Raw genomic sequence first — 51,246 nt, forward strand, 5'->3', positions numbered from 1 at the left:
GGTTAGGATATTTCTCCTTAACCTGACGAATGAACTCTTGAATTTCCAAACCATCGTAGCGTTCACGCTTGGTACAATCCAGAGCAATCACCTCGATGTCCAGTTCTGACAATTCATCAACTTCTTTCATAGTAGCCGTGATGAAGGGTTCCTGAGGTGGATAATCACGTTTGATAATCCCAATGATTGGAAGTTTAGTGACTTCCTTAATTTCCTTGATATCGCGAACACTGTTTGCTCGGATACCGACTGCTCCACCTTGCTCAGCCGCTTTGACCAGCAAGGGAATCACCCCTCCCGCTTCTGTATAAAGCGGTTCATGAGGAAGAGCCTGACAAGAAACGATGATTCCATCTTTGATTTGCTCAATCAAGGCTTCTTTGCTAATCTGTGGCATCCTCTTTCCTCCTTTTCTTTATTTCTATGAGATTATTATACCTTAAAATTAAAACGCTTTCAATAGTTTGTAGTATAATAGATTTCAGTTTCAAAAACTAGCCAAATCAAACAGCTCCTCTAAAAGTACTTTCAGAGGAGCAAGTTGACCTAAAAATCATACCTAAGTTAATGATAAAAAATAAGAGTCCAAGCAATTTATACGATGTGAACAATAAAACAAGTAAACCTGTAAGTGATAAAATCGAATTTGAAGCAATTCCTGCTAACATAATTTTCAAAAATTGTTTTTTATTCTTTAAGAATTGCACCCCACTTAAATCTACAAAAAAAGCCAAATTAAACAAAAGTAGCATTATTCCACAATTTGGGATCTCAATTTGATAATTATTAGCAATTATTGCATGACTAAATTCATGTATCGTTGCAGATATAATAACAACAAGCAACCAAAATAAAAGAATGTTTAGCGTTATTGGAAAGTTTTGGAAATTAGTCAAAATATCCGCCCTATAAATATACATAATAAAACATTGCAAAATAAGAGCCAATGGGAAAATACCAAATAGGATTTTTTCAAAATTCTTATTAAATCTTTTATAGTTTAATTTTTCAGATAATGTTATATTAAAGTCCAATGTTATATTAAAGTCCCAAGATATTTTAAAAATATTTATCTTTTTTCGTGATTTCATAGAATCTATAAGTCCCATTTTACTAAGAACAATATAAAATCTTAAATAATATTTCTTCCCTACTAACACTAATAAGTCCGATATGGTAAATTCTTGACCTATTAGTTGCTCTAACCATTTTTTTCCTGTTTCCCAACTAATACATGTTTCTTACTGGATGGTATATATAGATGATACTGTCCCTCAGTCCACAATCAATAAAATAATAACTAATTCTATTAATCTCTTGCTGCAAGACTAATACGGAAAATTCAAATGACTGTCTAAAATGAAATTGAAAAAGCTTAATGTTAGTAAATGAACAAACTTCAACAACCAGTAAGAGCAAGGATTGCTAAACCAAATCCGATACCTATTGCAAGTCCAGCTGAAAAATCACTAACTGGTACTGAAATTTTTTCAATTCCCTCAAATAAAAAGTTATCTTGCATGATTATCACTCCCTATCTTTTTAACAATAGGCTACTCCAATTAAGAGAACTACCCCAGTTCCAAGTAAAACTCCCCCAAAATTCACCATCTGTAGAGGCTACGATTTCTTCAATTTCTTCAAATAAGAATACTTCATCTGACATATGTGTTACCTTCTTCATAAAAAATTATTTTGCAATCGATTACACTGCATAATGTAACATAAAGAAAAACAGATGTCAAATATTAAACGTAAAAACTAGTCACTAAAGTACTATGAGAAAAAAGTAAAACCTAGCGACGCGATGAGCGCTGGGTCGTTTGGTTTCGATTGCTCTCTTCCTCTTGTTTTTTCTGTTCTTCTTCTAAACGTTTACGTTCTTCTTCCTGCCTTTTCTCAGCTTCTTCGGCCTCTTTTTTGGCTTTTTCTTCTGCTTCCATAATCAATTTATCCGCTACAGTGTAGCTGTAGATTCCAGCTTCCATATCGACCACACTTGGTTCTGACAATTGAGGCTTAATCTTACTGTAATAAGGCAGTTTCTTACTCATTTCAGATAGAGGAACCAAGACTTCGTCCGAATCATTCATGGTCAATCGAATTAAATCGGAAGTGACCTTGCTGGGAGCTAGTTCCACCTTTTGGATAGCCGCCTTGAGTTCTGGGCTAATTTGAGAAAGTTCTGAGACAAAAGCCTTGATTTTTTCACTATCATTAAAGAGAACTGATATATAAGTTTCTGGTAGACTGACCAAACTCACAGCACTGGTCTCAAGCTGACCACTGGAAAGAATAGGATAATGGTTTTCACCAGAAATATAGTAGGCCACAATATCATATTCCTTGACCTTGATAGTGAACTTGGTTGGAAATTGATAAACAAGTTGAGCTGATTCAACCCAATAGTTAGACTTAATCTGCTTTTCATATTTTTCCTTGTCTAGCAGAAGGTTAATCGTATAATCCGAATCCTGAATACCTGAAGCCTGTCGAATATCATCAGACGTAGTGTGCACCGTTCCCTCGACACGAATATCCTTCATGGTCGCATAAGGACTGAGTAAGTAGGCGGAGACAATCAATAAAAGCAGACATGGAAATAAAATCGTTAAGGCTCGTAAGATATGGATTCCTGGAATTTTCGGTTTGATCGGTTTTTCCTTTACAGGCTTTTTATCTGCCTTTTTATCCTCTTTCTTTGGCTCTTTGGACTTTGATTCTTCTTTGGATACTTCTTTTTTGACGTATTCTGACTCTTCTACTTTTTCTTCGGTATCATCCTTAGCTGATTTTGGGTCTTTTGAATCAGATTCACTCTCTTGGTCCTCGGTTGCATCTGAATCTTCAGATTTTGAAGCCATTCGAGCTTGTCTTTCCTTTTCCTTCTCCTCAGCTATGGCCGCCTCTTCCTCAGCCTTCTTTTTTAGATATTCTTGGTTTCGTTTCTGCCATTCTGATAACTCTTTCAATTCTTCGAGGATTTCTTTGCCCTCATTTTTCTTATCTTTTGACATTTACTTTCCTTATGATAAATCTTTTTTCAACAATTGATAAAAATCTGCTAGAGATTTCAATTCCTTAGAAGCTTTCATCTTAGCTTGGTAATCTTCCTTGTGGCTTAGTAAGTGAGAAAGCTTCTCTTCCAAACTATCCAAGGTCAAATCGCTTTCTTGAAGCTCTTCTGCATAGCCTTTTTTTACAAAGTAAGCTGCATTTTCAATCTGGTCACCACGACTAGCTTCACGACCAAGTGGCACAATGACATGTAATTTTGCCATGGCCAAGAGCTCAAAAATCGTATTGGCTCCACCTCGTGTCACAACAATATCAGCCAATTCCATCAAGGGTTGATAGAGATTGGTCACGTAGTCGACACGAAAAAGATTTTGGTTCAACTCGTTCAGGCTAGAGTCTCCAGTTAGATTGATAATATTGTAGCGCTCTGTCAGTTCTTTCTTATGGTCTGTCACCAATTGGTTAAAGACACGAGCTCCTGCTGAACCGCCGACAAACAATATCGTTGGCAATTTTGTATTAAAGTGGGTTTGGATATCCACCAATTCATCCGGTTCTGGATTTTTTTGGTCTGAAACCTTGGTCACTGCTCCCACATGCTCGACCTTAGACAAACTCGAAGCTTGTTCAAATGTTGAATACATCTTCGTCGCAAATTTATAGGCGATTTTATTGGCCAAACCCATAGACAGGTCAGATTCGTGAATAAAGACAGGCACTCCTGACACACGCGCAGCGATAACGGGCGGTACAGAGACAAAGCCTCCCTTTGAAAAAAGGGCCTGTGGACGAACTCGTAACATGATAAAGAGCGATTGGACAATTCCCCAACCAACTTTGAAGACGTCCAGCATATTTTGCCAAGAGAAATAGCGACGCAATTTCCCAGTTGCAATGGAATGGAAGGTGACGTCAAAACCTGACTTGAGGATTTCTTGGTGTTCAATACCACTCTTGTCCCCGATATAGTGGACTTCCCAGCCATCTTCGATGAACTTGGGCATTAACAAAAGATTGAGGGTAACGTGTCCAACCGTCCCCCCACCTGTAAAGACAATTTTTTTCATATTATTCCTTTAACTCCGCTACTGTGTCGATAAAGAGGTCGCCACGTACTTCAAAGTTAGCATACATATCCCAGCTGGCATTGGCTGGACTGAGAAGGACTACATCTCCTTGAGTCGCAAGTTCATAGGCCTTGCGGGTCGCATCTGCAATATCAGTCGCATCCACATAAGCCACACCAGCCTTGTCTGCTGCCCGTTTGACACGTTCGGCAGACTGACCAAGAATGACCATCTTCTTGAGTCCAGTAATATCTGGAACCAAATCGTCAAACTCATTGCCACGGTCCAAACCACCTGCAATCAAGACTACCTTGCTGTTGTCAAATCCTGACAAGGCTTTTTGAGTTGCCAAGATATTGGTTGACTTACTGTCGTTATAAAATTTAACACCCTGAATTTCATCCACAAACTGGAGACGGTGTTTGACACCACCAAAGGCTGAAAGAGTTTCTTTAATGGTTTGGTTGTCTACACCACGAAGCTTGGCTACAGCAATCGTCGCAAGGGCATTTTCCACATTGTGGCTACCTGGAACTCCGATTTCACTCGCTGCCATGACCACTTCTCCACGGAAGTAGAGCTGACCATCTTCCAGATAAGCTCCATCAACCTTTTCCAGTGTTGAAAATGGAACAACAGTAGCTTGTGTTTTGCTAGCCAATTCTTTTGCCAAGTCTTGGTTAAAGTTCAAGACAAGGAAATCATCTGCTGTCATCTTGTTCTGGATATTCCACTTGGCTGCTACATACTCTTCAAAAGAACCATGATAATCGATATGGGTTGGCATGAGGTTAGTAATAACCGCAATCTCAGGATGGAATTCTTGAACACCCATGAGTTGGAAAGAAGAAAGTTCCATAACAAGCGTGTCCTTATCTGACGCAGTTTGGGCCACTTGACTAGCTGGATAGCCGATATTTCCTGATAAAAGACCATGTTGGCCAGCAGCAGTCAAAACTTCCCCAATCATAGTCGTTGTCGTTGTTTTTCCATTTGAACCAGTAATACCAACAATCGGTGCTTCAGAAATCAAATAAGCCAATTCCACCTCAGTCAAGACTGGAATTCCCTTGGCCAAAGCCTTTTCAATCATGGGATTGCTGTATGGGATACCTGGATTTTTTACCATGAGGGCGAACTCTTCATCCAAGAGTTCCAAAGGATGGCCACCTGTAATGACCTTGATCCCTTCTTCCAGCAAACTTTGGGCAGCAGGATTATCCTCAAAAGGTTTTCCATCATTTACTGTCACAATGGCACCTAGCTTGTCCAACAAACGAGCTGCAGATTCACCAGACTTGGCCAAACCTAAAACAAGAACCTTCTTATTTTTAAATTGATCTATTACTTTCATGTCTCAAACTCCATTTCTACTCCTACTATTTTACCATTTTTATGGAAATAAAAAAGCCACAAAGTGTGTTTGTGACTCTTTCTTCTAACTGAATCTTGCCATATCATCTATGTGATAAATTGGTAACTCGAATAACTTGGTCCACTTGTTCCCAAATAAGAGGATTGTGGGTCGCAATAATAATAGTTCGATTCGGATTTTTTAAAGATTCTAGGATAGAAAGTAATTCCTCAGAGTTTTTGGGGTCTAGCGAAGCGGTTGGTTCATCTGCGAGGATCAAAGGTGGATCCTTTAAAATTATCTTCGCTAGTGCAACACGTTGTGCTTCTCCTCCTGATAATTCAAAGATAGGTTGCTTTAAATCTAAATAAGAGAGGTTAACACGGTTTAGAGCTTGTTTCATCAAAGAGATTTTCTCTTTTTCCTTCAACTTTTTACCAACTAAACCCAGATTGAGATTCTCTTTGACGGTTTGACTTTCAATTAATCCAAAATCTTGAAATAGGTATCCTAAGTAATCTCTAAAGAAAACAGAAGGCTTGATGTCCTTAAAAGAAGTACCATCATAGATGATTTGTCCTTTGTCATATGGCTCTAATCGTCCAATCATATTCAAGAGTGTTGTCTTACCACAGCCACTTGTACCGATTAAGGCATAAATTTTCCCACCTTCAAAATGAAGATTGGTATCTGAAAATAGCTGACAGCTTCCAAACTCTTTAGATATATTCTTTAGTTCAATCATCCTATTTTCCTTTCATAATTGTCATAGAAACACGAGATTCTTTCTGCGCTTGACGGTAAAGCGTCAAAACTGCACTAGCTAGAAAGACTAATAAAGTGAGCAAGCCAATTACCAAGTCTCTACTACGTAAAATAAAGAGACTAGCACCAAATACAAAACTGGCAAATTGACTAACCATATACTGAGCATGTGTTTCAAAAAATCGTAAACCTGAAATTCGTTTAATCAGAATATCTCGGCGGAATTGCTCGAAATATAGAAGATTGACAGAATAAAAGAGTAACAAGGAACTAGCTATCCCCACAATAGCTCCTAGGATTAAAGTTGCTGTTTCAGTTTGAACTTCATTATAACGAGTTAGATAAACACTTCTTCCTTCTTTAAGATAGGATACTTGCTCATAAATTCCAGCTTTCTTCAAGAGTTCTAGCCCACTCTCATATCCTTTGATAAAAAGTTGTTTTCCAGCATTGATAGACCAAACATATTTTGAAATGAAACTATCACCTGTAGATGTTGGAGTAAATACAACTAAAATCGGATCGGTTAAGTACTGAATGGATACTGGGCTTTCACCGTTATTATAAATAAATCGCTTTTCTCCAGTTGGAAGATAGCTAACAATCGCTCTCATTTCATACTCTAAAGGAGCACTTGCCTCCTCACTTGATTGCCCGTAATAGTTCAAACGTTCTTCAAAAACTTTCTTAAGTTCTGCTTCCTGTGAACGAAGAGATTCTGGTAATAAGAGTCCAAATTCCCCTTTTTGAAGATGAGCTAGTTTCTGTCTAGTCTCATCATTTACAGCCACATTTTCCTTGTCTAAATAACTTGGACTGACATAGAGAACATTAGCATCTGGACTATAGGTATCCAGTGTCTCTCCCTGTTCATTTTTTCCTTGAGGATTTGCAAAATGAATGAGATTATCTTTTACAAATAGAGCCTGTTCTTCTTCGATTGCTTCCTTGGCAAAGGCATACCACTTATTCTGATTTTCTGTATCATTTACTCTGTCACCTAAGCCAAAAGAAATTTGATAATAGTCTACTCTGTCCTGCCACGCTTGTTTTGAAATTTCAAGTTCTTTCAATCGTTGGTAAGACGTCAAACCTGTCTTAACAGCGTATCCCACTGTAAAGACAGCAACCAACTGACACAATAGGGTTAAAGCCATCAAGCGTTTGAGGGGTAATCTTCCCTTAATAACGGGAACTAATGCTTTGTAACTCAAACTCATTAGATAAAGGAGCATTAGTAAAATTGAAATACCCAATAAAAACAACAGATAGAAACTAATCCCAAAACCATAGGTGGCTAACAAGATAGGATAAAACAAACCTTGACTAAAAAGAACGACTCCCCCACCTAGGAAGGAAAGGAGGGCTGATAGAAGGAGCCACTTAATATCAGTAGATAAAGAATGCCCCATAATGGATAAGAGAGTCTGACCAGAAAAGAGTTTTATACCTGCTGCTCTCATTTCCTTAATCCGAGTGATAATCACTAAAGCAAAGAAAGATAAGCCAAATATTGCTAAACTAATTAAAATAAGGGGATTTAGTAACATTCGAAAAGCAAGAGAATAGGGAGGTGTCTTTCGGTCAGCAATTGCTTTATAACCCAAATCTCCTAATTTATCGGCAAGCTTTTCTTTCGTCAAGGAGCCTGACAAAAGGAGATAACTATTTAGCGGATCACTACGTTCACGACTTTCTTGACTAGCTTCTTGGAATTCTTTTGGTAAAGTTCCCTGACCATAAGTTGCATAAGTAAAGTGAGTCGTCCCATCCTTACTCGGCTCTACAATTCTTCTAGCTATTAAACTCTGTTCTGAGTTTGCAAAATTCTCCAATTCCTGTTCAAATACCTCACGCGTCGGTTCCTGAGCCTCTTTTTTGACACGAAGTAAAGTAACGGAATCATAGCTTGCATATAAATATTGTGGCGCACGTAAGACAATAATCCAAGCAAGGAAGAAGCTGAGAAAAAAAGTTGATAGTAATATGAATAGTTTCTTCATAGTAGACTCCTTGTAAACAAAATTCCCCTTGTAATTTCTTACAAGGGGAATTATCTAAGAAAACTAAATATTAGTCATAGTCATAGTAAAATGCTACTTGTTCCCCAAATTTAGTCCAAATCCAAGCCTCTGAAGTTTTCCCTGCAGGTGCTGATCCTTTATCTGAATGACTATCCCATTTACTTACAAGAGAAGAATAATGATATTTTTTACCATGATAGTAATTTGAAAAAGCCCAACCACCTCCTGAACCTTCTCCATACGTCCATACTCCTCCATCTGGATATTGTACAGCAGCTGATGCAGCTTCCAATAATGTAAAACTTGAAATAAGAGCTAGAGCAAGTAATCTATGTTTTTTCGTTTTCATTTTATTTTTCCTTTCAAAAAAGCACACCCTGAGCAACAATGCAACAAAATAAATCCTATTCTCTCTTTTTTGAAACCGATTTCTTATATAATAAGAATAGCATTTTTATTATTTGTTGTCAAGGAAAAAATCGAATTTTTTAGATATTTTACTATATCACCTATATGAATAATGTTTTTATGTTACCTATATGAATAATATTATATAGTAGTTTTATTTCAAAATAATATGCAACCAGTACTAACCAAATATAAAATAGATGTCATTAACAAATTTTATTCAAGTTTTTCCCATTCATATTATCCAAGCAAAAGAGATGATGTTATAGTAAAAAACAATTCAAACTATTGTAAAATTCCTACCAAAAAAAGAGAGCCGAAACTCTCTTTTTTATCTTCTTTTACCTTTTTTGACTGGCATGAGTGTGATGTCTCTCACACTAAAGTAAGCTAGGATTAACATGGCTATTGCTAGGAACATTTCTGTTGGTAATTGAAAAATTTTCAGAAAAGATAGAGCCAACAAAATCAAGAGTGCCACTAAAATACATACCATAGCGACGATATTGACTGTCCCTTTAATGCTTTCTGGTGTCGCAAATACATAGAGTAGGAGCAGTAAAATCCCTAGGACTAAATAGACCATCTTTCTCTCTTTCTAGCTCTTATTCAGCTGATTTTTTCTTCTTGTTAGCTTTCTCACGCTCTGCTTTGTTAAGGATTTGTTTACGCAAACGGATAGACTCAGGCGTTACTTCCATGTACTCATCGTCGTTCAAGAACTCAAGAGACTCTTCAAGTGTCAAGATACGAGGTGTCTTGATAACAGCTGTTTGGTCCTTAGTAGCTGAACGAACGTTAGTCATTTGTTTGGCCTTAGTGATGTTAACTGTCAAGTCATTTTCACGAGAGTTTTCACCGATAATCATTCCTTCGTAAACCTCAGTACCTGGGTTGACAAAGATCGTACCGCGTTCTTCGATAGACATGATTGAGTAAGTTGTAGCCTTACCAGCATCGATAGAAACAAGGGCACCACGGTGACGACCACCAATTTCACCTGGAATCAATGGCAAGTATTGGTCGAAGGTATGGTTCATGATACCGTAACCACGAGTCATTGACAAGAACTCAGTTGAGTATCCAATCAAACCACGCGCAGGAACAAGGAAGACCAAACGAGTTTGACCATTACCAGTTGAAATCATATCCAACATTTCACCCTTACGTTCAGAAAGGCTTTGGATAACAGACCCTTGGTATTCTTCTGGAGTGTCGATTTGAACACGTTCGAATGGTTCGCATTTAACACCGTCGATTTCTTTTACGATAACTTCTGGACGAGATACTTGAAGTTCATATCCCTCACGACGCATTGTTTCGATAAGGATTGACAAGTGCAATTCTCCACGACCTGAAACTGTCCATTTATCTGGTGAATCAGTTGGGTCAACACGAAGGGAAACGTCTGTTTGCAATTCAGCCTGCAAACGTTCTTCCACCTTACGAGAAGTCACCCATTTACCTTCTTTACCAGCAAATGGTGAGTTGTTGACCAAGAAAGTCATTTGAAGAGTTGGCTCATCGATGTGTAGGATTGGAAGAGCTTCAACTGCGTCTGTCGGTGTAATGGTTTCACCAACAAAGATGTCTTCCATACCTGAAACGGCAATCAAGTCACCCGCTTTTGCTTCTTGGATTTCACGACGTTCCAAACGAAAGAAACCAAAGAGTTTGGTAACACGGAAGTTCTTAGTTGTACCATCTAGTTTAGAAAGGGTAACTTGGTCCCCAACCTTAACAGTACCACGGAAGACACGACCGATACCGATACGTCCAACGAAATCGTTGTAGTCCAAAAGTGATACTTGGAACTGTAAAGGCTCATCTGAGTTATCTACTGGAGCTGGGATGTGGTCAATAATCGTGTCAAAGATTGGTGCCATAGTCGCTTCTTGGTCAGCTGGGTCATCTGACAATGAAGAAGTTCCGTTGATCGCTGAAGCATACACCACTGGGAAGTCAAGCTGGTCGTCATCTGCACCAAGCTCGATGAAAAGTTCCAAGACTTCGTCCACTACTTCTGCTGGACGAGCTGATGGTTTATCGATTTTGTTAACAACAACGATTGGCACAAGGTCTTGTTCCAAAGCTTTTTTCAATACGAAACGAGTTTGTGGCATGGTTCCTTCGTAGGCATCTACGACCAAGACAACACCGTCAACCATTTTCATGATACGCTCAACTTCTCCACCGAAGTCCGCGTGTCCTGGTGTGTCCATGATGTTGATACGAGTTCCGTTGTAAGCAACAGCCGTATTTTTAGCAAGGATGGTAATTCCACGCTCTTTTTCGATATCGTTTGAGTCCATAGCACGCTCAGCCAATTCAGTACGTGCATCAAGCGTTTCTGATTGTTTCAATAATTCGTCAACCAGGGTTGTTTTACCGTGGTCAACGTGGGCGATAATCGCAATGTTACGGATATCTTCTCTTAATTTTGTCATGATTTCCTCTATAATATTCAAAATTTATTTTCTAACTGAACGATTATACCATAATTTCAGGTAAATAACATAACTCAAGCAAGTGTAAATGTTTTCACTCTGCTTTTCTTTTCACGTCAAGCCTTTTCAAAGCAAGCGACTTATGATAAGATAGGCACAGTATGCGTTTAGATAATTTATTAGCCCAAGAAAAAGTTAGCCGAAAGGCCATGAAGCAAGCCTTACTCAAAGGGGATATTCTCGTCGATGGTTGCCCAGCCCGCTCCCTAGCCCAAAATATCGATACAGGACTACAGGAACTCCTTTTTCAGGACCGAATCATTCAAGGCTATGAGCACACCTATCTGATGCTTCATAAGCCTGTTGGTGTCGTGACAGCCAATAAAGACAGGGAACTTCCAACCGTCATGGACCTCCTTCCGCCTGACATCCAGTCTGATAAGCTCTATGCCGTCGGCCGACTGGACCGAGATACAACGGGACTCCTCCTCTTGACCGATAACGGTCCCTTAGGCTTTCAGCTCCTCCATCCCCAATATCATGTCGATAAAACTTATCAAGTTGAAGTCAATGGACTTCTAACACCTGACCATATCCAAGTCTTTCAAAAGGGAATTGTCTTTTTAGATGGTACTGTCTGTAAACCTGCAAGACTAGAAATTCTATCTGCAAGTCCTTCCCTCAGTCGAGCCTCCATCACCATTTCAGAAGGAAAATTTCATCAAATCAAGAAAATGTTTCTCTCGGTTGGTGTTAAGGTGACTAGCCTCAAGAGAATCCAATTTGGGGACTTTACATTGAACCCAGATTTAGCAGAAGGTAACTACCTCCCTTTGAACCAAAAAGAGTTACAAATCATTAAAAACTATTTAGAGATGAGTCGATAAAATAAAAAAAGCTTTAAATTTAAAGCTTTTTTGTTTTTTGCTTATCTAAAAACTACTGCGATTGTTAGAATCCAGTTAAGAACAGAAACTACAAGTCCTACGATGTTGAGAATTTTTTCTGTTTTATAGTCCAGTCCAGATTCTTTTTGGTATGAAAAAGCCAAAACCAATCCTATGATCCCCAAAATCAGACTCACTATTGGAGAAAGCAAACCAAGGACGATAGATAAGATACCTAAAATAAGTGAAGGTTTTTTCTTTTCTTGTGAATTCATATTATAAAATCTCCTTAAAATTAATATAAATGATGATACCATAAAATGCTAGCTTTATCTATCATTCGACAGATTTTTACAGAATGTTAGCTAGTCTTCACTTTCCCTTTCCAAGAATCCAAGCCATAAGAAAGGATATAAATCTCAGAAAAACCTTGTTTTTTCAAGTAAAGAGCTGCATTTGTAACTCGTTGCGCACGTTGGTTTTCGTAGAGAAGGACAGGTTTATCCTTACGAAGAGCTGCAAGACTAGTCTTCAACTGACTTGAAGGAATATTGCGGGCACCAAGGATATGTTTTCTGTGGAATTCTGCTGGGTCGCGCAAATCAATCAATTGACCCGTACGAATCAAGGATTCAAACTCCTCATTGTCTACGATTTTAGCCGCACGGCGAATACGAAGATAGTTAAAGCCCATCCATGCCAACATTGCTAGTATAAGTGCCCACAAAATCCAAGTAATCATTAGTTTATTTCTCCATTTTTCTCAATATAATCCAATTCTATCTTGTGCTCTCTGCGAAGAACCGCTTCTGCTTCTAGATAGTCTAATTTGTCCATCAACCCTGCATCATAAATCCGAGAGAGTTCCAGCTTCATCAGTTCAATATCATATAAGCGTTTTCCCATGTAAACAATAATACCAAATCGTTTGAGGAATTGCTGCACATCATAGAATGTTTTCATAAGACTCATTCTAGCAAAATTTTGTGTTTTTTTCAAGAAGAGACTTACACAATACTCCTGATTTTCCTATCTTCTTTGGCGATTCTGTTGCAAGTATGGTACAATAAAAACATGAGAATTCAACAATTACATTATATTATCAAAATCGTCGAAACTGGCTCCATGAATGAGGCAGCCAAGCAACTCTTTATCACTCAGCCCAGTCTTTCCAATGCGGTGCGAGATTTGGAAAATGAAATGGGGATTGAGATCTTTATCCGCAATCCCAAGGGAATCACCTTGACCCGTGATGGGATGGAGTTCCTCTCTTATGCCCGTCAGGTTGTCGAGCAAACTCAGCTTCTGGAGGAACGCTATAAAAATCCTGTCGCCCACCGCGAACTCTTTAGCGTTTCGTCTCAACACTATGCCTTTGTGGTCAACGCCTTTGTCTCTTTGCTCAAGAAAAGCGATATGGAGAAATACGAGCTCTTCCTTCGTGAAACTCGTACTTGGGAAATTATCGACGACGTCAAGAACTTCCGTAGTGAGGTCGGTGTCCTCTTCTTAAACAGCTACAACCGTGATGTTTTAACCAAAATGCTGGATGACAACCACCTGCTGGCTCACCATCTCTTCACAGCCCAGCCCCATATCTTTGTCAGCAAGACCAATCCTCTGGCAAAGAAAGACAAGGTCAAACTGTCTGATTTGGAGAATTTCCCTTACCTCAGCTATGACCAAGGAACTCACAACTCTTTCTACTTCTCAGAGGAAATCCTTTCCCAAGAGCACCACAAGAAATCCATTGTGGTTAGTGACCGTGCCACCCTCTTTAATCTCTTGATTGGTCTGGATGGATATACCATTGCAACAGGGATTTTGAACAGCAACCTCAACGGAGACAATATCGTTTCTATCCCACTGGATATTGATGACCCAATTGAACTGGTCTATATCCAGCATGAGAAAACCAGCCTATCTAAGATGGGCGAACGCTTTATCGACTATCTACTAGAAGAAGTCCAGTTTGATAGTTGATAAATGATAAGAACCAATATGTAGGCTAGCAACAACCTGCATATTGGTTCTTTTTACTTATAATTAAAAGTCTCCCCTGCCAACTTATCAGCTAGCTTGGGAAAGAGAGTATACAACTTATGGGCTAGGTTCAACAACATCGGTAGATTGAGTTCTCGTTTGTTTTTTCCTATAATCTTGACAATCTTTTTAGCCACTGCATCTGGTTCTAGCAGGAAACGGTCAACCGACTTGAGATAGGTTCCATCTGGGTCGGCTTGGTAGAAAAATCCTGTACGGATTGGTCCTGGATTAACCGTCGTTACATAAACACCGTAGGACATGAGTTCGAGGCGCAGAGCATTTGAAAAACCAATGGCCGCAAACTTGGTAGCTGAGTAGAGACTGGACTTGCCAGTAGCGATTAAACCTGCCATGCTGATAATATTGATGATATGACCTTTTCGACTGTCTTTCATACGAGCCGCAAGGTGTCGAGACAGGTTCATCAGGGCAAAAGTATTGACCTCAAACATCTGGTGAATATCTTGGTCAGAAATCTGGTCAAATTCCTCAAAAATCCCGTAACCAGCGTTGTTTATCAAAACATCAATCTCGCCATAGCGGAGATAGAGGTCAGTTACCAGAGTTTCTAAGGCTGAATCATCGGTAATATCGATTTCAATCAATTCTGCATGGGGATGGTTTCCGTAGAGTTGGGCTAATTTTTCCTTATTTCTACCAAGCAAGATGAGCTGGTCTTCTGGTAAAAGTTTGACCATTTCTTGAGCTAGACCACCACTAGCGCCAGTAATGAGAATAGTAGGCATACTTATCCTTTCTCAATCTTTTAGATTTCCACTTCTTCCAAGTCTTTGACCACATGGACATTTTCAAAAATGCTAGCAGCATCTTTCTTGAGCTTGCTGATATCTTTTGAGAGGAAACGGGCACTGATATGGTTGAGCAAGAGGCGTTTGGCACCTGCTTCTACTGCTACTTGTGCAGCTTGCATGTTAGTAGAGTGGCCATGGTTACGAGCAATTTTTTCATCACCCTTTCCATAAGTCGATTCATGGACTAGGACATCGGCATTGACAGCCAGACGCACACTGGCATCCGTTTTTCGAGTGTCTCCTAAAATAGTGATAATTTTACCTGGACGTGGCGCTGAGATATAGTCTGCTGCCTTGATTTCAGTACCGTCTTCAAGAACTACGTCTTGACCGTTTTTGATTTTACCAAAAAGTGGGCCAAATGGGACACCAGCTGCCTTGAGTTTTTCAGCATCCAGCGTTCCTTCCAAGTCCTTTTGAATGACACGATAGCCAACACAGAAAATAGTATGATCCAGCTCCTCTGCATACACCGTGAATTTATCGGTCTCAAGGATTTTCCCTATAGAATCTTGGTCAAACTCATGAAAATGAATACGGTAAGGCAGACGCGAACCTGACACACGAAGACTGGTTAAGACAAATGACTTGATACCCTGCGGGCCATAGATTTCCAAATCTGTCTGCTCTTCATTGGCTTGAAAGGCACGGCTAGAAAGGAAACCTGGCAGGCCAAAAATGTGGTCTCCATGCAGGTGGGTGATAAAGATTTTGCTGACCTTACGTGGTCGAATTGTGGTTTCCAGAATGCGATTTTGCGTACCTTCTCCACAGTCAAAGAGCCAGACTTCGTTAATCTCGTCCAAGAGTTTCAGGGCGAGACTTGAAACGTTGCGGGCTTTAGAGGGCTGACCTGCCCCCGTTCCTAAAAATTGAATATCCATTCGATACTTTCTAATTAATCAATATATAACATGGCTGTGCGATTTTCCGATCGGAAATAGCGCTTGCCAGAAAAAGCAACAGCTTCTTGCAGTAAATCCTCTTGGCTGTAGCCTTTGAGACGCTTACGACCGTCAACCAAGCTTTCCAAATCAGTCAAAGCTGTGAGACTCTCCATGCTAACAACTTCCTCGTCTCCGACAGCCTTCATGTAAATCTTGCCAGACTTTTCAAAGACTAGTTGATGGGGGAAAATTTGTGCAATCTCAAAGAGCAAGTCATCCGAAATTTTCTCCTCATTTTCAGAGAAAATCCGACCAAGACCATCACTCTCATAGCAAAAACCAAAGGATTTACCAGACAAATTAAGCCGAATAAAAGGCTTGTTTTCGAGAGTGAAACTTGGCTCAACATTGTAGAGATTCAGTTCCTGATTGAGTTCCGCAAAATAATCGGTTGCAGCTTCAGGACTCTTTTTTTGGTAAAGTTCTGCAAAGTAGGCATTGACCACACTTGGCGGAGGAGTGATAAGCACCAACTGTTCTTGATCTGTTTTACCATCTAGAAGTTGATCTAAGTAAACCTTATCTAGGCTTGTATAACCTCCATACTTTAGAGCCAAATTTTTGATATTAGTCATAAAATTCCTCTAACCTCCATTTGTTTTTCTCAGAAATGTAGCCTGTAATGACTTCCCCGTCATCCTGATAATCGCGATTTTCAAGAATAGCTACACTTTCCAAATCATGAATCTTGTAGGACTTTGAAAAAGGCACGCGCAGGGTGAAAGATTCAAAAATATCCTTGATTTTCTCTAGCAGTAAAGCCTGCAAATTCTCACGACTATCCTCCGACTTGGCAGAAATGAGGGCATAAGGCGTTTGGGTAGGCGTGAAATCCTCCACCAAATCCGCTTTATTATAAAGCGTCAAGTGAGGAATATCTTCCATGTCCAGGTCTTTCATGATGGAGAGAACCGTTTTTTCATGCTCCTCGTGGTAAGGATTGCTGGCATCGATAACATGAACCAGAAGGTCCACATGCTTGCTTTCTTCCAAGGTTGACTTGAAACTGGACACCAACTCTGTCGGCAAATCTTGGATAAAGCCAACGGTATCTGTCAAAGTTACTTGGAGATTGCCTCCCAGATGAATACTCTTGGTTGTCGCATCCAGAGTCGCAAAGAGCTCATCTGCTTCATACTGGGTCTTACTGGTCAAGATGTTCATGATAGTTGATTTCCCAGCATTGGTATAACCAATCAAACCAATCTTAAAGGTGCTAGACTCCAGACGTTTTTCTCTGACAGTCGCCCGATTCTTCTCAACCACCTTGAGCTGACGCTCTATATCTGTGATTTGATTGCGAACACTACGACGATTCAGCTCCAGCTGGCTTTCACCAGGTCCACGGGAACCAATTCCCCCTGCCTGACGACTGAGCATAATTCCCTGACCAACCAAGCGAGACAGGAGATATTTGAGCTGGGCTAGGTGAACTTGGAGCCTGCCTTCGTGGCTTCGAGCCCGCATGGCAAAGATATCCAAAATCAACTGCATACGGTCAATGACCTTAACACCCAGAACTTCCTCTAGATTGACATTTTGCCTTGGTGTCAAACGGTTGTTGACAATGACAGTGGTAATTTCTTCGGCATCCACCATGAGGGCAATCTCTTCTAACTTACCAGAGCCAACGAAAGTCTTGGAGTCATACTTTTCACGTTTTTGCCTGTAACTATCGACTACGACAGCACCAGCTGTCTTGGCTAGACTGGCCAATTCTTCCATGGAGAGGTCAAAATTATCCATACCCTGCAATTCCACACCAATGAGCAGGACTCGCTCCTCTTTTTTCTCCGTATCAATCATCTAAAAACTCCTCTATCTGGCTTAAAATGCGGTCTTGCACACCAGCTTCTCCAATCTGATAAAAGGTGACCTGCATGCGATTACGGAACCAGGTCAACTGACGCTTGGCAAAACGACGAGTAGCCTGTTTGAGACTCTCACTAGCTTCCTCCAAGGTCTGCTCTCCACGGAAGTAAGGAAAAAGTTCCTTGTAGCCAATTCCTTTAGCAGCCTGCACATCAGGGTAATGGTCAAAGAGCCACTTAGCCTCATCCAAAAGCCCAGCCTCAAACATCAAATCCACGCGGCGATTGATACGTTCATATAATTGACTGCGCTCATCATCCAAGCAGATAATCAATGGTTCATACAAGGTCTCTTGATTTTCCAATTCCTGACCAAAATGGGCAATTTCCAAGGCACGCATCGCACGACGACGATTAAACTGAGGAATTTTAAGGTCTGCTTGCTCCACCAGATGAGCTAATTCCTCATCTGTATAAGGCTCCAAGCTAGCCCGATAGGCCAAAATCTCCTCATGGGGAGTCTCCCCACCTAGGTGGTAACCTTCTAGCAAGCTCTGGATATAAAGTCCAGTCCCACCAGCGATAATGGCCAGCTTGCTACGGCTGTGAATATCCTCAATAGCCATCTTAGCTTCTGAAACAAAATCAAAAGCCGAGTAAGACTCGGTTACCTCTCTAACATCGATTAAATGATGAGGAACAGTTTCCTGCTCTTCTGGACTAGCCTTAGCCGTCCCAATATCAAGTCCTCGATAGACTTGCTGACTATCACCGCTAACCACTTCGCCATTAAAACGCTTGGCCACTTCAATGGCAAGGGCTGTTTTTCCAACAGCAGTCGGTCCAACAATCACAATTATTTTTGTTTTCATCTTTTTTCCTTGAAAAATTCCCATTTTTTCGTTACTATTATTATAACACAAAAAGGTCAGTCAGAAAAATGTGACCTCTTGAGGGGGCTGGCTGATTAAGAAGATAAAGGAGGAAGACTCATGGCTAAAGGATTCGCTAAAGGTCTTGTAACAGGTGTCGCAGGAACTGTTGCTGCCGTTGCAGGTGCAGTATACGCATTTAAAAAGAAAGTAATCGAACCAGAAGAGCAAAAAGCAGCTTTCATCGAAGAAAACCGTAAAAAAGCAGCTCGCCGTCGCGTGTCACGTTAAGAAACAAAAGAAGTTGGGATTCATTGTCTCAACTTCTTTTTCTATTCTTTTATACTCAATGAAAATCAAAGAGCAAACTAGGAAGCTAGCCGCAGATTGCTCAAAACATGGTTTTGAGGTTGTTGATGAAGCGACGCTGACGTAGTTTGAAGAGATTTTCGAAGAGTATTAAATGGCTAGGTCAAACTTCAACTGCGGCTTAACAGGGTCATAATCCACCAACTCAAAATCTTCTGCTTTGATATCAAAGAAATTAGTCCCATCAGGAACATTTAAAACCAAGCGAGGTTGGCAGTCAGACGGCTCACGACGAAGCAATTCCTGAGCTTGTTCAAATTGATTGTCATAGATATGAAGGTTGTTGATAAAGTAGAAGAACTTCCCAACCTTCCAGCCAAAATGCTTGGCAATCATCATCTGCAAAGCCACATACTGCATAGCATTGATGTGGTGGGCCACCAGCATATCATTGGAGCGTTGCGTCAAGGTCGCATCCAGATAGATTTCCCCATCTACACGGCGGACATCAAACATGGTCTGAAAGGCGCACGGAAGAAGGCCGTCTGTTTCCTCAAAAGCTTGGTAATCCCAAAGGGAGATGATGTTTCGGCGGTTCCAAGGGTTGGCTTCCAACTGCTTGAGAAGCTTATTGATGATGTCGTGTTTCTTAACAACAGCACCATAGCGCTCACCAATGGTTCCTGTATTCCCCACTTCCCAGTCATTCCAGTAGTGAACATTGTACTTATCATTTAGTACCTCTAAGCTATTAGATTGGTCTTGGTAAATCCAGAGCACTTCCTTGATGGCGGATTTGATGGCGATAGGGCGTAAAGTTATAATGGGGAATTCCCCCTTGGCCAAGTCATACTCTGCAAAGGCACCCGTTACATACTTGGAGTTGGCAACTGTCCCATCCTTGTACTTGGGACGAGCCTGCTCAGAAAAGACACCGTCTTTGAGGATTCGTTCAATATTCTCTTTAAAAATCGTATCTGCTTTTGTCATTTACTCTCACCTCATTTATTGTCCTAACTAGTATAGCATAAAAAAAGAAAGGAGGAAAATCACTCGCTTCTAGAAAGCTATTTTCTCCTTTTTTATCTTATTGTAAAACAAGTGATGCTGCTCCAATAACTCCAGCGTCATTTCCTAGAGTTGCAAGAGCTAATTTAGTGGATGTGCGTACTTGTGGGAAACTATTTTCATCGTAAACTTTTTGAACACCTTGTAGAAGGAATTCTCCTGCAGCTGATACACCACCACCAATGACGATTGTTGATGGGTTCAAAATTGAACCGATGTTAGCACAAGCGATTCCCAAGTAACGTGAGAAGTTACGGTAAACAGTCAAAGCAAGGTCGTCTCCTTCTTTTGCAAGGTCAAAGACTGTCTTAGCAGTTACTTCTTCTCCGTTATCAATCAATCGTTTCAAGGCTGCATCGCCTTCATATTCATCTGCATAACGACGAGTCAAGTTGACAATCCCTGTTGCTGAAGCAACTGTCTCAAGACAGCCTTTCTTACCGCAAGTACATGCGATTGGTTGGTCAAAGTCAACAGTAATGTGGCCCAGCTCACCTGCTGCACCAGCAACACCGTGAAGCAATTTGCCTTCAGCGACGATACCGCCACCAACACCAGTACCAAGTGTCATAAAGACAACATCTGGTTGGTTATCACCAGCACCCATCCAGCGCTCACCAAGAGCTGCCACGTTGGCATCATTATCGATGAAGAATGGAATACCCAAGGCTTTTTCAATTTTCTCTTTAATTGGTTGAAGGGTTTTCCAGTTCAAGTTGTAGGCACCGATAACAGTCCCTTTTTCACGGTCAACCACACCTGGTGACCCCATTCCAATGCCTTGGAAGTCCGCTGCTGCCAATCCAAGCAAGTCCAAACGGTGTTGAATAGACTCAATCATATCATCAACGATATGACTTCCCTCATCCAAAATGTTGGTCTTGATTGACCATTTTCCTTGGATTTCTCCTGCTGTTGTTAAGATTGCAAATTTGATAGAAGTTCCACCAAGGTCAATCCCAATAATCTTTTGACTCATCATACTCTCCTTTTTCATTGTCTAGTAATTGAAAATGCTTACAGTACTAGTATAACAAATTTCAGTCATTTATGCAAAGGTTTGCATTTAGCTAATATAGATTTTTAATCCAGATAATCTCCACCATCAAATCCATAATATTCCTCCAGTGTCAAACCACTTGCAGCAATCTCTTTTGCTTCTTTTCCAATGTAACGTAAATGCCATTCCTCATGCATATAGCCTGTGACACTCTCTTTTCCACGGGGATAGCGAACAACAAAACCATAGTCTGGTGCATAATCCAATAACCATTGAGCCGCACCAGCATCTTCAACTAATTGACCATCTGTGCCAATCACATCAAAAGCAAGTCCTGTCTGATGTTCGCTATATCCAGGACGGGCGGAATAACGATCCGCAGCAGCCTGGCCCTCTTGGTTCACATAACTTTGATATAATTGTGCTTGAGTTGCATAACTTCTAAAGCCACTATAATTATCGCTAATAGCGTATCCTTCCTTCTGCATCTGTGCAATCAGTTTTAAAAAGGCTGCTTTTGCAGTAGCATTTTCACCTGGATAGTAATCTTTAGACATAGGATAATGTTTATTGGCAACTATGATTTCATCATACTTTCCTTGAAGGCTATAATAGAACCCTTTATTGCTTACTTTTGAATTAGCTTTCCACAAACCAGTCGCACCAACATAATAACGTCCACCATCAACCCATTCATTGACAGCCATTTTACCATCTGATTTTAGATAATAATTCCCTTGCCATGTATTATAAGCATAAGATCCATCTGATGTCAAATAATACCAAATTTGGTAAGAAGAGTCATAAACCCATTCACCTTTAGCCATTTTACCATCTGATTTCAAATAGTAATTTCCTTGCCATGTACTATAAGCATACGAACCATCTGATTTCAAGTAATACCAAGCCTGATAAGAATCATCATAAATCCATTCGCTCTGGGCCATTTTCCCGTCTGATTTCAGGTAATAGCTTCCCTGCCATGCATTTTTCACTAGATTTCCATTTCCATCAAAATAGTACCAAGAACCGTCCTGCTTAACCCAACCACTTGCTGTGGATGAAGTTGTATCAGTTTGAGTTGTAGTCTCTTGTTTTGCTTTAAAAGCACCCTTAGGAGCATTTTTCAATTCGCAAGCCACACCGTCATGATCACGGTATAACTTGGCAGAATAACCGGGGTCTCCCTCATGAATATCCGCGTATCCATTCGCCCAAGCTTCCTTACAACTCGAAAAATGAATGTTTTCCTCTGCTAACACAGGTTGTGAAAACAAGGCTAAAATTGACAACGTCACCAGACTCATTTTTAAAAATAGACGTTTGTTCATTACTTTCTCCTCTAACGATGTTATCGATTTCAATATTATTTTATCAAACTTATTTCAGCAATTCAAGGAAACTTCTGGTCTTTTCTACAAACTCCTTTGGTTTTTCCTTATTCAAGACATGAGGGCCATCTGGGATAATCTTGGGATTCTGATATTAGTTTATGAAGACTTCTCATAGAACTAAGATTCGGTTTATCTTTGCTGCCACAAATTAGTAAGGTTGGATAGGGGCAATTCCCTGCTATATCCGTTAAGTCAAGTGTCTTCAATTCTTTGGAAATACCTATTATAAAAGTCTTGTCTGCTCCCTGTTTTTCAAATACTCTTTTGGGAAGTAGTTTAAAAATCAGCAACTGAAGATAAAATAGGATATTACCGGACAATTTAAGCGGGCATCCTGACAGAATCAAAGCTCGAAGATTTGGTAAATCGTAACAAGATAGTTCTAATGCCAGGGCAGCACCTAAGGACAATCCAATCCAATCAAAACAAAAGGTTCTGTCTCTTGAGCTAGTTGCTGATAAACTCGCTCCTTGGCTTTTTGATAGTTGCTAACTCCAGAAGGAAATAACTCGATAGCCTCAGAAGGATAATCTGTCAGTAGATTCCGAACTTCTTTCCAACTCTCTGCTGACTGCCCTAACCCGTGTAAAAATACCAGTTTCATCTAGTTATCCTCTAGGCTTAATTCATACAAGCCTCTCACTGCATTACAGCCGTAAATAGCTTCTGCTTGGGCTAAATCTGCCAAGGTCAAGACTTTCTCTTCTAGCTGTCCTGTTTCTAGCAAATGCTGACGGTAAATTCCTGGCAAGATTCCAAGTTCGATAGGCGGTGTGTAGAGTCTCCCAGAAATTTTCAGAACCAAATTTCCGATTGAGGTTTCCAATAGCTCTCCAGCTGCATTATGGTAAATAATTTCCTGCTTCCTTAGGCCCAAGTGAGGTCGGTGGCTTGTTTTGAAGTAGGTAAATGCTTGTTGCAAATTGGCTTCCTGAAGACAGAGTTGGGCATAGCAGAAGGTTCGACTGAGAGGTGTTAATACTTGACGATTGACTTCTATCTCTCCAGACTTGCTAAGGCTAATTCGCAAGCGGTAATCTTGATTAACATCACAATCCTGACACTCTTCCTTTATCTTTTGTTTCAAGTCTTCTGCATCAAAAGGAGAAGCAAAATAGCGACTAGCTTTTCTCAGCCTTTCCAGATGTTGTGCTTCAAACAGCAGGTTCTTCTGGCTGATTTTCCCAGTCGTAATCAGCTGAAAACGAGCTTGTTTACGATAGAGAACAGCCGCCTTTTGATGAACCTCGCGGTATTCAGATTCCCAAGTGCTATCCCATGTAATGCCTCCGCCAACTCCATAGATGGCTTGACCTTTGTGAAGTTGAATGGTACGAATGGCCACATTAAAAATCCGTCGTCCATTTGGAAGCAAGAGACCAATCGTTCCACAGTAGACTCCACGCGGTTGTGGCTCCAAGTCCTTGATAATCTCCATAGTCGCAATTTTCGGAGCTCCCGTTATGGAACCACAAGGAAAAAGAGAACGGAAAATTTCAACAAGGTTCACATCCTCTCGCAACTGACTCTTGATGGTCGAAGTCATCTGCCAAACCGTTGAATACTGCTCTACCTGACACAGACGCTCCACGTGCTCGCTCCCCACTTCAGAAATACGGTTCATATCATTGCGCAAGAGGTCCACAATCATCATATTTTCAGAGCGATTTTTAGGATCCTGTTCCAACCAACTGGCCTGCTCCAAGTCTTCTTTGTCAGTCATGCCACGCTGAGTCGTCCCCTTCATTGGTCGTGTTGTCAATTCGCGGTCATTTTGCTCAAAAAAGAGCTCTGGGCTCATGGAAATTACTGCCATATCGTCATGTTCCACATAGGCATTGTAGCCCGCCTCCTGCTCTACCACCATACGATTGTAGATGGCAAAAGGATTGGCACTTAACTTTTGCTTGAGTTGGACGGTGTAGTTGACCTGATAGGTGTCTCCCTGACGCAAATGATGGTGAATTTGGGCAATTGCCTTTTCATAGTCTGCTGCAGACGTCACTTCCTGCCAATTTGAGGGCAAATCAATATCCTCATAAGTCAGAGGAATAGGGGAAGTTTCTACGCTATCATGAACAGTAAAGTAAAGCAGGTACTCTCCCAGTAGGGGATCCTTGTGAACTGCTAATTTTTCCTCAAAAGCAGGTGCAGCCTCGTAGCTGACATACCCCACCACATAATAACCTTGCTCTTGGTAGCTTTCCACTTGTGCCAGCAAATCTGCCACTTCTTCTACATTTCTCGTTTTCAACTCTCTAATAGGCTTGGTAAAGGTATATCTCTCTCCTAAAGTCCTAAAATCAATCACTGTTTTTCTATGCATACCTTAAGTATAGCATAAAATAAGAAAACCCTCATCCGCAAAGCAGATGAGAGATTTCGATTATTTAAAGATTGAAGTTTTAAAGCTATTTGTTTGTTGAAGAAGCTTCTTGAAGAGTTTTTCTTTAAGTGTCACTGTATTAGACATAGAAACAGATTTATTTCCATCTTTATCTGTCTTCAATGTCGCCTTATCTTTATCAACTGCTTCAGCAAATGCACGTTTCAAGTCTTCATAACTATTGTATATTGTACTATCAATTTCAATAGATTGAATTCCTTTTTTAGCTTTATCCACAACTTCTTCGAAGTAAGCTTTCTTCCAATCTTCTAGGTTGCTAAATTTACCATCAGAAACTTTCTTGATAATAAAATCATCACCTAGAGTAGCATGACCAGCTTTTTTAGACTCATTTTTCAGCATGTTAGAAGCATAATTTAGGAAGCCTTTTTCATATCCAAAGTAACCCCACATACGGAAGGTGTTATGCTTGAATGACATTGCTCCTGGAGCTCCTTCACTTGTGTTAGCACCATAGATACCAGCGGTAATTGGTACAGTTACATAGGCAGAGCCAAATCCAGTTGGGTCATAAGTACCATTACCAGGACCGTGTTTAGTCATGAAGTTCTTGTCTACTAGATCGTTAACAGAAGTCAAGTTATATTCTTTTTCTTCTGCATTCAGATCACGAACCTCGTCATACTGGTTCTTCGTATTAGCGTTACGTAGTTTTTTAGCAACTTTCTTAAACCAAGCATTGTTTAAGTCTTTATTGTGTTTATCAAGAACTGCTTCACCTTCAAGGTAGTCAAGAAGCATTAGAGTATCGTTGAAACCTTTCATGTAATGATCGATTTCAGCGCGAGAAGTGAGGTCATTTGGATTTGTGTTGTACCATTGGTTTCCATCGTTTGGACGTTCGTAGGCCATGTTTAGACCTAATGCGCCATATTCTCCGTTTGGATTTGATACCGATGGCGTTTGTAACATCCCCTGAGCAAATGCTTCAAGATCTGTACCTTCACGGTGTCTTGAACCACCTAAGTAAACCATACGGTCATTTACGTGAGTTGTTTCATGAGTGAAGGCTGAGATACCGAAATCACTAATCATATCAGTAACCATGAAGAAGACTGAATCATCTTTATAAGGGTTACCGTAAATACGAGCTACAGCCCCCATACGCCAATCAGTGGCGTGGTAACGACCTGTTGGTCCGTATAATTCACGGATAGGTGCTACGTCTTTACCACTATTCGTATGTCCGTATTTATCTGTGCTGATTCCTTTATAGTTTTGGTTATCTAACACAGGAGTTGGAACCATGTTGTTGCTCTTAAGCAGTTGATTACGAACTTTATCTAATGATAAGCGAGACCAGAAGTCTAGGTAATTTTGTTGACCTTTAGCGACTTTATTGATTTCAGCTTTGAATGCTTCGCGTTCTTCTGCAGTATTCTTACCGTATTTTTCAAATGAACTGTAAGCCATAGTGTTATATGTTGAGATTAAGAACATATGTGCATCTTTCAGGTTAAGAAGTGGTAAAATCATCTTACCATGCATGTCATTGTTTAATCCCTCGTAGGCTCTGTGTTTCTTATCAGCAAATTCAGGTGTTGTAGTTTTAGGTTCAACAATATATACATTATCTTTAGTAGCTTTTATGAACCAATCGTTTAGGTTCGTATCTTCTGTGAATAGACGCATATTATAGTCTAAGAAACTGTTTAACTCGCCTATGCCGATAACTCCACCGATAGTTTCGCGATAAGCTTCTAAAGTTCTATCCCCTTTAACATTTCTTTCTTTAGAACCAATCTTAATCAAGAAGTCTAAAACATTAACATTTTTACCATAAAAGTCAGGTTTGAATAGCATTAATTCTTTAATATTAAAGTCATCGAATTTAACACCGTAGTAACGATTTAGGTAAGCTAATCCAAGAAGAACAGCAGCCTTATTGTCATCAATCTTCTTGATCAAAGCGCGTTTAGCAGATTCATCTGTGTTTAATTGATGATCTTCATTTTCAAGCAACTGTTTCACAAATTTCGCCAGATTATCCTTGACTTCTTTGAAGGTTTCTTCGAGGTAAAGGTTCTTAATCGCATTTACTTTGTTAGGACCGGTTCTATTTAGGTGTGTGTAGATAGGATCTGATTGTAGCTCAACTGGGCTTAATTTTTCAACGATAGCATTGATAAGATCACTACGGTCTTTGTCAACGATATTAGGCGTATAGACAACTTCTCCGAGTTCAGCAATGCTGTACTCTTTCACTTGTTTGACATTAGATTCTTTCAGCGAAACAGTAAAGATGTCTTTGGTCTTATCAGCATAGTGCACCAAAATGTGGTCAGCATCAGCCAATTCTGTTACAAAGGCATTGCCCTTCATAGCAGTAACTGATAGGACTTCCTTGGTCATAAGATGACTATCAGCAGCTAATTTATTTCCTTGGTTTACAATCCATTCTTTATTGTAGAACGGTTGAAGTTTTTCGATATTACGGTAGGCAAGTTCACGAGATGCATCATAATCTTGAGTATCTTTATAAGTATCAGCTTTTTGCCTGATGTTGTTAAGTGAATCTTCAACAAGAGGGGCAATTTCGAATTTATCAGCAGTGATTCCCATTGCTTCAATCTTCTTGTCAGCTTCTTCTTGTGAGATGCTAGGAATCTTACGAGAATTGTTGTATGATTTATTACCCTCACTTACACCCTCAACACTGAAGTTACGTTTTGTTCTTGAATAGGTGAAGTAATCATCAGCATCAATATCCGAGTGACCGAACACCATTTCCCCAGTTTTGACTTTCATCATGGTGATGTTGTCTTCAATAGCACCCAAGGCCCAGTTAGTACCAAGCAAGCCACCTGATTGAACGGCTTCTTTCAGCTCGATAGAACCTTTAGCAACTGAATTTCTGAGAACACCTTCTCTACCTAGTGTATGGTTATTTCCACCATTTTGAGAAGAATAAACCAATCCTGCAGCTTTTGCTTTATTACCAGTAATTTCAGCATCAACGTAAGCTTTTTCTACGATACCTTTCCAGTTTTCACCTAGAACACCTGCTAAGTACCAACCTTTGTTTCCAGCAGCGTGAATTTTACCGATAAAGGCAACATTACTTACCTTACCACTACCATCAATTTTATTGATAATACCAGCTACATCGTTGCCCCCGACAACATTACCTGTTACTTTAACATTTTCAACAGTTGAATTATTTTTGATAACACCTGCGATTGGTGCTACTCGATTAAATCCAGGCATGTCAATGTTGACATCTTCAAGTAAGAGATTCTTAACAGTACCACCTTCAATGTTACCAAACAATGGTCTCGTAATGTTATGGATGGCAAATTTATTACCTTCTGTACTTTCCAATGTTCCCTTGAAGGCATTGGTTACATAAGATTTGCCAGCTGGTTGAACGTTACTTGCATTCATACTACTACCGAGCTTAAAGGTCCCAGTAGGATTGTCCTGCATATCTTTTACAAGCTCATTGAAGTTGTAGTAAACATTACCTTCTTTTGCTTTTTGTTTTTCAAAGTAATGAACATACTCTTCGCTAAGTGTGTTATCAGCATTACGTTGAACTAAGTCTGGTGCTTTGGCAGTAACTTTATATAAAGTTTTTCCGTCTTTTTCTACTTCTTCAATCTTGTCAACAGCAAGTCTTGTAACTTTGTTGTCATGAGTTGTAACTCGTAGGTAAAGTGAAGCAACATTCGTTGGTTTTTCTGAAAGTAAACTTGAGTCAGTTTCAACACCTTCATCGTCAACACTTATTAGACTTGTTTCTTTAATATTTTTAATTTCAACTTTTTTAAGATCTAATTGAATTGGTTGATCTTCTAATGTTTCAGTTTCTTCTTGACCATTACCTCTATCATAAACCATAGTAGTAGATAGAGTATACTCTTTGAAGTATTCTACATTGTCTAATAACGCATTTAGATTATTTTCTGTTAGATTCACAGTCTTAACAACTTGTCCATCTTTTTTCAGGGTAGCTGTGATTGATTTGATTTTAGCTTTAGTAGGATTTTCTAGAGAATACTTAGCAACTACTTCTTTATCTAATACTTTCTTATCAGTATTTACAAATGTTAATACTGGTTTTGCAGATAATGGAACTAAGTTTTTGATAGCTTCTTCTAATCTTCTAGTAGCTTCATCTACTTTACTTTGAGTAGCAGTTTTATCTGTATTTACAGATTTTGCTGCTGTAAGAGTGTCTTCTAAAGATTTCCATGTTTGAGTAGTGTATTCTTCTTTACGTTTGCTGTTAGCTGTGTTAATAGCCGTTTGTAATGCAGTTTTATCTACAGCAAGAGCTTTAATAGCGTCTTGAAGAGCTTGAGTAGTCGCATCTATTTTACTTTGTTTAGGAAGTGGAGTAGTTTGGTTGTTGATTTCTTTAGCTTTTATTTCAGCTTTTTTAAATTCATTCCAAGTATTAGGGCTATAGTCAGCTTCTCGTTTAATTTCTGCATCTTTTATTTGTTCTTGTAATTTTGTTTTATCAACAGTAAGAGCATCGATAGCAGATTTCAGTTTTTTAGCAGCATCATCGATTTGAGCCTGAGTAGCAGTAGCGTTATCTTCTACAGCTTGAGCGGCATTTTTTGCCTCTTCTAGAGCGCTCCAAGATACAGTACTGTAGTCAGTAGCAGTCTTAGACTGAGCATCAGCAAGTTGTTTTTCAAGTTCAGTCTTATCTGTAGTTAAATCAGTGATAGCCGCTTTCAGTTTTTTAGCAGCTTCGTCGATTTGAGCTTGAGTAGCCTTATTGTTGTCTTTTACAGTTTGAGCGACATTTTTCGATTCTTCTAGAGCATTCCAAGATGTAGTGCTGTAGTCCGCTGCAGTTTTAGACTTAACATCAGCAAGTTGTTTTTCAAGTTCAGTCTTATCTGTATTTAAACCAGCGATAGCAGATTTCAGTTTTTCGTCAATGTGATTTACTTCGCTTTGTTTTGTTGCTGGGTTGCTTGTAACTTTTTCAGCTTCAGCTAGTACAGTTTGAAGATTTGCCCAAGTTGCATCGCTGTAGTGTTCTTTAGTTTTTGATTTCGCATCAGAGATAGTTTTGTTTAAGTCTGTTTTATCAACGCTTAGAGCGTCAATAGCAGCTTTAAGTTTTTTAGTAGCTTCGTCGATTTGAGCTTGAGTAGAGGTAGCCTTATCTTTTACAGTTTGAGCGGCATTTTTCGATTCTTCTAGAGTGTTCCAAGATGTAGTACTGTGGTCAGCTTGAGTTTTTTCGTTTACAAGATTCAGTTGTTTTTCAAGTTCAGTCTTATCTGTATTTAATCCAGCAATAGCGGATTTAAGTTTTTCGTCAATGTGATTAACTTCGCTTTGTTTTGCTTCTGGTTTGCTTGTAACTTTTTTCGCTTCGGCTAATACATTTTGAAGGTTTGTCCAAGATGCATCACTGTAGTGCTCTTTAGTTTTTGATTTCGCATCTTCGATAGTTTTGTTTAAGTCTGTTTTATCAACAGTAAGAGCGTCGATAGCAGCTTTAAGTTTAGCTGTCTCGCTATCTACTTCAGGTTGTTTTACAGAGTCAGAAGCATATACACCTTTTGCAGCTTCTAAAACAAATCCAAGAGCATTGTAACTTGCTGTAGAATAATCAGTAGGAGAAACTGAACTAGCTTTATCAATTTGATTCTTTAACTCACTTTTATCAACTGGTTCTTTAGTACCAACACCCTTTATTTCATCTACTGGATTGGTTGTTATTGTATCCTCTAGTACTTTACTGGACTGTCTACCATCAGTAGTAGTGACTTCAGTTAAAATAGTGCGTTCGCCAGCAACACCTTCTCGAATAACCCTTGTTTTTCCCTTAGCGAGGTTCTCATCATCTTGCTCAACTGTCTTAAAAGGCACAGGCTCTTTAGTTACTATAACTTCAGACTTAACTTCTATTACATTTAACACACCTTCTTCAGGAGTTGTTTTATGTTCTACTGCTGGCTGTTCTACTTTTGTTTCTTCGTCCTGATGTTCTGCTGGTTGAGCAGCTGGTGAAGTTTCTGTTGGTTGACTTTCTGGTTCAACTTGAGCTTCTACTGGTTGTTCTTCTTGTTTCGGTATTTCTTCCGCAGTCTTCTCTTCTTTAGAAGCTTCTGGTTGCTTTTCTGGAGAGACTGGTGCCTTTTCGCCTTCACTTGGCGCGACTGGTTCACCTGCTTGTTCAACTTTTGGTTCCTCAGCTGGTTCCGTTTGTTTTTCTACAGCAGGCGTTTCCACTTTTAGTTCTTCAACAGGTTGATTAGAAGCCTCATCTCTTGTTTCTACTACTTCTGGCTGTGCATCTTCTTGTTTCGGTGTCTCTTCCGATACCTTATCCTCTTTAGGATCTTCTGGTTGTGATGATTCTTTTGGTATCCTTGGCTGCTCCGGTTGTGTAGGTTGCACGGGTTGTTCTGGGACTTTTGGTTGTTCTACTGGAGTTGCAACTTTTGATTCCTCAGCTGGTTTGTCTGATGGTTGACTTTCCGATTTGACTGGTGCTGGTTCTGCTGAATCTTCTTTCCCCTCTTCTACTTTAGGAAGGGTTTCGTCAGTAGGTTTTACCTCCGATTTTGGTTCTTCCTTTGGATTTTCTTCTGTTTTAGGAGCTTCCTCTGTCTCTACTGCTCGGTTTTCTGGCTTAGCTTGCTCCTGATTTGTTGTTACTTGGGGATTCTCAACTTCGACCACAGTTACCTCTTCAGGTTTAGCTGAGTCTTCTTCTAAAACAGTGTCCAAGCCAAGCGTTTTGAGGATGTCACCTGATAGATAACCAACATAACGATAACCATCCATTTCAACAACACCCTCTCGACTAGCCGGTGCTAGAGTAGCAACTGGATCTACAGCTCCTGCACTAGGAAGGACTACCAATCCCATAGCTCCAACTAGAAAGACGCTGGCAATTTTCTTTCTCTTGTAGATTAAAAGCAAGCTCCCAACAGTCAGCAAACCAAAAGCTGTCAAAACAGATGCTTCTGTCCCTGTTTGTGGCAGCTGATTTTTTTGATACACCAAACCATAAACAAGTTCATTTCCATCAGGCTTTCCTGTCTGGATTAAATCTTTAGCTTCTTGTGAAATAACCTCTTTATCTACATAGTGATAGGTGGCTGCGTCCACTACAGAAGAAGCCATCAAAAGGCTTCCAAGAAATACAGAACCTACAACTCCCTTAATCTTACGAATTGAAAAACGGTCTTTTTTAAACACTTTCATCTCCTTTATTTATTCTCACGACTTTCTGATAGAATCTTGCGGATAGTGCGCACGCGCACCTCCGATTAATTTTGGACGACTAGCCAGCGCCGTTACATGGGCATGACCAATCTCTCTCAAAAGAGGGCGAATCGGAACCTGAACATGCTTGACATGCATACCAATTGCAGTATCTCCGATATCCAATCCAGCATGAGCCTTGATAAATTCAACCTCAACTGGATCTTGCATAAACTTAAAGGCTGCCAATTGACCTGAACCTCCTGCATGGAGAGTAGGAAGGACACTGACGATTTCCAGACCAAACTGCTCTGCCACCTGACGTTCAACGACGAGAACCCGATTGACATGCTCACAGCCTTGAACAGCTAGATGAATTCTTTTTTCTTCTAGGAGATCTAGGATGGTCTTCACAATGATTTCGCCAATTTCTTGGCTGGATTCCTTGCCAATCTGACCACCTATCACTTCACTAGAGGAAAGACCCAAAACAAAGATAGATCCTTGCTTCAAATTGGCCTTTTCTAAAACATCTTTCACTATCTGACGTGTTTCTCTTTGAATCTGTGTCTCGTTCATCTCTGCTACCTCTTTTGTCACTATCTATCATACCGTTTTTTCTTGTTTTTAGCAAGATAGACGACCTGGAAAGCTTGCCCAATTACGCATAAAACTCCCAGAATTGACTGGGAGTTAACTAGTTTCTATTCTATTTATGTATATTTCAATCGTCGTTCCTTTGTCGGGTGCAGAATCAATCTTCATCTGGTAATGTTCTCCAAAATGAAGTTTGAGACGCTGATCGACATTTTGAAGACCAACTCCCCCACGTTTGAGTTGACTTTGACTACTATCACCAGCATCTTGGAAGCCAACTCCATCATCCTCAATGCGGATGACCAAGCCTGTATCCTGTTTCTGGACAGAAACTCTAATATGTCCCTGACCTTCCTTCTCCTTGATGCCATGGTAAAGAGCATTTTCCACCAGAGGTTGCAAAACCAACTTGGGCAAGACTAGGTTATCAAAGGCAGGATTTTCAGCAATCTCGTATTCCAGCTTATCTCCATAGCGTTGTTTCTGGATAAAGAGATACTGGCGGACATGATTGATTTCATCAGACAGGCAAATCAAGTCCTTACCTTGATTGAGTGCCAATCGGAAATAGGTCGCCAAGGACTTGGTCACCTGAACCACTCGCTGACTATCCTGAAATTCAGCCATCCAGATGATGGTATCCAAGGTATTATAGAGGAAATGAGGGTTAATCTGGCTTGATAGGGCTTGAAGTTGGTACTGACGGGTCGTTTCTTCCTGGCTACGAATAGCTACCATCAACTGATCAATCTGATCCAACATGGCATTAAATTGGCGAGTTACTTCTCTCAGTTCATAGGCACCAACTTCCTTGGCACGAAGATTTTGAGCACCAGAAGCAATTTCCAACATGGTTTCTCTCAAGTCCCTTAAAGGAGCAATCCAGCGTTTGAGACTTAACCAAACCAAGAAGAGACAGACAAGAAGAGATGTGACACTTGCCCCAAGCAAGGTCCACATGAGTTGACTCCGAACCTGGTCTAACTTCTCCAGCGAAGACACGCCAAGCACCGTCCAATCAGTTCCTGCAATCTTTTCTTGACTGACGTAGGATTGGTGATCTAGCGTATAGCCCTGACCCGTCTCGATGTAGGATTTCATGGCCTCCATTTCGCTAGACGAACTATAAACTGTGTGTTGAGGATGGTAGACAAATTCATGATTTTCATTGATGATAAAGGCAAAGCCCTGCTGCCCCAACTGAAGTTGGTTAAGATAGGCTTCCAGAGTTTCATAAGAAATATCCAAACGAAGCACGCCCAGATTAGCTCCCTTTGCATCAAGAAGTTCTTGAGTGACAGAAATGACCCATTGACTATCTGATTTACGAGCTGGAGTCAAAATAGGCATGGCTCCCTGATGAATGGCCTTTTGGTACCAATCCTCAGCCATCATATCTGAAGAAGTTTTCATCTGAACACTGTCATCTGTAGAAATGACCTGACCAGATTTGGTCACCAAAACCACTGCTTTCAAGTCCTGGTCTGCCTTTAAGATGGTCAAAAATAGATCTCGGATTCCCTTGACCTTATCTTGACTGGGATTCTCAGCATAGGCTAGGACATCCGTCTGCTGGGTCAAACCGGTCGAGGTGGTTTCTAATTTTTTAATATAAGACTGAATAAAGTGGCTAGTCTGGCTGATGGTCGTTTGGCTGTTGCCTTCAATGGTGGTCTCAATGGCTGAAGAACTAGATTGATAGTAGAAAGTCCCGACCAGAGCTAGGAGAATAAGAAAGACCAAAAAGATGGAAATAACCATTCTGACTAGGAGAGAAGAACGCTTCATCGGCCTTCTCCCTTCTTAAACTGACGAGGTGTCACACCTGCAATCTGTTTAAAACGTTGGGTAAAGTAGTTCATATCTTCAAAACCAACCTTTTCAGCTATCTCATAAATCTTCAGATTTGTAGTTAAAAGCAAAAGCTTGGCTTGTTTGACACGTTCTCTCACCAGATAATCCTGAAAAGGCAAGCCCAACTCTTTCTTAATCAAGGAACTCAGATAAGTCGGACTAAAACCTAAGTCACTGGCCAAAGACTTTAAACTAAACTGGCTATCAGCCAGATGGGACTGGATTTTCTGGGCCATGTTTCCTTCAAACTTATCGGCCAATAAATCTTGTAACTGCTCTTCCTTCTCTTCCTTATCTAGTTTTTGCTTGATTTTCCCCAACATTTCCTCAATATCCTGACGAGAAAAGGGCTTGAGCAGGTAGTCATCCACACCGAGTTTGACAGCAGACAAGGCATAATCAAAATCATCGTAGCCAGTCAAAAAAACTAGATGAACCTGAGGATAGGTTTCCCGAACCAGACTGGCCAACTGGATGCCATTTAGCTGAGGCATGTTGATATCGGTTAAAATGATATCTGGCACCTGTTTTTGGATTAATTCCCAAGCCTGCCTTCCATTTTCAGCCTGACCGATGATTTCCATATCGTAGGCTGCTACATTGACCAGTTTAGTCAAACCTTGTCTTACCAGATATTCATCTTCTACGATTAAGATTGTATAGGTCATGCTTCTCTCCTTTACCACTTACTAGTATCAGTATAGCAAAATTCTCCTCTCACTGCTTAGGAAAGACTTCTTATACTCAATGAAAATCAAAAAGTAAACTAGGAAGCTAGCCACAGGTTGCTCAAAGTACAGCTTTGAGGTTGTAGATAAAACTGACGAAGTCAGCTCAAAGTATAGCTTTGAGGTTGTAGATAAAACTGACGAAGTCAGTAACCCTACATACGGTAAGGCGACGCTGACGTGGTTTGAAGAGATTTTCGAAGAGTATTAATCAACATAATCTAGTAAATAAGCGTAGCCTTTTTCTTCCATTTGGTCTTTGGGAATAAAGCGGATAGAGAGGCTATTGATACAGTAACGTAAGCCTCCCTTGTCCTGTGGACCATCCGTAAAGACATGGCCAAGGTGAGAATCTCCTACTCGGCTCCGCACTTCCATACGCGTCATATTGTAGGACTTATCTTCCTTGTATGTGGCGACATCTGGACTGATTGGTTGGGTGAAACTAGGCCATCCGCAACCAGACTCAAACTTGTCCTTTGATGAAAAGAGAGGTTCGCCAGTTACCACATCCACATAGATACCAGACTCAAATTTATCCCAGTAGCGGTTTGAGAAAGCCCGTTCTGTTTGATTTTTTTGGGTGACTGCATACTCCTCAGGTGACAGGGTCTTTTTCAATTCTTCATCACTTGGTTTGGAATATTTGCTAGCATCGATGACAGGGTAGGCAGCCTGATTGACATTGATATGGCAGTAGCCATTTGGATTTTTCTTGAGGTATTCTTGGTGGTAATCCTCAGCCACTACGAAATTCTGCAGACTCTCCTTTTCAACTGCTAGAGGCTGATCGTACTTCTTAGCCACCTCATCAAAGACTTGGTTAATCACCTCCAAATCCTTGTCATCTGTGTAATAAACACCAGTACGGTACTGGGTTCCCACATCATTTCCTTGTTTATTTTTGCTGGTTGGATTGATAATGCGGAAATAGTGAAGCAGGATTTCCTTGAGAGAAATTTGCTTGGCATCATAGGTGACATGGACGGTTTCTGCATGACCTGTTTGGTTAATCAATTCGTACTTGGTTGTTTCTCCTCTACCATTTGCATAGCCTGAAACGGAATCTGTTACCCCAGGAACTCGAGAAAAATACTCCTCAACTCCCCAGAAACAACCACCAGCTAGATAAATTTCGTGCAAATCTGCATCTTTACTAACTTCTGTTTTTTTCACTGTTTTTCCTCCTTGGCTGACTGCCGCTTTCTCAATTTGCGAGGCATCTGTCTGCCCTGCATTTCGCATCAATAGAAAATAGAAACCGGTTATGGCTAGGAAAAATACTCCTATCAACAAGATGATTTTTAGCTTATCATTCATAGGACACCTCCTAGGCTAATTCCTTCAAAGTTTGCAAAATCGCATCTTTTTCCATAAAACCTGGTTGCGTTTTGACCAATTTTCCTTCACCATCTATAAAGGCTTGAGTTGGGTAAGAGCGAACGCCATAAGTTTCCAAAAGTTTGCCTGATGGGTCAACTAGGACTGGGAAATTTTTATAATCCAATCCCTTATACCAATTCTTAAAGTCCGCTTCAGATTGCTCCCCCTTATGTCCTGGTGACACTACTGTCAAGACCACATAATCGTCACCAGCATCTTTAGCGATTTCATCCGTATCTGGAAGACTAGCCAGACAGATGGAACACCAAGAAGCCCAGAATTTGAGATAGACTTTCTTGCCCTTGTAATCAGACAAGCGGTAGGTCTTGCCATCTACTCCCATCAATTCAAAATCAGCCACCTCTTTCCCTTTAGCTGCGCTTGTTTTACTAGCTGTCTGCTCCGTCTTCATTTCATCTTTCGTTTGGTGTTCACTAGTCATGGACTTGCCTGAACAAGCCGTCAAACAAAGGAGCGAACCTGCTCCAAGAACACATGTTTGCCATTTTTTCATATTGATATTCCTTTCCATTTTATTCAAATAATTGACTTAAAATTGAAGCATTTCCAAACAGAACCAAGAGTCCCATCACAATAATGAGAAAACCACCCACTTTTTTGAGGATTCCGAGATAGGGATGAAGTTTTCGGAAATGTTTCAAAACATAACTAGAGGTCAGAGCTAGAAGCAAGAATGGTAGCGCCAAGCCCAGTGTATACACCAACATGAGACCAGCTCCCTGCCAAGCTCCTGAACCACCTGAAGCCGCCAGAGCCAAAACAGACCCAAGAACCGGACCCACACATGGCGTCCAAGCAAAACTAAAGGTCAAGCCCAATAAAAATGCCTGACTATAGCCCTTACCATTTTGCTCCTGTCCTTGCAGTTGTAACCTCTTTTCCTTATAAAGCCCCTTAAAGTGTAGAATCTCCATCTGGTGCAAGCCTAAGAGAATGATAACCGCACCCGTCACATATTGAAACCAAGAAGCATAAAGCAAGTCGCCTAAAAAACCAGCTCCATAGCCCAACAAAATAAATATAAAGGAAATTCCTGCTATAAAGGCCAGAGTTCGTAATAAACTAGTAACTGAGATGGAAAATTTGCCACTAGAAGCCTGAGCACTATCCTTATCATCTAGTAACACCCCTGCATAGACTGGTAACAAGGGTAAGATACAAGGAGAAAAGAAGGATAGAATCCCTGCCAAAAAGACACTTAGAAAAAAGAAAATATGACCCATAAAGTTCCTCCTATCATTTTATTGATAGATTTATTATACTCCTTCCATTTTCGAAAAAACAGGGACAATGATAGGGGAAAATAGGAATTTAATCAGATGATTTAGAAATCTTGGACAAAAACTATACAAAAAACTGTCAAAGCACAAAAGCGCATAGTATCAAGGTTCTATAAAGTCTTGATACTATGCGCTTTTATAATGGATAAATAGTTAGTCTTTTTTAAAGACCGGATCTTTCAAACTCTGCATACTGGCATTGATAACCGCGCCTAGGATAACAATTTTAGCAATCAAGATAAACCAAAACATCATAACAACAAGAAGAACGGAACCTAAAATTCGGACATCCACTAAATGATGGACATAGTAATTGAGATAACTAGAGAACAGAGTTAGTAAACCTAAAATCACTAAGAGAACAAAGGCACTTCCTGGTAGGGTATAGCTAATTTTCCTGTTAGATAGATTGGGAAGAAAATAATAAAGCATAACCAAGATAGCAAAGAGGAGGGCGTAAGTCAGAGGACCTGCCAACCCTTGTAAAGCCTGATAGATAATGCCATCTTTTGTCCAATAATGAGCAAGTAAAGCCAAAAGCATCTGCCCAAACAAGCTCAAAAACAAGGCAAACGCAAAGAGGAACTGCAAGCCAAAACTGACTAGGAGGCTCACCATCTGATGGGAAATAAGTCCACGACTCTTTTCGACGCCATAAGCCTTGTTAAAAGCTTTTTGCAAGAAATTCATAGATTTTGAAAAACTCCATAGCGCCGACAAGACAGAAAAACTCAATAAACCTGTTGAAGGTTGCGTCAAGACTTCTCTGGCTATTTTTTCCACACCTTCATAGAGGCTTGGGGGCAGGACGTCTTTCATAAAGCCCAGAAGTTCTCCCACAGGAATCTGAAAATAGGGGAGGATATTGACCACCACCAAAAGCAGGGGAAAAATCGAAATCAACCAATAGTAGGCTACTGCGACACTGGTCAACTCACTATCTGATGCTTGATAATAATGCAAAAAAGCTTTTAATAGAGGCTTGTCTATCAGCTCTTTCCACCACTTTTTCATGTCACACTCCTTCACTTATAATCTTATACTCAATGAAAATCAAATAGCAAACTCGGAAGCTAGCCGCAGGCTGCTCAAAGCCCTGCTTTGAGGTTGTAGATGAAACTGACGAAGTCAGTCACATATATAATCCAAGGCGACGCTGACGTGGTTTGAAGAGATTTTCGAAGAGTATTAACTAATTTCTTCTTACCAATTCCACCATATCATACGGCAGGGTATTGGCAGCTTCCTTCAAGGAATAGTTCTCTAAGTTATTGACATTTTGTCGTAACTTCTTGGCATACTTGGTCGTAATCAATCGTTTTTCTTCGTATTCGAAAATCAACTTGCGCTCCAGATAATAGCCCCTCAGCATTTCATCGATATTGTTAGGCTTAACGCGATTGATAACCCGTTCGACAAAGGCACCACTGCTGATAATAGCTGTTTCTCGAAGACGAGACTCCTGCATAAAACTAATCAAAGAGCGTCTATAGACTCCCTTCAGGTTTTCCAAACTTTCAATAATCATCTCTGTATTGGCAAGATAGAGCTCTGCTATTTGGTCGTAATCAAGAGCACGGAGACGGCTTTGCTCCTTGTCCTTCCAGCTACGGAAGGTCTTTCCGAGAGTAAAAACTTCATGAAGGAGAAAACGTAAAATCCGCAAAGAAACAAGGAAATAATAGGTCAATCGTGACGCAAATTTACGATTGATGCCTCGTTCTATATTTTTCAGATAACGTTGGTAAACTCGGTAAGCACGATTGCTAATGTTCCCCTCTTCATAGGCCTGCTCCAAACCATCACTTTCAATACTAAGAATCAAGAGTTTCAAAGCAGCCCAATCTTCTTGATCATCCTGGTTTTCTTGGCTTAAAATGAGATTTTCAATACGTCCATGGTAATTGTCAATAGCCGCATAGAGGGGAAGTTTATTTCTGGTATCTTCCAACTCTTTTTCCAACTCTAGCGTTACTTCATTCAAAATGGCGATATGCATGAGATAGTCCTTGCTTTCTTCCTGTTCGTCAGAAAGCTGAGGCAAGACCACGAGGCCTGTTAAAAAGCTTACAAGTGTCACACCTGCGACGAGGAAAAGCAAGAGAGGATACTCCTGCTCTAGATTACTTGGTATCAGAAGGATTGTAGCAATCGACACCGTTCCCTTAACACCTGAGAAGGTCAAGAGAAGCATGTCCTTCATATACTTATTTAGCTTTTTCTTGAGACGTCTAGTCCTATAGGCATAATAGCCATAAATCATGACAAAACGAATAGCAAAGAGGACAAAGGTAAGGGTGACAAGAGATGCCAGCAAGAGCAAGGGATTATAGATTGGATTGGTCAAGATAGGCTCTGCTATCATTTCCAACTCCATTCCTAAAATCACAAAGACAGAACCGTTGAGCATAAAATTCACTGTATGCCAAACTGTCTCGGTCACCGTATCCACTTGGGCTTCGAGGAGCGTAATTTTCTTAAAACGGCTTGCCTTTAAAATCCCAGCAACCACAACGGCAATAATCCCTGAAACATGGACTTCTTCTGCCAGGAAGAAGGTCACCAGAGGCAAACTCAATTCTAATAAAAGTTCGCTGGCAATATCCGTTGCTCTCACACTCAGCAAGAAGGTATGCAGGAAACGGTTGGTCATGGCTGTTAAAAAGCCAATTAAAAAACCGCCTAGGATTGAAAAGATGAGCGAACTACTCGCTTGCCCAAGGGAAAAGGCTCCAGTTGTCCAAGCTGTCAAGGCCACCTGAAAGGCCACCAAACCAGAGGCATCATTCAAGAGTCCTTCACCTTTAAGAATATTGGACACGCGCTTAGGAAAGCTAAAACGCTCCGAAAGAGAGGCAAAGGCAACCAAATCCGTAGGCCCAAGTGCCGCTCCAACAGCCAAGCAAGCTACCAAGGGAAGGCTAAGCCAAAGAAGATGGGCCAAGCCACCCAAACTCAGGGTCGAGATAAAAATCACTGGAAATATGAGATAAACAATGATTCGCCAGTGTTTTAAAATAGCTGTAATGTCCGCTTCTTCGGACTCTCGGAAAAGCAAGGGCCCAATAACCAGTGCCAAAAACAACTCCGTATTGAGATGAAAGTCGGTATTGGGTAAAAAGAGACCAATCACAATTCCCAAAAGAATTTGTACCAAAGGGAGAGGTAAAAAGGGCAGGAGCTTATTGGTTGTACTTGAGACAATCAAGACCAGTAAAAATAGTATAAGGTAAATCAGTAATTCCACACACGTCCTCCTTACTCTTTTTTACAACAGGATTCAAATATCTCCTTCTGCTCTTTGATTTTTTGGTCAATCTTGGAACAGTCTTTGTGCTCAATTTTTCTCTGACACCGTTCCATCTCAAGAGCAACTAATTTTTTCTTGATTTTAAGCATTTTTTTGCTCATATGCGCTTGATCTAGCACGCCCACCGCTCGTTCGTGGTGGGTTGATTCAACAAAATTCTGGCGCATGGCATCCAGCTTTTCACGTAGGTATTGTTTATCCATGTCTATATCTCTCTAATTTTTCAATCATCACTAAAAATGGCGGGTTGTTGACTTGGTTTAAAGTTCGGTAAATGGCAGCTGTGTACTCTTGCTGGTTCAACTGGCTAACAAAATCCAAGACAGCATCCCTCTCGAGGTCGCCTCCCTCATGACCATAGTAGATCATGATAGCAATCCGTCCCCCTTTGACAAGCAAATGACACAGCTTTTCTAATGCTTCAATAGTCGTCTGAGGTTGGGTAATGACTGATTTATCAGCTGACGGCAGATAGCCCAGATTAAAAATCCCTGCCTTGGCTTCTGTCACAAACTGGTCCAGTTTCTCATGGCCTTGTAAAATCAACTGGGCATTTGTCAGGCCTGCCTGATGCAAACGCTCTTGGGTCTTTTCCAAGGCTTGTTCCTGAATATCAAAAGCATAGACTTGCTTAGCTAGCTTGGCTAGAAAAAGCGTGTCATGACCATTTCCCATAGTCGCATCCACTACGACATCCTCTTTTGTCACGACCTCAGCCAAAAAATCATGTGCCATCTCAAGTGGTCTTTTCATTTTCAAACTCCTGTTTTACAGCCTTGCATCCTTGAACACTTCCACGACGTCGCATCTCCATCTCAATGCTGTTGAGAGCTTCCCATTTATTGAGGCTCCACATAAGCCCAATCAGCATATCCCTAGGTGCATCTCCTGTGATTCGATGGATGACGATATGTTTGGGAATGATTTCCAGTTGGTCACAGATGACCCTGACATATTCGTCCTGACTCATCAATTGTAAACGTCCCTCATGGTAATCTCCTTGCATACGAGTATTTGTCATAAGATGGAGCAAATGCAGTTTAATCCCTTGAATATCGTTATTCGTGACACAACGGCGGACATTTTCAACCATCATCTCATGGGTTTCACCAGGCAAACCATTAATCAAATGGGAAACAATCTCAATCTTGGGATACTTTCTCAAACGCTTGACCGTTTCCACCTACAATTCATAAGAATACGCACGGTTAATCAGGTCAGAAGTTGCTTCATAAGTAGTCTACAAGCCCAATTCAACCGTCACATGCATGCACTCCGATAACTCAGCTAAATATTCGATGGTTTCGTCTGGTAAACAGTCTGGGCGCATTCCAATATTGATTCCTACCACACCTGGCTCATTGATAGCCTGTTCATAACGCTCTCGAATAACTTCCACCTTTTCATGGGTGTTGGTAAAATTTTGAAAATAAACCAGATACTTCTGAACATCCGGCCACTTACGATGCATAAAGTCAATTTCCTTATAAAATTGCTCACGGATAGGCGCATCTGGGGCTACAATAGTATCTCCAGAACCTGAAACCGTACAAAAAGTACAGCCTCCATGAGCCACAGTTCCATCACGATTGGGACAGTCAAATCCCGCATCAATAGGGACTTTAAAAGTCTTTTCTCCAAAGAGTTTTCGATAATAATCATTCAAGGTATTATAAGATTTTATAACTTTCATTATAACAAAAATCACCCACAATCTCAAAAGCCTGACTTTCCTATAAATTCCTCTGTTTCTCGTTTCCATTAGCTTTTTTTTATGATACAATATGGGTATGATTTTAATGAAATTAGCATCTATTTTATTATTGATACTGACCTTAGTCGTCTGCATTATCCTAACCAAACTTTTTAGATTAAAAAAACTAGGACGAAACTTTGCGGATTTGGCTTTTCCGGTCTTGGTATTTGAATATTACCTGATTACAGCTAAAACCTTTACCCATAATTTCCTCCCTAGACTGGGGCTAGCCCTCTCAATCCTAGCCATTATTCTCGTCTTTTTCTTCCTTTTGAAAAAACGCAGCTTTTACTATCCTAAATTCATCAAATTCTTCTGGCGTGCAGGATTCTTATTAACCCTTATCATGTATATAGAAATGATTGTTGAATTGTTCTTAATGAAATAGTCGAATCCCTAAGCATTTTCTAGGGATTTTTGCTTTCTCTACAAAATAGTATAGACAATAACACTATACAATTTTATACAAAGAAAAGAGTCTGGGACAATAGTCTCTTATCTCCAAAAAAAGCAACGGATTTGCTGTTGCTTTTTTGCATGGTTGCGATAGTCTTGGTAAAATAGAATTGCCCAATAAACCGTTTAGAAAGGCTATCCCATGCATATTCACTATAACACAAATCAAACAACTTTACCACTAGAAATCAGTTCCTTCTTACCACAAGACCATCTCGTCTTTACTATTGAAAAAGTGGTGAATACCTTGGAGGAACATCACTTCTACGCCTTCTATCATGCCTTTGATCGCCCGTCTTATCACCCTAAAATGCTTGTATCTACTCTTCTATTTGCCTATTCACAAGGGATTTTCTCTGGGCGAAAAATTGAAAAATGGAAGAGTTAGTGACCTTAGATTGTTTGTTTATTGACGGAACTAAGATTGAAGCCAATGCCAACAAGTATAGTTTTGTGTGGAAGAAAACGACAGAGAAATTCTCCGCCAAACTTCAAGAACAGATACAGGTCTATTTTCAAGAAGAAATCACTCCCCTTTTGATTAAATATGCCATGTTTGATAAGGAACAGAAAAGAGGCTATAAACAGTCAGCTAGAAACTTAGCGAATTGGCACTATGATAACAAGGAGGATAGCTACACACATCCTGATGGCTGGTGCTATCGTTTTCACCATATCAAACATCAGAAAACACAGACAGACTTTCAACAGGAAATCAAGGTTTACTACGCCGACGAACCTGAATCAGCCCCTCAAAAGGGACTGTATATGAATGAAGGCTATCAAAACTTGAAAGTTAAAGAATGTCAGGCGCTTTTATCTCCCCAAGGTAGACAGATTTTCGCTCAACGCAAGATTGATGTGGAACCTGTCTTTGGGCAGATAAAGGCTTGTTTGGGTTACAAGAGATGTAATCTGAGAGGGATGCGTCAAGTGAGAATTGACATGGGATTGGTACTTATGGCCAATAACCTCCTAAAACATAGTGAAATGAAATAAGAACAGGACAAATCGATAAGGACAGTCAAATTGATTTCTAACAATGTTTTAGAAGTAGAAGTGTACTATTCTAGTTTCAATCTACTATACAATAAGAGAACGACTCAAAATTAAAAAGCTAGAGTTCCGCAATTGGAAATATCTAGCTTTTTTGTGGTTGAGAACTATTTTGTCTCAGGCTCTTTATCTTCTATTTAGGACAAGAGTTTTTCTTTGGTCTTTAATGATAAAGAAGGTATCAAAATTTCTAGTCTTCTTTTTTACCTTTAGTAACTACTAATCCTGCACTCAAACCTAGAAGAGCTAAACCTGCTGCTACTGCTGCTTGGCTTGCCGCACTACCTGTATTTGGTAACTGGGCTTTATTAGTTTGACTAGCTTCACTTGAATCAATTGGTTTTGTATCTGCTTTTTCTGACACTTGTGGTTTTTTAGCTTCTTGAGCTACTGGTTTGGTTCCAACCAAGATGATGCGGTCTGTCGGAGCTTCTACCACTTCACGGAGTTTTTCTTCCTTACTTCCATCAGGATTAATCGCTGTAAAGATACGTTCTTTACCAGTTTTTCCTTCTTGTTCTACACGAGTTTCACCTAGATACAGTGTTGAATCTTTTTTCTCAACTGTCTTGTAGGCCAAATCTTTTTCAACAAATTCGAGTTTTGGAAAATCTTCTTGTACAGCAGCAACTGTCTTCTCAGAAACTGGTTTTTCCTTAGTCAACTGGATACGGTATTCCTTGACTTGTTTTCCACTTTCTGAAACGAGGCGAACAAGTACTGGAAGACTATCTTCTCCACTATCTACCACAGTCGAAGCTACTTGATTGTTTTCTTCAACTGAGACTTTTGGCCGTTGACCTTTATAGGTGATTTGGTAGTCTTGACGATCTTCAGCGAAATCAGCAAGTTCTTTTCCATCTACAAGAATCTTCGATTGAGTGCTTTCTTGAGGCAATTCGCTTGGTGCAAGGAAGGTCAGCTCAATCATCGCAACACCGCTCTTATCTGCTTTACGCTCCATACGCCATCTCATAGCTTTGGCTTTGATAGCTTTAAATGTTACGTTGATTTCATCACCAGCTGCAATGTCTTTATCCGCACGATAAGGCACAGCTTCCCAATTTTCTGGATTGTTAAATGGATGTCCAGATTCGTAGGCTTGGTAGTTTGAATAGTAGATAGGCACTTCAAAGTCTGGGCCGACATAACGTTCCAAAACAAGTTTAGATGGTGCATCTGTACCACTATCTACAAAGAACTGAACTTTTCCTTGTGCAACAGTCCGTTCTACAATCTTACCATTTTCACGGAAGATTACGCCTGCTGATACTTCTGGATTGGTAGACGGTCTTGCAGACCAGTTTGTCCAACGACGATTTTCTGAATGATCTCCGTCATTGAGATAATCCACACGGTCATGGGAGTTTCTATCAATATCGTTAGTGGCTGAAGCAAAGGCCTGGTTACTGTTTTCATCATACTCTGGGTTATCTGAAAGAGCTTCGCCTAGCTTGTCTGTCACTCGTACAGTGAACTCAGCAACAAGATCACTACCAAGAACATGGCCTCGAACGGTAAATTGACCTGCTTTTGTCAGATTTTCTGCTGGAACTTCTTCCCATTCAACTGACAAGTCTTTTGTTTCGTAGCCGTCTTTACCTGTGAAGTAAACTGGAACCTTAGTCGGCAATTCAAGTGCTTGACCTACTTGTACCAAGCGAGCTTGTTTAACCGCAGCAACTGGTTTATGAGAAAGTAAGTTCTTATCCTTAGTGAAGTGCAGACGGTATTCTCCTAAGATGTCGCCATTTTCAGCTTTCACGATGACACGAACTGGCTCACCTTCACGAACGCTTGGAACGACGGTAGCGAGACCATTGTTGCTAACACTTGCTGTGACTGCCGGAACTTTTCCATCTACAGACTCAAGGTAGTAGTCTGTCAAATCAGGGTTGAAGTTTGCTAAGTCTTTGCCGTCAACTTGGATTCTTGTTTGTCCTTGTTTGGCTGCCGCAACTTGTTTCGCAAAGATTTGTACCTCTGTGATAGACGTTCCACGCTTGTTATCTGCTTTAACCATGCGAATACGAATAGCATAGGTTTCAACTTTATCAAAGCTAAAGTGGTTCATTTCTCCAGCCTTGAGTTGAGCAGGGGCTTTTAGATTAGTAACTGGTTTCCAGTTGGCAGAATCATTAAAGACATGGTCCTCATTACCAACAAAACTAGGGTTTTTAGGAGCTGTTGGGACAGTCTTACCAACATAATACTCAATCACATAAGACTTCGGTGCACCAACTCCATGGTCTTCGTGGAATCCGACACTTAGATTATCAACGGAGCGTTTGCTCAAGATACCTGAATCTCCAAACAGAACACCGACTGAAGCTTCTGGATTACTACGATTCCAGTTTGTCCAACGATTGGCTGGTTGGTTATTGTAGGAAATGAGCTTGTCATTAACATTTGAAACTGGGTCGCTTGGATTTGAATCTGAAGCAAAGGCAAGTGGCAATTCTGAACCGGTCCATTGGTCAGAAATGTTTGCACCTTGCTCAGTTTGAGCAGATACGCGAACATGAAGTTTAGTTGTTAATCGCGTACCTTCTAAGCGACCATTAACTGTAAAGACACCTTCCTTAGCGTATTGCTCTGGACGAATCGCATCCCATGCAACCTTAGCTGATGAAACGTGACCATTTGAATCATATGTCCGAACGCTTTCTGGTAATTGTGGTGCTTCTGCGATTGGAGTTGTCACACTGACTTCTTCAACTGAAACGATACCTTCTACAGAGACTCTTGCACGCGCTTCAAGGTCAATTCCTTCAACTTTACCTAGTACTTCAAAGGTTTGATAGGAGTCTAGTTTTTCTTTCGGAATAGCTTGCCAAGTGACTTTGTGAGCTTTAGGGAAACCTTTGTCATACTCAACCGTTACTGTTGACGGAAGAGTAGGTTCTTGGTGTAAATCTGTCACTACATTTACTGGACGGATAGATTGCGCAATCTTCTTCTCAGTATTGGCCTGGATAGTGAGATCAACTTGGCCTTTAGCTCCCTCATATTCCGCTTTGAGAGTGACTGCTCCTGGCTTATGTAACTCAAGCATTCCTTTACGAATTGCGACTTCCCCTTCACCACTTGTAGAAAAGGTTACTTTATCAGCTGGTAATACAGCTTGCGTTCCATCTTGATAGTGAGCTCGAACCGACAATTTGACAGTTTGGTCTTCTTTGAGACTGTCAGCTTTTTCCACTTGCAAGCTCAAGTGAGCAATTTTTGGTGCTTCTTCAAGGAATTGAATTGCATAGGTTTGAAGAGGGCCACCATCTTTAGGCTGAATAAAGATGCTCGCACGCATGCCGTTTGCTGCGCTTGCTTGAAGAACTGTCACATCAGCATTTTCAGCACTTGCTGTGACTTCTGGCAGTTGGGCACCATAAGATAGAGTACGATATTGCATTGGTTGTCGACTAGTAAGACCTGTTACTGCCTCACCTCCAACAGTAACAGTTGGCACTACAGGTGCTGCAGCATTTCCTTCTTCTACCACAAGGGTTGCATGAATTGGTTGACCTTCTAAATAACCGGTCGCTTGAATACGAGAACCTGGAATTGCTAACTTAGCTTTATCTTCTTCGGCAATCTCCCACTTGTCCACTTCATACTCTTGTACACTTCCATCAGTCAAAACATAGGAAACAGATTTGTCTACAGAATTCAAGTTAGTATTTGGAGCAATACGTTTAACTGTTGGTAATTCTTTCGCAATTGCTAGAACCTCGACATGAGCCTCTACCTCACGTCCATTTGCTGTACCTTTAACAGTCACAACTCCTGCTTGACTAACATCGACTTGAGACCAAGTTACTGGAAGTTTTTCACGACTACCGTCGCTGTATACAAAACCTACTGTTTTCGGCATTTTTGGTTCTTTACCAATTAATGTACGAACTCTTGCTACTTCTGTCCCCAAAACAGTCTTCTCTTGTCCTTCTTTCTTACCAGTAAAGACGGTAACTTGGTCCGATTTCAAGAGATCTGAGTGGGCAGTCAGAGTGAATTTACCTGCTTGTTCAGTTGATTTAACGATGGCAACCCCTTTACCGTTAAAGGCTCTACGGATCCATGAACCATCTGCTTGCGCCTTATAGCGTTCTCGGCTGGCTTGTTCCCCATTATCGACACCGACTAGTTGACCTTGTCCATGCAATTGGAAACGAACCAAATTATTGGCAGTTGGTACAACATTTCCTTCACTGTCTACGATTTCGTAGTAGATGTAAGTCAAGTCTTTTCCATCTGCGGCGATGGCGTGTTCTTCCTTGACGAGGCGAACTCCTGCTGGTTGCCCTGCAGTGGTAATCTTGTCACGTGCAATTTCTTTTCCAGCTTCATCGCGAGCTACAGCTTCCAAGGTACCTGGTTGGTAAGTAACCTTCCACTCAAGATAGAGTTCCTTAGCATTCGCACCTTCTTGGTAGGTACGACCATCGCTGGTTTGTTTTTTGTTGAAGGTCTTAAGACCAAGAGATTTTCCATTCAAGAACAATTCTACACTAGAAGCATTCGAATAAGCACGAACTGGAATCTTACCTTCTGAGTCAGCTACTTTGGATGCTAATTCTTTGTTTTCCCAGTTCCAGTGAGGAAGAAGGTGTACCATCGGTTTCTTCTTAACAGAAACCCATTGGCTTTGGTAGAGATAGAAGTCATGTTTTGGAATGCCGGCTGTATCTACGATACCAAAGTAAGAGCTCTTAACAGGAGTTTGATTTTGGTTGTGCCATGGTGTAGGTTCACCAATATAGTCCGTACCTGTCCAGATAAACTGTCCAGCATAGCCAGCGTTGTCACGGTCAAAAGTCCATGAAGCGGTTGCTGTTTTCCCCCAACCCACACGATCATTCCCATAGTCAGACTGTTCATAATGACGCTCAGGTCCATTGCTATGTTTCAATTCACGTTCAGGGCGATAGTAACTTCCACGTGTACGGGTAGCTGAAGATGTTTCTGATCCATAAATCAACCATTTTGGATGCTTAGCTCTAAGGGCTTTGTAATTATCTTCAGAATAGTTAAATCCAACAGCATCGAGTTCATCAGCAATTTTCTCATGCCCTCCGCTACCATTACCGAAACGGAATTTATCTGCTCCCATGGTAACATAGCGAGTCTTATCAACATCCTTGATAACCTTGACCAAACGTTTAACAGTTGCTAAAGAGTGGGCATCACCATTAGCTTCACCTATTTCATTACCAATTGACCACATGAAGATAGCAGGGTTGTTTTTGCCTCTTTCGACCATGGTACGTAGGTCAAAATCAGACCATTTTTCACCTTTTCGAGCTTCTGGGTGAGTGGCATCTTTTTCAAAGAAACGTCCATAGTCATAAGGTTTCTTGCCACCATACCAAGTATCAAAGGCCTCTTCCTGAACGAGTAAACCTAGTTCTGCTGCGATTTGCAAGGTTTGCTCACTAGCAGGGTTGTGGGTTGTACGGATGGAGTTAACTCCCATCTCCTTCATTTGTTTGAGACGACGGTATTCTGCTTTATAGTTTTCTTCTGCTCCAAGCGCCCCATGGTCGTGGTGCAAGGATACTCCATGGAATTTAATACGTTCACCATTCAAAGAGAAACCTTCATTTGGAGTCCAGTGATAGTAACGGTAACCAAACAAATCCTTCTTAGCATCAACCAATTGACCGTCACGGTAGACACGCGTAATCAATTCGTACAAGGCAGGTTTGTCATTTAAAACGGTCCAGAGTTTTGGTCTTTCAACTTCTAAAATCGCATCTAGGCTTGTTGATTCATGTGCTTTTAAGGTACGACTCTCTGTACGTACTAGACCTGTCACAGCCTGACCACCACGTTCAACGATTTGATATTCTGCTACAAGTTCATGGTCTTTGTCGTCCGTATTGACGATTTTGCTGGTCACATGAGTTTCAACCTTGCCATGTTGTTGTTCTTCAAGTTTTGGTGTTAAAATAGTTGTCCCATTTTTCTCAACATGCACCTTATCTGTCACTTGTAAAGTCACATCACGATAGATACCACTTCCTGAATACCAACGGCTACTTGGCTGTTTGTTGACTGCATGGACAGCAATCACATTCTCACGACCATCTTTGTTCAAATAGTTAGTGATATCATATGAAAATTGGTTATAACCATTTGGATAATGCCCCACTAACTGACCATTGACATAAACTTGAGAATCCATGTAGACGCCATCAAAAGTAAGGCGAACATTTTTCTTGAGGTCTTTTTCATCTAGTTTGAAAGTCTTGCGATACCAAGCTTCCCCACCGTTAAGCTGTCCACCTTCATTTTGTGCAGGAGATTCATGATCGAAATCGTTAAAAATACTCCAGTCATACGGTAAATCCAATTTTTTCCACGTAGATACATCTGCATCCGGTTTAATGACTTCCTTAGAATTTGCATTGAGTTTAAAGTGCCAATTTTGATTAAAATCCACTTTCCTGTCTTCAATCATTTGATTCACTTCTTCATTTGTTACAGCTTTAGCATCTTCCCTAAGCGGTTTTTCTTGACTTGAAGCTTGTGATTCTATCCTTGGAGCTTTTTCTTCCGGTTTAGCAGACACTTTTTCCTCTTTTGGAGTTACGGCTTCATCTTCTTTCTTCTCAGATGCAATAGCCTCAGTTGAACTAGATTCACTTTGTTCTGTCCTTTCAACTACATTTTTAGTTTCCAAAGCTTTATCAGCCTTTTCTTCTACTATCGTTTTTTCCTCTTTAGGTTTCTCAGCAGTATGAGTAATAAGTGTTTCATCCGCATAAACTACAGATTCTCCAGCTATATTTCCTCCTAATAGAACTGCACAAGTCCCAATCATTACTGAGCAAGCTCCCACAGCAAACTTACGAATGCTATAAACTCTTTTCCGATTCCAATGGCCTTTCCCCATAAAACCCTCCTTATATTATATTTAGTGCAGTTAGCTACTGCCAAAGCCCAAGTGGTACACATTGTATGACAACCTAGTTTCAACAATTTACA

At 40.5% G+C, this 51,246-nt stretch carries 39 protein-coding genes and 6 pseudogenes; 6 read left to right on the top strand and 39 right to left on the bottom strand.

Annotation, left to right across the window (positions count from 1 at the left end):
• The 12 genes and pseudogenes from HT708_RS07220 to typA form a co-directional block, all read right to left on the bottom strand.
• A pseudogene (locus tag HT708_RS07220) lies at nt 1-397 on the bottom strand (N-acetylmannosamine-6-phosphate 2-epimerase); the annotation flags it as partial.
• A gap of 151 nt (nt 398-548) precedes the next feature.
• Nucleotides 549-1,109: pseudogene (locus HT708_RS07225) on the bottom strand (peptidase M50 family protein); the annotation flags it as partial.
• Between the two features lie 290 nt (nt 1,110-1,399).
• Nucleotides 1,400-1,522, bottom strand: a complete 123-nt coding sequence (locus HT708_RS12165; RefSeq protein WP_275690754.1) for a hypothetical protein — start codon at nt 1,520-1,522, stop codon at nt 1,400-1,402.
• 12 nt (nt 1,523-1,534) lie between these two features.
• Nucleotides 1,535-1,666, bottom strand: coding sequence for a hypothetical protein (locus HT708_RS12170; RefSeq protein WP_007284949.1), 132 nt, complete (start codon nt 1,664-1,666; stop codon nt 1,535-1,537).
• 130 nt (nt 1,667-1,796) lie between these two features.
• On the bottom strand, nt 1,797-3,017 hold the full coding sequence (locus HT708_RS07230; RefSeq protein ID WP_172926196.1) for a cell division protein FtsQ/DivIB: 1,221 nt from the start codon (nt 3,015-3,017) through the stop codon (nt 1,797-1,799).
• A gap of 9 nt (nt 3,018-3,026) precedes the next feature.
• Complete coding sequence (locus HT708_RS07235; RefSeq protein WP_172926197.1) at nt 3,027-4,085, bottom strand: UDP-N-acetylglucosamine--N-acetylmuramyl-(pentapeptide) pyrophosphoryl-undecaprenol N-acetylglucosamine transferase; 1,059 nt, start codon at nt 4,083-4,085, stop codon at nt 3,027-3,029.
• A gap of 1 nt (nt 4,086) precedes the next feature.
• A complete protein-coding gene (gene murD / locus HT708_RS07240) occupies nt 4,087-5,439 on the bottom strand; it encodes a UDP-N-acetylmuramoyl-L-alanine--D-glutamate ligase (protein WP_172926198.1) in 1,353 nt (450 codons plus the stop codon).
• A 103-nt stretch (nt 5,440-5,542) separates the two neighbouring features.
• A complete protein-coding gene (locus HT708_RS07245) occupies nt 5,543-6,184 on the bottom strand; it encodes an ABC transporter ATP-binding protein (protein WP_172926199.1) in 642 nt (213 codons plus the stop codon).
• Between the two features lies 1 nt (nt 6,185).
• The gene (locus HT708_RS07250; protein ID WP_172926200.1) at nt 6,186-8,207 is read right to left on the bottom strand and encodes a bacteriocin-associated integral membrane family protein; all 2,022 of its coding nucleotides are present in this window, start codon (nt 8,205-8,207) and stop codon (nt 6,186-6,188) included.
• A 70-nt stretch (nt 8,208-8,277) separates the two neighbouring features.
• Nucleotides 8,278-8,577, bottom strand: a complete 300-nt coding sequence (locus HT708_RS07255) for a lactococcin 972 family bacteriocin (protein WP_054393023.1) — start codon at nt 8,575-8,577, stop codon at nt 8,278-8,280.
• Between the two features lie 390 nt (nt 8,578-8,967).
• Nucleotides 8,968-9,222, bottom strand: a complete 255-nt coding sequence (locus HT708_RS07260; protein ID WP_000262797.1) for a DUF3165 family protein — start codon at nt 9,220-9,222, stop codon at nt 8,968-8,970.
• Nucleotides 9,223-9,241: 19 nt separating this feature from the next.
• Nucleotides 9,242-11,083, bottom strand: a complete 1,842-nt coding sequence (gene typA / locus HT708_RS07265; protein WP_172926201.1) for a translational GTPase TypA — start codon at nt 11,081-11,083, stop codon at nt 9,242-9,244.
• 161 nt (nt 11,084-11,244) lie between these two features.
• On the opposite strand from typA, the gene HT708_RS07270 reads away from it, so the two are divergent.
• Entirely contained in the window at nt 11,245-11,970 is a 726-nt protein-coding gene (locus HT708_RS07270; RefSeq protein WP_138705489.1) for a 16S rRNA pseudouridine(516) synthase, read from the top strand.
• Nucleotides 11,971-12,011: 41 nt separating this feature from the next.
• Here HT708_RS07270 and HT708_RS07275 read toward each other — a convergent pair whose 3' ends face one another.
• From HT708_RS07275 to HT708_RS07285, 3 genes are all read right to left on the bottom strand, one after another.
• The gene (locus HT708_RS07275) at nt 12,012-12,245 is read right to left on the bottom strand and encodes a hypothetical protein (protein ID WP_001088017.1); all 234 of its coding nucleotides are present in this window, start codon (nt 12,243-12,245) and stop codon (nt 12,012-12,014) included.
• Nucleotides 12,246-12,331: 86 nt separating this feature from the next.
• Nucleotides 12,332-12,712: a rhodanese-like domain-containing protein gene (locus HT708_RS07280; RefSeq protein WP_172926202.1), complete on the bottom strand. Its 381-nt coding sequence runs from the start codon at nt 12,710-12,712 to the stop codon at nt 12,332-12,334.
• On the bottom strand, nt 12,712-12,942 hold the full coding sequence (locus tag HT708_RS07285) for a YqgQ family protein (protein WP_172926203.1): 231 nt from the start codon (nt 12,940-12,942) through the stop codon (nt 12,712-12,714). Before HT708_RS07285 ends, HT708_RS07280 begins: the two co-directional genes overlap by 1 nt.
• A gap of 102 nt (nt 12,943-13,044) precedes the next feature.
• On the opposite strand from HT708_RS07285, the gene HT708_RS07290 reads away from it, so the two are divergent.
• The gene (locus tag HT708_RS07290) at nt 13,045-13,953 is read left to right on the top strand and encodes a LysR family transcriptional regulator (protein ID WP_001222592.1); all 909 of its coding nucleotides are present in this window, start codon (nt 13,045-13,047) and stop codon (nt 13,951-13,953) included.
• A 53-nt stretch (nt 13,954-14,006) separates the two neighbouring features.
• Here the strand turns inward: HT708_RS07290 and HT708_RS07295 are convergent, their stop codons facing one another.
• The 5 genes from HT708_RS07295 to miaA are packed head-to-tail and all read right to left on the bottom strand — an operon-like array spanning nt 14,007 to nt 18,458.
• On the bottom strand, nt 14,007-14,762 hold the full coding sequence (locus tag HT708_RS07295; RefSeq protein WP_023939992.1) for an SDR family oxidoreductase: 756 nt from the start codon (nt 14,760-14,762) through the stop codon (nt 14,007-14,009).
• Nucleotides 14,763-14,782: 20 nt separating this feature from the next.
• On the bottom strand, nt 14,783-15,712 hold the full coding sequence (gene rnz / locus HT708_RS07300; RefSeq protein WP_023939993.1) for a ribonuclease Z: 930 nt from the start codon (nt 15,710-15,712) through the stop codon (nt 14,783-14,785).
• Between the two features lie 14 nt (nt 15,713-15,726).
• Nucleotides 15,727-16,350, bottom strand: a complete 624-nt coding sequence (locus HT708_RS07305) for a cystathionine beta-lyase (RefSeq protein WP_172926204.1) — start codon at nt 16,348-16,350, stop codon at nt 15,727-15,729.
• Nucleotides 16,343-17,581, bottom strand: coding sequence for a GTPase HflX (hflX, locus tag HT708_RS07310; protein ID WP_023939997.1), 1,239 nt, complete (start codon nt 17,579-17,581; stop codon nt 16,343-16,345). Before hflX ends, HT708_RS07305 begins: the two co-directional genes overlap by 8 nt.
• Entirely contained in the window at nt 17,574-18,458 is an 885-nt protein-coding gene (gene miaA / locus HT708_RS07315) for a tRNA (adenosine(37)-N6)-dimethylallyltransferase MiaA (protein ID WP_031222742.1), read from the bottom strand. The genes hflX and miaA overlap by 8 nt, the downstream gene beginning before the upstream one ends.
• A 120-nt stretch (nt 18,459-18,578) precedes the next feature.
• On the opposite strand from miaA, the gene HT708_RS07320 reads away from it, so the two are divergent.
• Nucleotides 18,579-18,749: a DUF3042 family protein gene (locus HT708_RS07320; protein ID WP_001051780.1), complete on the top strand. Its 171-nt coding sequence runs from the start codon at nt 18,579-18,581 to the stop codon at nt 18,747-18,749.
• Nucleotides 18,750-18,917: 168 nt separating this feature from the next.
• Here HT708_RS07320 and HT708_RS07325 read toward each other — a convergent pair whose 3' ends face one another.
• From HT708_RS07325 to HT708_RS07405, 18 genes and pseudogenes are all read right to left on the bottom strand, one after another.
• Nucleotides 18,918-19,757, bottom strand: a complete 840-nt coding sequence (locus tag HT708_RS07325; protein WP_023940001.1) for a thymidylate synthase — start codon at nt 19,755-19,757, stop codon at nt 18,918-18,920.
• Between the two features lie 97 nt (nt 19,758-19,854).
• Nucleotides 19,855-20,814, bottom strand: a complete 960-nt coding sequence (locus tag HT708_RS07330) for an ROK family glucokinase (protein WP_000078575.1) — start codon at nt 20,812-20,814, stop codon at nt 19,855-19,857.
• A 104-nt stretch (nt 20,815-20,918) separates the two neighbouring features.
• Nucleotides 20,919-21,473, bottom strand: a pseudogene (gene ldcB, locus HT708_RS12175) (LD-carboxypeptidase LdcB/DacB); the annotation flags it as partial.
• A 6-nt stretch (nt 21,474-21,479) separates the two neighbouring features.
• Nucleotides 21,480-22,166 (bottom strand): annotated as a pseudogene (locus tag HT708_RS12180) (excalibur calcium-binding domain-containing protein); the annotation flags it as partial.
• A gap of 49 nt (nt 22,167-22,215) precedes the next feature.
• Nucleotides 22,216-22,833: pseudogene (locus HT708_RS07340) on the bottom strand (alpha/beta hydrolase).
• A complete protein-coding gene (gene pabB, locus HT708_RS07345; protein WP_172926205.1) occupies nt 22,834-24,555 on the bottom strand; it encodes an aminodeoxychorismate synthase component I in 1,722 nt (573 codons plus the stop codon). It abuts the pseudogene before it with no gap.
• 60 nt (nt 24,556-24,615) lie between these two features.
• The gene (locus HT708_RS07350; RefSeq protein ID WP_172926206.1) at nt 24,616-31,815 is read right to left on the bottom strand and encodes a ZmpA/ZmpB/ZmpC family metallo-endopeptidase; all 7,200 of its coding nucleotides are present in this window, start codon (nt 31,813-31,815) and stop codon (nt 24,616-24,618) included.
• Between the two features lie 21 nt (nt 31,816-31,836).
• Entirely contained in the window at nt 31,837-32,400 is a 564-nt protein-coding gene (locus HT708_RS07355; RefSeq protein ID WP_031222745.1) for a TIGR01440 family protein, read from the bottom strand.
• 114 nt (nt 32,401-32,514) lie between these two features.
• Complete coding sequence (locus HT708_RS07360; protein ID WP_172926207.1) at nt 32,515-34,206, bottom strand: sensor histidine kinase; 1,692 nt, start codon at nt 34,204-34,206, stop codon at nt 32,515-32,517.
• Nucleotides 34,203-34,940 carry a response regulator transcription factor gene (locus tag HT708_RS07365; RefSeq protein ID WP_000222621.1) on the bottom strand — a complete coding sequence of 246 codons (738 nt, stop codon included), beginning with the start codon at nt 34,938-34,940 and terminating at the stop codon, nt 34,203-34,205. Before HT708_RS07365 ends, HT708_RS07360 begins: the two co-directional genes overlap by 4 nt.
• A 267-nt stretch (nt 34,941-35,207) precedes the next feature.
• Nucleotides 35,208-36,320, bottom strand: coding sequence for a peptide-methionine (R)-S-oxide reductase MsrB (gene msrB / locus HT708_RS07370; RefSeq protein WP_172926208.1), 1,113 nt, complete (start codon nt 36,318-36,320; stop codon nt 35,208-35,210).
• A gap of 10 nt (nt 36,321-36,330) precedes the next feature.
• Nucleotides 36,331-36,897 (bottom strand): redoxin family protein, encoded by a 567-nt coding sequence (locus tag HT708_RS07375; RefSeq protein WP_172926209.1) that lies wholly within the window; start codon nt 36,895-36,897, stop codon nt 36,331-36,333.
• Between the two features lie 19 nt (nt 36,898-36,916).
• A complete protein-coding gene (gene ccdA2, locus HT708_RS07380) occupies nt 36,917-37,627 on the bottom strand; it encodes a thiol-disulfide oxidoreductase-associated membrane protein CcdA2 (protein WP_172926210.1) in 711 nt (236 codons plus the stop codon).
• Between the two features lie 210 nt (nt 37,628-37,837).
• Nucleotides 37,838-38,698, bottom strand: coding sequence for a YihY/virulence factor BrkB family protein (locus HT708_RS07385; protein WP_050207719.1), 861 nt, complete (start codon nt 38,696-38,698; stop codon nt 37,838-37,840).
• A 178-nt stretch (nt 38,699-38,876) separates the two neighbouring features.
• On the bottom strand, nt 38,877-40,931 hold the full coding sequence (locus tag HT708_RS07390) for a sodium:proton antiporter (RefSeq protein ID WP_172926211.1): 2,055 nt from the start codon (nt 40,929-40,931) through the stop codon (nt 38,877-38,879).
• Nucleotides 40,932-40,942: 11 nt separating this feature from the next.
• Nucleotides 40,943-41,197, bottom strand: a complete 255-nt coding sequence (locus tag HT708_RS07395) for a hypothetical protein (RefSeq protein WP_049521301.1) — start codon at nt 41,195-41,197, stop codon at nt 40,943-40,945.
• Nucleotides 41,190-41,747, bottom strand: a complete 558-nt coding sequence (locus HT708_RS07400; RefSeq protein ID WP_171035980.1) for a class I SAM-dependent methyltransferase — start codon at nt 41,745-41,747, stop codon at nt 41,190-41,192. The genes HT708_RS07395 and HT708_RS07400 overlap by 8 nt, the downstream gene beginning before the upstream one ends.
• Nucleotides 41,731-42,687, bottom strand: a pseudogene (locus HT708_RS07405) (TIGR01212 family radical SAM protein). The gene HT708_RS07400 and the pseudogene HT708_RS07405 overlap by 17 nt, the downstream one beginning before the upstream one ends.
• A 91-nt stretch (nt 42,688-42,778) precedes the next feature.
• On the opposite strand from HT708_RS07405, the gene HT708_RS07410 reads away from it, so the two are divergent.
• The 3 genes from HT708_RS07410 to HT708_RS11880 all read left to right on the top strand — a co-directional run bounded on the left by HT708_RS07410 (nt 42,779) and on the right by HT708_RS11880 (nt 44,205).
• Nucleotides 42,779-43,138, top strand: coding sequence for a DUF3397 domain-containing protein (locus tag HT708_RS07410; protein WP_000525408.1), 360 nt, complete (start codon nt 42,779-42,781; stop codon nt 43,136-43,138).
• A gap of 210 nt (nt 43,139-43,348) precedes the next feature.
• Nucleotides 43,349-43,594 carry a transposase gene (locus HT708_RS11875; RefSeq protein ID WP_031222748.1) on the top strand — a complete coding sequence of 82 codons (246 nt, stop codon included), beginning with the start codon at nt 43,349-43,351 and terminating at the stop codon, nt 43,592-43,594.
• Between the two features lie 380 nt (nt 43,595-43,974).
• Nucleotides 43,975-44,205, top strand: a complete 231-nt coding sequence (locus tag HT708_RS11880; RefSeq protein WP_226372863.1) for a transposase — start codon at nt 43,975-43,977, stop codon at nt 44,203-44,205.
• Between the two features lie 247 nt (nt 44,206-44,452).
• On the opposite strand, the gene bgaA is transcribed toward HT708_RS11880, so the two are convergent.
• The gene (bgaA, locus tag HT708_RS07420) at nt 44,453-51,154 is read right to left on the bottom strand and encodes an LPXTG-anchored adhesin/beta-galactosidase BgaA (RefSeq protein WP_172926212.1); all 6,702 of its coding nucleotides are present in this window, start codon (nt 51,152-51,154) and stop codon (nt 44,453-44,455) included.
• Between the last annotated feature and the right edge of the window lie 92 nt (nt 51,155-51,246).

Origin of the sequence: Streptococcus sp. 3613, from assembly GCF_013277375.1 — a bacterium.
Taxonomy (GTDB): domain Bacteria; phylum Bacillota; class Bacilli; order Lactobacillales; family Streptococcaceae; genus Streptococcus; species Streptococcus pseudopneumoniae.

Coding starts and splice junctions, on each gene's coding strand:
- HT708_RS07320 (WP_001051780.1), top strand. CDS start 18,579: ATGGCTAAAGGATTCGCTAAAGGTCTTGTAACAGGTGTCGCAGGAACT.
- HT708_RS07395 (WP_049521301.1), bottom strand. CDS start 41,197: ATGGATAAACAATACCTACGTGAAAAGCTGGATGCCATGCGCCAGAAT.
- murD (WP_172926198.1), bottom strand. CDS start 5,439: ATGAAAGTAATAGATCAATTTAAAAATAAGAAGGTTCTTGTTTTAGGT.
- HT708_RS07260 (WP_000262797.1), bottom strand. CDS start 9,222: ATGGTCTATTTAGTCCTAGGGATTTTACTGCTCCTACTCTATGTATTT.
- HT708_RS07235 (WP_172926197.1), bottom strand. CDS start 4,085: ATGAAAAAAATTGTCTTTACAGGTGGGGGGACGGTTGGACACGTTACC.
- HT708_RS07290 (WP_001222592.1), top strand. CDS start 13,045: ATGAGAATTCAACAATTACATTATATTATCAAAATCGTCGAAACTGGC.
- HT708_RS07360 (WP_172926207.1), bottom strand. CDS start 34,206: ATGAAGCGTTCTTCTCTCCTAGTCAGAATGGTTATTTCCATCTTTTTG.
- HT708_RS07400 (WP_171035980.1), bottom strand. CDS start 41,747: ATGAAAAGACCACTTGAGATGGCACATGATTTTTTGGCTGAGGTCGTG.
- ccdA2 (WP_172926210.1), bottom strand. CDS start 37,627: ATGGGTCATATTTTCTTTTTTCTAAGTGTCTTTTTGGCAGGGATTCTA.
- HT708_RS07280 (WP_172926202.1), bottom strand. CDS start 12,712: ATGATTACTTGGATTTTGTGGGCACTTATACTAGCAATGTTGGCATGG.
- typA (WP_172926201.1), bottom strand. CDS start 11,083: ATGACAAAATTAAGAGAAGATATCCGTAACATTGCGATTATCGCCCAC.
- HT708_RS07330 (WP_000078575.1), bottom strand. CDS start 20,814: ATGAGTCAAAAGATTATTGGGATTGACCTTGGTGGAACTTCTATCAAA.
- HT708_RS07250 (WP_172926200.1), bottom strand. CDS start 8,207: ATGAAGAAACTATTCATATTACTATCAACTTTTTTTCTCAGCTTCTTC.
- HT708_RS07305 (WP_172926204.1), bottom strand. CDS start 16,350: ATGACTAATATCAAAAATTTGGCTCTAAAGTATGGAGGTTATACAAGC.
- HT708_RS07245 (WP_172926199.1), bottom strand. CDS start 6,184: ATGATTGAACTAAAGAATATATCTAAAGAGTTTGGAAGCTGTCAGCTA.
- HT708_RS07270 (WP_138705489.1), top strand. CDS start 11,245: ATGCGTTTAGATAATTTATTAGCCCAAGAAAAAGTTAGCCGAAAGGCC.
- HT708_RS07385 (WP_050207719.1), bottom strand. CDS start 38,698: ATGAAAAAGTGGTGGAAAGAGCTGATAGACAAGCCTCTATTAAAAGCT.
- bgaA (WP_172926212.1), bottom strand. CDS start 51,154: ATGGGGAAAGGCCATTGGAATCGGAAAAGAGTTTATAGCATTCGTAAG.
- HT708_RS07355 (WP_031222745.1), bottom strand. CDS start 32,400: ATGAACGAGACACAGATTCAAAGAGAAACACGTCAGATAGTGAAAGAT.
- msrB (WP_172926208.1), bottom strand. CDS start 36,320: ATGAATGATAAGCTAAAAATCATCTTGTTGATAGGAGTATTTTTCCTA.
- HT708_RS12170 (WP_007284949.1), bottom strand. CDS start 1,666: ATGTCAGATGAAGTATTCTTATTTGAAGAAATTGAAGAAATCGTAGCC.
- hflX (WP_023939997.1), bottom strand. CDS start 17,581: ATGATTGATACGGAGAAAAAAGAGGAGCGAGTCCTGCTCATTGGTGTG.
- HT708_RS07410 (WP_000525408.1), top strand. CDS start 42,779: ATGGGTATGATTTTAATGAAATTAGCATCTATTTTATTATTGATACTG.
- HT708_RS07275 (WP_001088017.1), bottom strand. CDS start 12,245: ATGAATTCACAAGAAAAGAAAAAACCTTCACTTATTTTAGGTATCTTA.
- HT708_RS07255 (WP_054393023.1), bottom strand. CDS start 8,577: ATGAAAACGAAAAAACATAGATTACTTGCTCTAGCTCTTATTTCAAGT.
- HT708_RS07375 (WP_172926209.1), bottom strand. CDS start 36,897: ATGAAAAAATGGCAAACATGTGTTCTTGGAGCAGGTTCGCTCCTTTGT.
- miaA (WP_031222742.1), bottom strand. CDS start 18,458: ATGAAAACAAAAATAATTGTGATTGTTGGACCGACTGCTGTTGGAAAA.
- HT708_RS12165 (WP_275690754.1), bottom strand. CDS start 1,522: ATGCAAGATAACTTTTTATTTGAGGGAATTGAAAAAATTTCAGTACCA.
- pabB (WP_172926205.1), bottom strand. CDS start 24,555: ATGCATAGAAAAACAGTGATTGATTTTAGGACTTTAGGAGAGAGATAT.
- HT708_RS11875 (WP_031222748.1), top strand. CDS start 43,349: ATGCATATTCACTATAACACAAATCAAACAACTTTACCACTAGAAATC.
- HT708_RS11880 (WP_226372863.1), top strand. CDS start 43,975: ATGAATGAAGGCTATCAAAACTTGAAAGTTAAAGAATGTCAGGCGCTT.
- HT708_RS07365 (WP_000222621.1), bottom strand. CDS start 34,940: ATGACCTATACAATCTTAATCGTAGAAGATGAATATCTGGTAAGACAA.
- HT708_RS07230 (WP_172926196.1), bottom strand. CDS start 3,017: ATGTCAAAAGATAAGAAAAATGAGGGCAAAGAAATCCTCGAAGAATTG.
- HT708_RS07295 (WP_023939992.1), bottom strand. CDS start 14,762: ATGCCTACTATTCTCATTACTGGCGCTAGTGGTGGTCTAGCTCAAGAA.
- HT708_RS07285 (WP_172926203.1), bottom strand. CDS start 12,942: ATGAGTCTTATGAAAACATTCTATGATGTGCAGCAATTCCTCAAACGA.
- rnz (WP_023939993.1), bottom strand. CDS start 15,712: ATGGATATTCAATTTTTAGGAACGGGGGCAGGTCAGCCCTCTAAAGCC.
- HT708_RS07325 (WP_023940001.1), bottom strand. CDS start 19,757: ATGACAAAAGCAGATACGATTTTTAAAGAGAATATTGAACGAATCCTC.